The following is a 56,425-nucleotide window of genomic DNA, read 5'->3' on the forward strand; positions in this document are numbered from 1 at the left end:
GCGCGCCAGCGCTGCCGGCGGCGCCGTGGCCAGCGTGGGCACCGGCGGATCGTGGGACAGCCCACCGGAACCGACCACCAGCACGCGCTTGCCCAGCGATCCCAGGTACTCACCGATCGCAGACCCGAGAGCGCGGGTGCGCTTCAGCGGGCCCAGCGGGGTGGCCACCGAGTTGATGAACACGGGGATGACGGGAGGCGAAGCCGCGCCCAGATCGTCCGGGCCGAACAGGACTTCCAGCGGCTGCGTCGTCCCGTGATCCACATCCATGGCCGCTGACAGCGACACGTCGACACCGGCGTCCCACACCGCGGCGGCCATCTCGTTGGCCAGCTCGGCGGGTACGTCCAGCGGCCCGGCATAGGTGCCGTAATCGCCGACTCCGGTGGCGGCACTGCCGATGCAGAACGGCGGCATCAACCGGTAGAAGAATCCGTTGTAGTGATCCGGGGAGAAGATCACGACGAGCTCGGGATCGAAGTCCGCGACGAAGGCACGCGTCCGCGCGAGTTGGGTGTCGATGTCCTCAAGCAGTTCCGCCGACGGTCCCGGCAGATTCAGCAGCGGGCTGTGCGACATACAGCACAGGGCGAGATGCGACATGGGATTCACCTCCCTCGGTCAGGTGCAGGACGTCGAACAACTTGACGCTCAGCTCGTTTGACAATTGGGCGATACCTGCGGCGGCGATGCACCGGTCCGGGCGCAGGAAGAGCACCGATGCGGTGTGGGCGTCGAAGAACCTCTTCAACGCGCCCGTGCGGTCCCCGACGATGGTGATATCGGGGTCGTCGTGACCTGCCCAGTGCAGCTGGGTGCCGGGCCGGGCTTCGACGAACGTCGCGCCCAGCGCTTTCCACCGCGCGAATACCTCGTCTTCCAGCAGCTCGCGAAGATTGTTGTTCCACGCCAGAACCGCGAATCCGTTTCCCAACACGTCGTCGAGACGCAGATTCTGGGCGGTGCGGGTGTCCACGTGCGGCTGGATGAACAGTGTGCCGACCGGAGAGGTCGGCGTGGGGAGGCTGTCGTGTACCACCGCGCCCGTGTCGTACCGCGGCATCGGCTTGAATCGCATCTCCAGCACGTAACGCTTCAGCGTCGGCACCACCGATGCCGCGCGGATGAGTTTGTCCCGCAGCATCGCCACATGCCGGTTCGTCGGCGAGATCACCCTGCCGACCAGAGTGGAGAGGTCGATCATCGCGCGGGCATGCTTGCGCCGTTCGGTGTCATAGCTTTCCAGCAGTGCGTCCCCGGCGTGTCCGTTGACGACGGCGGCCAGCTTCCAGCCCAGGTTGGCCGCGTCCCGGATACCACTGTTGTACCCCTGCCCCTGCCACACCGGCATCAGGTGCGCGGCATCGCCGCCGAGCAGCATCCGGCCCTTGCGGAACGAACCCGCGATCCGGGAGTGGTGGGTGTAGACGCGGTGCCGGATGATGTCGACCCGGTCGGGGTGCGGGACGAAGGGAGCCAGCATCCGGGCGATGAACTCCGGCCGCTCCACCTGCTCGTCGGTCTCATCGGCGTGGATCATGAACTCGAAGCGCCGGATACCGTGCGCGATCGAGATGGAGGCATACGGCCGGGCCGGATCGGCACCGACCTCGCTGTTGGGATGCCCGAGCGGGTCATTGGCCAGATCGACCACCAGCCAACGGGTTTCGGAGGTGGTGCCTTCGAAGCTGACATCCATCATGCGCCGGGTGGCACTGCGTCCGCCGTCGCAGCCGACAAGATAGCGCGCCCGCACCGTTGACGGTGTGCCGTCGTGGAGCAACTCGACGCTCACCCCGTCGGCATCCTGGGCGGCGTTCGCCATGCGGGTGCTCCACGAGACCCGGACGGTCTCGAACCGGGCCAGCCCGTTGAGCAGCTCCGCGTCGACGAGCGGCTGGACGAACCCGTTGCGTTTGGGCCAGCCGAACCGGGCGTCGGGCGGCGCCATCTCGGCCAGCAGGCCACGGTTACCGTCGTAGAACCGCAGGATCTGGTTGGGCACGGTGTGCGGCAGGATCTGTTCGACCAGACCGATCGACTGGAACGTGCGCAGCGACTCGTCATCGAGTCCCACTCCGCGCGGATAGTCGATGAGGGTGTCGCGATCCTCCACCACCAGCGTTCGCACACCTTGCAGGCCAAGGATGTTCGCCAGCGTCAGGCCGACGGGGCCGGCCCCGGCGATGAGGACGTCGACCTCCGTCATGCCCGCCCCAGCAGGAAGTCCAGGTGCAGGCGGTTGAACGTCTTGGGGTCCTCGTACTGCGGCCAGTGCCCACAACCGGACATCACCTCGAAGCGCGCGCCCGGGATCATCTCCGAGATGCGTCTGCCCTCACTGACGTCGGCGGTCGGGTCATCGCTGGTCCACAACACCAAGGTGGGCGCGGTGATGGCCCCGTACTCGGCCGGGCCGAGCAGGTTGCGGGCCCGGATCTGCGGATCCTGCAGTGCCATGATGTCGCTCATCGCGGCCACGAAACCTGCTTGCTGGTAGACCTTCTGGCGGCTGGCGACGATATCGTCATAGCCCTTGGACTTGTCGGCCATCAGCCATTTGATGCGCGCCTGCACGGTTTCCCAGTCCGGGTTCTCGGCGGCGGCCATGGACAGCGTGATGATGCGCTTCATCACCTCGGGATCGGCCTGGGACCCGCCGGCGGTGTTGAGGACCAGTCGCTCGATCCGATCGGAGTGGTCGGACGCGGCGCGGGCGGCGACCCAGCCGCCGAGGGACTCACCGGACAGATACACCTTCTGTGCACCGATCGCGTCGAACACCGCGAGCAGATGATCGACATAGTGCGCGACCTCCAACGGATGCCCCGGCTTGTCGGTGTAACCGTGACCGAGCATGTCGATGGACCAGGTGGAGAAGTGCTCGGCGTGCGATTCGAGATTGCGCACATAGGCCTCGGCGTGACCGCCGGACCCGTGGAGGAAGACCAGGGTCGGCTTGGCGGCCTCCCCGGCGTGCAGGTACCGGGTGCGCACTCCGCCGGCGTCCAGATACCCCTGTGTGAAGGCCACGCCCTGTAGGTCGCTCCAGACGCTTTCGTGCACCGGAGTCACAGCCATGCCGTCCCTTCCTGCGGAAATACCGTTCTCGTTTTACGTGAATCATCTGTGCTAATATCGGACATCAATGTGCACTATGTATAGAGCATCACTCTCACGATGACGTCTGTCAAGGGACGCAACGGCGACCCCCGCGCGGACGGCAGCGCGTCGCCCGCTGCCGGATCGCAGACTCTGGCCAGGGGCCTTTCCGCCTTGCAGGCGGTGGCCAGCGCACCCTCGGGCGTCACCGCGACCGAGGTCGCCGATTTCGTCGGCGTGCACCGCACCATCGCCTACCGATTGCTCAGCACGCTCGCGCAAGCGCGCTTCATCACCAAGGGCGAAGACGGTAAGTACCGGCCGGCCGCGACACTGGCCGTGCTCGGCGCCTCCTTCGACAACAACGTGCGCCAGCTCAGCGTGCCGACCCTGCGTCTGCTGGCCGACGACCTGGGTACCACCGTCTCACTGCTGGTGGCCGAGGGCGATCAGCAGGTCGCCATCGCCGTGATCGTGCCGACACTGGTGTTCTACCAACTGTCCTTCCATGAGGGCAGCCGCTACCCACTCGACCGCGGTTCGGCCGGAATCGCCCTACTGTCGAGCATGCCGCCGCGCCCCGGTGAGCGAGATCTGGTCAGCCAGGCTCGCGAACAGGGCTTCGTCATCACCCACGGCGAGATCGAGCCCGACACCTATGGTTTGGCGGTCCCGGTCCGGCGGCGACCGCCCTCGCCCCCCACCTGCATCAACCTCATCTCCCATCGAGAGGACGTGGTGCTGCGCGGCCGCGATGCCGTGATCCGCGCCGCCAGACAACTCTCCGAAATCCTCGGCTGAAAGGACAGGCAATCGTGTCGGATTGGGATCAGGAAGTCGACGTCGTCGTCCTGGGCTCCGGTGGCGCCGGACTCTCGGCCGCACTCACCGCCGCCGTGAACGGGGCGTCGGTGGCTGTGTACGAGAAGGCGCCGACGGTCGGCGGCACCACCGCGGTATCCGGCGGCATCGTCTGGATACCCGCGCACGATCGACTGGCCGGCGCGGACCTCAACGTCGAGGATGCCCTGAAATACCTTGAGGCCCAGTCCCTGGGCCTGATGGATCGTTCGCTGGTCGAGACGTTCGTGCGCACCGGTCCGGTGATGCTCGACTTCCTTGAGGCACACAGCGAGTTGCGGTTCGAAGTCGCCGAGGGCTTCCCCGACTACAAACCCGAGTTGCCCGGCGGACGGCCCGGCGGTGGCCGGTCACTCAACGCCAAACCGTTCGACCGGTCCCGAATCGGCGACTGGGGTGACCGCATCACGGCGTTCCCGGTGGACTTCAGCAATGTCGGGATCGATGCCGAGACCCGGGCACGCATCCATGCCGCGGCCGACGACCTGGACGGTGACTACTGCGTGGCCGGCTCCGCGCTGATCGCCGGCCTGCTCAAAGGGCTGTTGGATCGCGGCGTGGCCCCGGTGACCGAGGCGCGGGCGTTGGAACTGATCGCCGACCGGGGCGACGGGGAGAAGAGCGGCCGCATCACCGGCGTGCGAATCACCTTCGATGGCACCGAGATCCGGGTCGGTGCCCGCCGCGGGGTCATCCTGGGCACCGGCGGGTTCGAATGGGACCCGCAACTGGTGGAGGCCTATCTGCGCGGGCCGATGCGCGGAGCGGTGTCCCCGCCGAACAACACCGGTGACGGGTTGCGGATGGCGATGGCCCACGGCGCCGATCTGGCGAACATGGGTGAGGCCTGGTGGGTGCCGATCGTGCAGATCCCCGGTGACACCCTCGGTGGCAGGCCACGCAGTCGCAGCGTCCGACTGGAACGCACCCGGCCGCGCAGCATCATCGTCAACCGCGCGGGCAAGCGTTTCCTGAACGAGGCGGGCGAATACAACTCCATGGCCGGGCCCTTCCACCACCTGGACCCGCGCGCCGGCTACCTCAATGACCCGGCCTGGATCGTCTTCGACGACCAGCACCTCAAGCGCTACGGCTTCCTGGGCATCGAGCCCGGCAGCGAGGCACCCGACTGGTTCAACAAATCGGCCGGCCTGGAAGAGCTCGCCGAGAAGACCGGGATCTGCGCCGACGGACTCGCCCGCACCGTTTCGGCGTGGAACGCCGGCGTCGAACACGAGCAGGATCCCGAATTCAACCGCGGTGCAAGCGCATACGACGGCTATTGGGGCGACAACTCCGCTCCGACACCGGCGCTGCAGACGCTCGGACCGCTGGACACCGCGCCGTTCTACGCGGTCCCCGTGGCCGTCGGCGCGATGGGCACCAAGGGTGGACCACGCACCGACCGGGACGGGCGGGTACTACACGTCAACGGCAAGGTGATCGAGGGCTTGTTCGCGGCGGGCAACGCGATGGCCGGGGTGACCGGTAAGGCCTACGGTGGCGCCGGTGGCACGCTGGGGCCGGCCATGGTGTTCGGCTACCGCAGCGGATACGCCGCCGCGACAGGCGAATCCGCCTCCACCTAGACGCGATTTGTGCACGTTTACCGGCGGCGACCGCCGGTAAACGTGCACAAATCACGGAAAAACTAGGGCTGGTCTTTGACGGCGGCACTCGGCGGACCGGAGGTGCGCCAGTCCTCCAGGCCGTCCTCGACCAGACCGACCGGGAACTTGTTCTCGTGCACCTGGGCCCAGTGGCTGTGGTTCAGCTCGTGCAGGGTGAAACACGCGTTGAGCGAGTTGTAGAAACCCTGGTTGTCCTGCGTCTGGTTGACCGATTCCTTGATCAGGAGAGCGGCCATGGTCGGCACTTTGGCGATCCGACGGGCGAATTCCAGTGTCTTGCCGGCCAAGTCGTCGGCCGGGAAGATCTTGGAGACCATGCCCAGCGCATGGGCCTCCTCGACCGAGAGCGTGTCGCCGGTGAGCATCAGCTCCTTGGTCTTACGGGCACCGAATTCCCATGGGTGCGCGAAGTATTCGACGCCACACATGCCCAGCCGGGTACCGACGACGTCGGTGAACCGGGTGTTGTCGGCGGCCACGATCAGATCGCAGGACCACATCAGCATCAGCGCCGCGGCGTAGACGTCACCGTGTACCGAGGCCACCGTGATCTTGCGCAGATTGCGCCAGCGCCGGGTGTTCTCGAAGTAGTGGTGCCATTCCTGCAGCATCAGACTCTCGGCGCCTTGACGGGTGCCGCCGTTCACCGTGAAGCTGGGATGCTGGTCCGGACCCGGGGTGTACTCGGCGCGCTGCACCTTCGACCCGACGTCGTGGCCGGCGGAGAACATCGACCCGTTACCGCCGAGGATCACCACGCGCACGGTGTCATCGGCCTCCGCCCGCAGGAACGCCTCGTGCAGCTCCACCAGCATGCCGCGGTTCTGCGCATTGCGCGCCTCGGGCCGGTTCAGCATGATCCGGGCGATGGTGCCCTCGTCGAGGGTTTCGTATGTCACGAAGCGATATTCGGGAGTTTCTGCGTCTTCCAAGGCCATGAATCGGACTCTATTCCTTCGAGAATGCCGTTACCACGGCGGGCACGCTAGAGCGACAGGATGGTGGCCGACGCGGTGCCGGGCGCACCGTATACCTGGGCCAGTCCGACGCGCGGGCTACCGGGAACCTGACGCTCCCCCGCCTCACCACGCAATTGGCGCACCAACTCGTGCATCTGACGCAGACCCGAAGCGCCGATGGGCTCGCCGTTGGCGATGAGACCGCCGTCGGTGTTGACCGGAATGGATCCGCTGATCTCCGTGGCCCCCTCGAGCAGCAGCTTCTCCTGCTCACCGTCGGCACACAGACCCGTCTCGGCCATGTGGATGATCTCGGCCCCGGCGTCGGTGTCCTGCAGCTGGGCGATGTCGATATCCTCGGGACCGATTCCGGCCGCCTCGTAGGCGGCCTTGGCCGCGAACACCGTCGGCGACGGATCCTGCTCCAACGGAGCCGAGGTGCCGTGCACCTCGTAGGCGCCGTAGGTGCGGGTGCGGATCTCGCTGGCCCGCACGTACACCGGCGTGTCGGTGTAGCGATGCGCGATATCGGCGCGGCACATGATGACCGCGGCGGCACCCTCATCCGGCGCGCAGAACATGTACTGGCGCAGCGGGTAGTTGAGCACCGGCGAGGCCATGATCTCTTCCACGGAGATCTCCTTGCGCCGGAACGCATTCGGATTCAGCACACCGTTTCGGAAGTTCTTGTTGGCCACCCGCGCCAGCGTCTCCTCGGAGATGCCGTGGGTGTGGATGTAGTGGTTGGCCTTGATGCCGAAGAACTTCGTGGTGACGAACTGACCGTTGTGGGCGTACCACTGCGGCAGCGCAAGCTTGGCCGGGTCGTCGGTGAAGGCGCCGCGCGGATGCTTGTCCAGCCCGACTGCGATGCCGATGTCGTACTTGCCCAGCCGGATGGTGTCGGCAGTCTGCTGGATGGCGCTGGCCGAGGTGGCGCAGGCGTTGAACACGTTGGTGAACGTGATGCCGGTGAGCCCGACAAGACGGGTGACCGCGTCCGGATTGGACACCTCGTAGCTGCCGCCGAAACCGAACTGGATGTCCTTCCATTCCAGCTTGGCGTCGGCGAGCGCGCCCTGGATGGCCTCGGCCCCCATCTCCATGGCGGTCTTGTCGAACCTGCCGAAGGGGTGGATACCGACACCGATGATGGCGACGTCATTGCTCATGCGGGGACCCCTGTCTGAACCGGCTTGAACCAGAAGGTGATGAGCTCGTCACCCTCGGCGTCGGTGGCGAACGGCTGCATGGCCAGTTCGACCTCCATGCCGAATTTCAGCTTGGCGGGGTCGTTCTCGGTCAGCCGGCCCTCGACACGGATGACATCGCCGAGTTGCACCAGACCGACCCCGAACGGGACGAAATCCTTGCCGGTCGGCCCCGCGTAGGGCGCGCCGGGCGGGAAGCCCTGGGTGGTCCAGGCGACCACTGTGCCGCGGCGCGGCAGCAGCACATCCGACATCTCGGCCTTACTGCACTTGGGGCAGCGCTGCTGGCGCGGGAAGGTCGTCGCCGCACAGGCGCCGCACCGACTGCCGATCAGTTGCGGGTTCTCCGCCGGCCAGGTGGAGATCTCGGGGGCAAGCGCCTTCGGCATCGGACTCCTCGGGACAAAAGAATACGTTAGCGATTTCGTACAGTAGCACTTCCGAAAGATGGAAACTACATTCTCATTCGGGCGTGACCTGGACCCCGTCCAGCAGCCGGGCGGTCGCGGTGTAGACATCGAGGTCGCCCGCGGCGACTGCTGCAGACAGCTCCGCCAGGCTCGGATGGGTACGCAGCGCGCTCTGCGCGAGCGAGAGAATCTGCAGCCGGGCCCGAGCCGCCCGCCGCCGCGGATCGTCGGTCCGGTGGTGGGCATCGATCGCGTCCACCAGGTCGTCGATACCGGCGTTCTCCGCGGCGATGATCTTCAATACCGGCATCCCGGTTTCGATGTGCAGATCGCGCACGGTCTGGTCGGCACCCTCGCGGTCGGCCTTGTTGACCACGATGATGTCGGCGACTTCGAGCAGGCCGGCCTTGGCGGCCTGGACCGCGTCCCCCGCACCGGGATTCAGGATGGCCACCGTGGGGTCGGCGACCGCCGCGATCTCCACCTCGGATTGCCCGACGCCGACCGTCTCCAGCACGACGATGTCGTAGGACAGTGCGGCCAGCAGCCGGATCGCCGCGGGCACCGCAGCCGACAGGCCACCGAGATGCCCCCGGGTGGCGACCGACCGGATGAGCACACCGGGGTCGTTGATATGCGCGGCCATCCTGATCCGGTCACCCAACAGCGCTCCCCCGCTGTACGGCGAGGACGGATCCACGGCCAGTACGGCCACCCGCAGGCCGCGGGCCCGGTAGGCAGCCACCAGCACCGCGACGGTGGTCGACTTACCCGCTCCGGGCGGGCCGGTGATCCCGACGGTGCGGACCGGGCGCGACTGCAGCACCGCGAGCACGTCGTCTCGGCGGTCGCTTTCCACCAGGCTCAGCAGCCGGCCGATGGCGCGCTGCGATCCGGCCCGGGCTGCGGTCAGCAGCTCGTGAATATCCATCGAGACAGAACCTTAGGGTGCCACCTCGATGGCCGGGGCTGAACCGATGCCACCCCCGGCAAGCAAAAGGCCTTTGCACACAATCACTTCGGCGATCTGCGGCGCACGGATGACAGAGGCGGTGACGGATTCAAGCATGGGAATCTCGTTTCATTCCGGTATGAGAATGCTATTCTCTCAAGTCGAGAGTGTCAGTTGCAAGAAGGGGACCACATGCAGATCGCCGGTAGCTCCGCGCTCGTCGTCGGCGGCGCGGGAGGCCTGGGCGAGGCGACCGTACGCCGCCTACACGCCGCCGGCGCCAAGGTCGTCGTCGCCGACATGGCCGATGAAAAGGGCACCGCGCTGGAGAAGGAGCTCGGTGTCCGCTACATCCGGACCGACGCCACCTCCGAGGAGTCCGTCAACGCGGCGATCGCCGAAGCCGAAGCGCTTGCCCCGCTGCGCATCTCGGTCGACACACACGGCGGGCCGGCCGCCGGTGGCCGGTTGATCGGCAAGGACGGCTCGCCGCTGAGCCTGGACGGCTTCGAGAAGACGATCAAGTTCTATCTGACCGCCGTGTTCAACGTGCTGCGCCTGACCGCCGCCGCCATCGCGCGAACCGAACCACTGGACGAGGGCGCGCGAGGTGTCATCGTCAACACCGCGTCGATCGCGGGGTACGAGGGTCAGATCGGCCAGCTGCCGTACGCGGCCGCCAAGGGCGGCGTGCTCGGCATGACGCTGGTGGCCGCCCGCGATTTGTCGCCACTGGGCATCCGCGTCGTCACCATCGCCCCCGGCACGATCAACACCCCGGCCTACGGCCAGAACGCCGATCAGCTGGAAAAGTACTGGGCCCCGCAGATTCCCTTCCCCAAACGGATGGGCCGTTCGACCGAGTACGCGCAGCTGGCGCAGAGCATCATCGAGAACGACTACCTCAACGGCGAGGTCATTCGCCTCGACGGGGCGCTGCGATTCCCGCCCAGGTGAGTCTGAGCCTGCAGGGGAAGACCGCGTTCGTCGCGGGCGCCAGTCGCGGCATCGGCGCCACCATCGCCCACGCGCTGGCGGCGGCGGGCGCGTCGGTGGCGGTGGCCGCCCGATCCGAGGAGCAGGGCAAGCTGCCCGGCACCATCGGCTCGGTGACGGCCTCGATCATCGGCTGCGGCGGCCGAGCCCTGCCGGTGCCCTGCGACGTCACCTCCGAAGAGTCGGTGAACGACGCTGTCGCGGCGACGATTTCGGAGTTCGGCGGTATCGACGTCCTGGTCGCCAACGCCGGCGTGCTGTGGCTGGGGCCCGTCGAGTCCACGCCGCTCAAGCGCTGGCAGCTGTGCCTGGACGTCAATCTGACCGGGGTGTTCCTGGTGACCAAGGCGGTGATCCCGCATATCCGCGCCCGCGGGGGTGGATCGTTGACGGCCATCACCACCACCGGGGTCGGGATGTCCGGCGCGAACGCCTACTGGGTTTCCAAAGCCGCCGCCGAACGCCTCTACCTCGGGCTGGCCGAGGACCTGAAAGCCGACAACATCGCCGTCAACTGTCTGAGCCCGTCCCGGGTGGTCCTCACCGAGGGATGGCAGGCCGGCGGCATGGGCGTCGAGATCCCTGCGGAGATGGTGGAACCACCCGAGGCGATGGGCGCGGCGGCGGTCGTGCTGGCCGGTCAGGATGCCGGCGGTATCACCGGCACCGTGCAACGCTCCGAAGAGTTGATCAGGAGCTGACCGCGCGACGCGCGTACCGATCGCGTAGCACGCGGCGCAGCACCTTTCCCGAAGGCAGCCGCGGGATCTCGTCCACGAACACCACCCGGCGCGGTTTCTTGTAGGACGCCAGCCGCGCCCCGACCCAGTCGATGAGACCGGATTCCGGCACCGCCTGCCCCGTCACCGCCGCGACGATCGCCTCGCCGTCGGCCGGATCGGGAATCCCGAACACCGCGCAGTCGGCGACCGCGGGGTGGGCGTGCAGCGCCGCCTCCACCTCCGCGGGCGCCACCTGGAACCCGCGCACCTTGATCATCTCCTTGAGCCGGTCGGTGATGTGCAGCCAGCCGTCCTCGTCGAGATGGCCGATATCGCCGGTGCGATACCAGCCGTCGGCGAACGCCGAGCCGGTCTCGGCCTCGGGCAGATAGCCGGCCATCGCCGAATCCGAGCGCACCTCGATCTCACCGGCCGCCGAGATCCGCACCGTCACCCCGGACACCGGTTTGCCGACGGTGTCCAGCCGGGCCGCACCGATCGGGCAGCAGGCGATCACCGGGAGCTCGCTGGCCCCGTAGGCCGAGACCCATTGCACACCTACCCGTTCGGTGACGGCATCGGCGACGGTCTTGGTGACCGGAGTAGCGCACCACATGATGTAGCGCAGCGAGGACAGGTCATAGGACTCCAGATCAGGGTGAGCGGCGATCGCCAGCGCGATGGGAGCGACGGCCATCTCGATGGTGATCCGGTCGGACTCGATGTGCGCAAGCATGGTGGCGATATCGAAGCGCCGGTGCAACCGCAGCCAGCCGCCGGTGTCGAGCACCGTGGCGATGTTGAGCAGACCGAGGATGTGCGATGGCGGCGTCATGATCTGCATCCGGTCGGCGGCAGTGAGCCCCAGCGCATCCCGCCAATGCCGGATCGCGGTGGCGAAACCGCGATGGGTGTGACGGACCGCCTTCGGCATACCGGTGGTCCCCGAACTGAACACGAACAACGCGTCGGACTCCGGCGCGGCCGGAGGCCATGTATCCCCCGTCGCTTCGCTCGCCCCGGGCAGCCCGGCGCTCGGATCGTCGAAGTGCACCGTCGGCAGCAATTCGGCCAGCAGGGGCTGGTCGCCCACGCCCAACACCGGCGCGGTCAGGGTCAGCGCGTGCGCGACCTCGGCGTGCTTCCAGGACGGGCTGATCAGGACGACCGCCGCGCCGATCCGCCAGATGGCCCGTAAAGCGACGACGAACTCGGGCCGGTTGGACGACATCAGGGCCACCCGGTCGCCGGTGCGTACACCCCGCCGGACGAGGGCGCCGGCCATCCCGCCGGCGAGCGCGTCCAGCTCGGCCACGGTGTACTGGCGGTCGTCGAATGCGAGCACGGCACGGTCTCTCCCCGTCGCTGCGCTCACCCCAGGAACCATCACCGGCTATCTTATCCAGAACGGAGAATGATATTCTCCGTTTGCCAGAATCAACCCCCCAGGAGAGTGTCATGACGGCAGAACCCGTGCCCGCCGACGAGGTGACGATCCTGCTGGACCGCGCCAGAACGACGGTATCGGCCGTACCCGGGGAGACGCTGCTGGACACCGCCCGCCGAGCCGGACTGACCCCGCCGTTCGCCTGCGAGGCCGGCAACTGCGGCACCTGCATCGCCAAGCTCACCGAGGGCAGCGTGGTCATGCGGGTCAACGACGCGCTCGACGACGACGAGGTGGACGAGGGTTATGTGCTGACTTGCCAGGCCGTCCCGAACCCCGGCAATATCGTCGTCGACTACGAGGGCTGAGGCTCGAAACCCGGCGCCGGCCGGTACACGGGCTGGTAACCCTCGACCTTGATCGGGCTGCCCACCAAGCGCATATCCCCCGAAGCCACCACCATCTCCGGTGTCTCGGCCAGCGCCTGCGGCAGGGTACGCACCGCGGCGGCCGGGATCCCGAGCGGCTTCAGCCGGGCCTCCCAGTTCGCGGCCGAATCGGTGACCAACGCCGCCGAGACGGCCGCCAGGACCTGATCTCGCGCCGCGGCCCGCTCGGCCATCGTGACGAAGCCGTCGATCCCGGCCTCACCGGCGAACGACTTCCAGAACCCGTCATGGGTGATGAACAGTGCCAGATATCCCTTGGCCGTCGGGAAGAGTTGGGCCGGAACGTAATACGAGTGCGCACCGAAAGGCTGGCGGCGCGGCTCGACGCCGTCGTTGAGATAGGCCGATGCGCGGTAGTTCAGCTGCGACAACATGACATCGCGCAGCGACACATCCACCTGACCACCGCGGCCCGAGACGATCTGGGCCAGCAGCCCGAGCGCCGCGGTCAGGCCGGTGGAGTTATCGGCCGCCGAATAGCCGGGCAACGTCGGTGGCGCATCCGGATCACCCGTCATCGCGGCCACCCCGGTGGCCGCTTGGATGACGTAATCGAAGGCCGGGTCGTCCCCGCCGTGCAGCCCGTAGCCGGTGAGCGCGACGCACACGATCCCCTCGTTGTGCCCGCGCAGGGAGTCGTAGGTCAGGCCCAGCTTCTTGATGGCCGACGGTTTCATGTTCACCAGTAGCGCATGCGAATCGGCCACCAGCTCAGCGAGTTTCGCCTGCCCGTCGACCGAACGCAGGTCCAGGCAGATGCTGCCCTTGTTGCGGTTCAGGCTGGCGAAGTAGCTGTCGCCGACCTGCCGGGAGATCTCCCCGCCGGGCGGCTCGACCTTGATCACCTCGGCGCCGAGATCGGCCAGCAGCATGGTCGCATAGGGGCCGGCCAGCATCACGCCGACCTCGATGATGCGGATGCCCGACAGCGGCCCTACCAAACTCACGGGAGCTGCTTGGCGAGCTCGGCGATCACCTCACGGGTCCGGTACTTCGAAGCGATCAGTTCATCGCGGTTGTCGCCGATCGGCAACAGACGCACCGACAGATCCGTCACACCCGCATCGGCGAACTGCTTGAACCGCTTCAGGATCGACGCTTCGTCCCCCGCAGCACAGAGGTCACCGACCGTGCGGGCATCGCCACGATCCAGCAGCTTCTGATAGTTCGGCGACGTCTCGGCCTCGGCAAGGATGCGGTTGGCGCGGTCCTTGGCCTCCTCGATCTCGGAGTTCGCGCACAAGGTGACCGGGATACCCGCGACGATGCGGGGCGCAGGCTTACCGGCCTCCGCGGCCGCCTTGTTGATCTTGGGGGCGATGTGCTCACCGATGGCCTTCTCGTCGGCCATCCACAGTGAGGTGCCATCGGCGTGCTCGCCGGCGATCTGCAACATCACCGGGCCCAGCGCGGCCACCAGCACCGGCATCGGGGTCGCGGCACCGAGCACCGTCGGGTTGTGCACGGTGAAGCTGTCGTTCTCGACGTCGATCATTCTGACCCCGGTCGCTTCGGTCCTGCCCGCCGGCACGGTCGAAGGCCCACCGATCGCCGCATTGAGCACCTGCAGATAGTCACGGGTGTAGGCGGCCGGTTTGTCATAGGGCAAGCCGAGCATGTCGCGGATGATCCAGTGATGCGACGGTCCCACCCCGAGCGCGAGCCGGCCGTTGGAGATGGCATGTACCGACAATGCCTGGCGGGCAAGGGCAATGGGATGCTGCGCCTGCAGCGGTACCACCGCGGTCCCGAGTTCGATCCGGGTGCTGTGCGAGGCCATCAGCGCCACCATGGTGAGCAGGTCGAAATCGTCGGGCACCTGCGGCATCCAGGCGGTGGCCAGACCCGCCGAGTCCGCCCATTCGATATCGGAGATCAGCTTGGCGACCTTGCGCGCCATGTCACCGCGCTCGGCCCCGATCATCACGCCCAGTCTCATCTCCCACCCGCCTCGGTGAGCGCGCGCACCTCGGTGACCAAGGTGTCCAGGCCGGTCCCGGTCGGGAACACCGCGGCCGCCCCGGCATCGAGCAGCTTCTGCACATCACCCTGCGGGATGGTGCCACCGACGACGACGGCGATGTCGCCGGCGTCGGCGGCGCGCAGTGCATCCACGGTCCGCGCGGTCAACGCCACGTGCGCCCCGGACAGGATCGAAAGGCCCACCAGTGCAACATCTTCCTGAAGCGCGATGGAGACGATGTCCTCGATGCGCTGCCGGATGCCGGTGTAGATGACCTCGAACCCGGCATCGCGCAGCGTACGCGCGACGATCTTGGCCCCACGGTCGTGGCCGTCCAGACCGGGCTTGGCCACCAGTACGCGGGCCGGGCGGGCTTGGGCGGGAGCGGATTCAGACATTCAGAACACCACCGGCTGGACGAACTCGCCCCACACGGCCTTGAGCGCCGACACCATCTCCCCGACGGTGCAATACGCGTTGGCACAGTCGATCAGCTTGTGCATCAGGTTGTCGTCTCCTTCCGCGGCAATGGACAGCGCAGCCAGGGCTTCCTTGACGGCGAGGTCACTGCGCTCGGCCTTCACCCGGGCCAGACGCTTGAGCTGCAGATCTCGGCCCTCGGCATCCAGTTCGTAGGTCGCCAGATCGGGTGCCGGCTCGTCGACGACGAACTTGTTGACCCCGACGACCGGCCGCTCACCCGACTCGGTCTGGTGGTGGATCTTGAACGCCTCATCGGCGATGAGACCCTGCAGGTAGCCGTCCTCGATGCAGCGCACCATGCCGCCGTGCGCGTCCAGGTCAGCCATGATCTCGATGATCTTGGCCTCGGTGGCATCGGTGAGCGCTTCGACGAAGTACGAACCCCCCAGGGGGTCAGCGACTTTGGTGACACCGGTTTCATACGCCAGGATCTGCTGGGTCCGCAGGGCCAGCGTCGCGGACTCCTCGCTGGGCAACGCGAACGGTTCGTCCCAGGCGGCGGTGAACATCGACTGCACCCCGCCGAGCACCGAGGCCAGCGCCTCATACGCCACCCGCACGAGGTTGTTCTGGGCCTGCGGGGCGTACAGCGACGCTCCGCCGGACACGCAGCCGAACCGGAACATCGCCGCCTTGTCGGTGGTGGCGCCATAGCGTTCCCGCACGATGGTGGCCCACCGGCGCCGTCCCGCACGGTATTTGGCGATCTCCTCGAAGAAGTCACCGTGGGTGTAGAAGAAGAACGAGATCTGCGGGGCGAACTTGTCGATGCTCATCCGGCCGCGTTCGATCACCGTGTCGCAGTAGGTGACGCCATCGGCGAGGGTGAACGCCATCTCCTGCACGGCGTTGGCGCCGGCGTCCCGGAAATGCGCACCGGCCACCGAGATGGCGTTGAACCGCGGGACCTCGGCGGCGCAGAACTCGATGGTGTCGGCGATGAGGCGCAGTGACGGTGTCGGTGGCCAGATCCAGGTGCCGCGCGACGCATATTCCTTGAGGATGTCGTTCTGGATGGTGCCGGTCAGCTTCTCCCGCGGCACGCCCTTCTTCTCCGCGGCCGCGACGTAGAAGGCCAGCAGGATGGCGGCGGTGCCGTTGATGGTGAAGCTGGTGCTGATCGCCTCCAGCGGGATGCCGTCGAACAGGATCTCGGCATCGGCCAGCGTGTCGACGGCAACGCCGACCCGGCCGACCTCTTCGCCGTATTCGGGATCATCGGAGTCGTAGCCGCACTGGGTGGGCAGGTCCAGGGCCACCGACAGGCCCGTCCCGCCTTGATCGAGGAGGTAGCGGTACCGCTTGTTCGACTCCTCTGCGGTCCCGAAGCCCGAATACTGGCGAAAGGTCCACGTCTTTCCGCGGTAACCGGAGGCGAAGTTGCCACGCGTGAAGGGATACACGCCTGGCGCGGGCGGCTCACTGACACGGTCGTCCGGTCCGTAGACGGGCGCCAGTGGGATGCCCGATGGGGTCTCTACCCGAGGGGTGGCTTGCTCGCTCATCAGTGGATAACGTACTTGCAAAAAATGAGAATGCCAATACCGCCCGTGGGAAACATGCACCGTGCAGCGTTATCGAGCCACGACCTCGGGTGCCGAGCATCGCCGAACCAGACCCCGATCGGCCGTCGTCCCTGTACGTGGGCGATTATGAGACTTGCTGAAAATGAGAATGCCAATACCATCTACAGGTACGAAGCCAGGGAGGCACATGTCCAGCGCGCAACGTCCACTCGCCGATCGAACACTGGTGGTATCCGGCGGTAGCCGCGGCATCGGCCTGGCCATCGCCCTGGGCGCGGCGGCGCAGGGCGCCAATATCGTCTTGCTCGCCAAGACCGCCGAGCCCCACCCCAAGCTGCCCGGCACCGTCTACACCGCGGTGGCCGACGTCGAGGCGGTCGGAGCCAAAGGTGTCGCCGTGGTCGGTGACGTGCGCAGCGAAGAAGATGTGCAGCGCGCGATCGACACCGCGGTGCAGACCTTCGGCGGCGTCGACATCGTCATCAACAACGCCAGCGCGATCGCCACCGAACCCACCGAGTCGCTGTCGGCCAAGAAGTACGACCTGATGATGGATATCAACGTCCGCGGCACCTTCCTGCTGACGAAGGCAGCGCTGCCGCATCTCAAGAAGTCCCCCAACGCGCATGTGGTCACCTTGGCGCCGCCGCTGAACCTCGACCCGTACTGGCTGGGCGCGCACCCCGTCTACACCGTGTCCAAATACGGGATGACGCTGCTGTCGCTGGGCTGGGCGCAGGAGCACAGGCATTCCGGTATCGGGTTCAGCTGCCTGTGGCCGCAGACCTACATCGCGACATCGGCGGTGACCAACCTTGCCGACGGCGACACCCTGGCGTCGTCCTCGCGCAGCCCGCAGATCATGGCCGACGCCGCCGTGCAGATCCTCACCGCACCCGCCAAGGAAGCCAACGGCCAGACCTATATCGACGCCCATCTGCTGGCGGCCGCGGGCATCACCGATCTCTCCGGCTACGGCGGTGGGGATGACCCCGTCTGGGATATCTTCGTGGACAAGCCATGAGTATTTCGCTGCTGTTGGAGATGGCCCTGGATGCGGCCCAGTCCGGTAACCCGGGTCGCACCGCTGTGGTGTCCGGCGATCTGCGCCTGACCGTGGACGAATTGAGCACGCTTGCCGACGGGGGCGCCGGCGTGATCGCCGCCTCGGGCGCCGGCCATCTCGCCTACGTCGGGACCGGCGGAGCGCTGCTACCGCTGCTGCTGTTCTCCGCCGCCCGCGCCGACGTCGCCTTCACCCCGCTCAACTACCGGCTGTCCGCCGACGGGCTGCGCGCCCTGATCGACCGGCTGCCCAATCCGCTGGTGATCGTCGACGACGAGTACCGCGCGGCGGTCGGCGACGGCTACCGGGTGCTCGGCTCCGAGGAGTTCGTCGCCCAGGCCCGCGACAAGGAGCCCGACGAGGACGGCCGCGCGTTCGCCGATCCCGATGCGGTGGCGGTGGTGCTGTTCACCTCTGGTACCACCTCGCAGCCGAAAGCCGTTGAGCTGAGCCATAACAACCTCACCAGCTATATCACCGGCACCGTCGAGTTCGACTCCGCGCAGCCGGACGACGCCGCGCTGATCTGTGTGCCGCCGTACCACATCGCCGGGGTGAGCGCGGCGCTGTCGAACCTGTACGCAGGCCGCAAGATGGTGTACCTGCCGCACTTCGACGCCCGCGAATGGGTGCGCTTGGTGCAGGCCGAAGGCGTCACCTCGGCGACCGTGGTGCCGACCATGCTGGATCGCATCGTCACGGTGCTGGAGGAGCAGAACACCGGACTTCCCACGTTGCGCACGCTGGCCTACGGCGGATCGAAGGTCGCCTTGCCGTTGGTACGCAAAGCACTTGGGCTGTTGCCTGCGGTCGGCTTCGTCAACGCCTACGGCCTGACCGAGACCAGCTCCACCATCGCGGTACTCACCCCCGACGACCACCGCATCGCACTCGGATCCGCCGATGGCGCGCTGGCCAAGCGGCTCGGCTCGGTGGGCCGGCCCGTACCCAGCATCGAGGTGCAGATCCGCGGCGAGGACGGCACCGTGCTCGCCGCAGGCCAGACGGGTGAGTTGTTCGTCCGGGGTGAGCAGGTCTCGGGCCGATACACCGGGATCGGCTCCGTGCTCGACGCCGACGGCTGGTTCCCCACCAAGGACGTGGCCACCCTCGATGAGGACGGCTACCTCTACATCGGCGGGCGCTCCGATGACACGATCATCCGCGGCGGGGAGAACATCGCCCCCGCCGAGATCGAGGATGTCCTCGTCGAACACCCACATGTGCGGGACTGTGCCGTCGTCGGCGCCGAGGACCCCGAGTGGGGGCAGATCATCGTGGCCGTCGTGGTACCGGCCGCCGATACCAGCCCCGACCCCGAGGACCTGCGATCGTTCGTCCGCGCTCAGCTGCGGGGGTCCCGGACCCCCGACCGCGTGGTCTTCCGCGACGAACTACCCACCAACGCGACCGGCAAAGTGCTGCGCCGCGAGCTCGTCAGCGAGCTGAACGCATCAAAGGAGCCCGCATGATCAAGAACGGCACCCGCCTGCAAAGCCAGGTCTGTGACACCCAGGTCATCGTGGTGCGCAGCAGCGACAGCCTCGACGACCTGCGCGCGGGCGGTGCGCTGCTGGTGCCCGTCGGCGGCGCGGTGGACGATTCGCTGACCCTGGACGCGTCGTTGTCCGACGGCAACCTGATGGGCAAACGCTATGTCGACGACACCGGCGCAGAGGTGCTGGTGACCAAGGCCGGAGCCGGCACGCTGAGCATCGGCACCACCCCGCTGAGCATCAAGGAAGCCAAACCGCTGCCCGCCAGCGACTGATCGGTCTGCCGATTGCTGTGGAACCGCACAGTTGAGCTGCGAGTGGGTGCGGTGATTTTTCCCAACGGCTAGCATCCTGGGTGCAGTAGCCACCGGACGACGGCGCGGAGTGCAAGTCAGTAACGTCCGCGACGAAAGGGCAGCAGCGTGTCAGGGCAGGCGCCCGACCCCACCGGAGCCAAGATCCTCGATGCCGCGGCGCGCGTGCTGACGGATTTCGGATTCAAACGCGCGACCGTGGAACTGGTGGCGAAATACGCGGGCGTGTCACATATGACCGTTTATCGCCGGTGGTCGAGCAAGAATGAACTGCTGCGAACCGCGGCACTCCGTGAATTGTCGAATATCTTGGACAACGCCTTTTCCGGGGCGGGCGCATCCGAGTCTTTTCGTGAGCAGGTTCTCGACGCCTTCGCCGACACTGTGTGGTCGGTGCATCACCACCCGCTGATGCGCAGGGAATTGGACACCGACCGCGACGCGCTCCTTCCGTTGATGTCGCCCGGTACCGGGGCCGTCATGGAGTCCGTCCTGCCGCAGATCTCCGAGCGCCTGCAACGGCTCGCCGCGGAGTCGGACATCGTCGTCAACGATCCGGACGCGCTCGCCGACGTCTTCGTGCGCTTGGCGCACTCGTTGCTGCTGTTGGAGCGCACCGACCGCCCACTCAGCACCAGATCCGATATCGCCGATTACGCCCAGCGCGCGCTCGGCCCACTGGCCGCCTCGGTGGCGATATCCCCCGTCACCGACCTCCACGCGGTAGCCGACGAGCCCGCGGCGGTTCCCGGTGATGCCGGTAGCAAACCGTTGCGCACCCGCCCACGGCTCCATCTGGCGGCCGCCAGCCTGCTCGTCACCGGATTGCTCGGTGGAGCGCTGCTCGCGTATCCGGTGGAGCGTGAGTTCACGCCGACGGATTCGACGTCGGTGAGTTCGTCCCCTCCCGCTCCACCGCCGTCGCCACTGCGTCCGCCGCCTGCACCCCCTGGGCCGCCGTCCACGTCCACATCGGTGAACACCCCTGTCGCCGTGCCACCCGAGCCCGTCGACATATCGATACCGTCGCGATCTGACACGGCGCCGAGTACGCCGACCGTGACGAGCCCGGCGACAAAGAACGACACGCGTACGGGTGACAACACCACCAAGCCCAGTCCGCCACGACGGCCGCCCGCTCCTCCCGCACTACCGCCGAAGCCACCGACCCAGCCGATGCGCCCGCCGCCACCCGGCCCCGGCGCACTGCCCCCGCCCCCGGCGGGCACCCCGCCACGCATCGGTCCCGGATCCGGCGGACCGGGCGGTCTCGGCCCGCACTAGCCGCCTCATACCGACGTCCGCGTGCGGATCAGTACGTTGCTGAGCGCCGGCTGTGCCGTGCGTGAGCGTCACCCTGAGCGAAGGCCCGGCCCACGTCCGGGCGGCGACCCGCCACGTACGCGAAGGCCGCGGTGTGCCACCTCCCCGACCCCCTCGGCGCACGCGTGCGGCGCCGAATCTGACGTCCCCCGGCGCTCGGTGCGTTCCCTGTGCATCTTCACAGCGGGAAATCCACAAAAGAGCTGATCAGAGAGCTATTGTTACGGTGTGTCGGGATATCTAACATGCTCTCTTCCTCCCCTGATCGGCGCGAGTCACCCTCCTGAATGGCGCCGTGCCCCCTCGGCGCCACCTCGGGGCTCCCGCGGCCGCCAGGCACGGATGGCCGGGTATCCGAGCACCGATCTGCCACCTCAACTGGATGCGGGACGGCCTCGTGACCTCGCTTGCTGAATCCCCGGACTGGCGTATCAGCGTCGCCGAGGCGAATGGGCCGGACCGGCACGACAGCAATGCACCGGTACGCGCCCTGATCGTCGACAGCGAGCCGCTCATCCGCGAGCTGATGTCCATCGCGTTGCGGCACGAAGGATGGAAGGTGGCCACCGCGGGCGACGGCGCAACGGCCCTCCGGTCCGCCCGGCAGACAACCCCGGACATCGTGGTGCTCGACGTCGAGCTGCCGGATATGGACGGGCTCGAGGTGATGCGCGCGCTGCGGGAGCAGACCCGCGGACTGCCGGTGCTGTTTCTCAGCGCCAGGGCCAGCGTCGAGGATCGGATCGCGGGACTGGAGCACGGCTGCGATGACTACGTCAGTAAGCCCTTCAGCCTGCAGGAGGTGGTGCTGCGACTCCGCGCGCTCAGCAACCGATCGGCGGCGGGTCCCGAGGTCGGGGGCCGGCTCCGGATCGGCGATCTCGTCCTGGATGAACGCTCCCTGGAGGTTGCGCGAGCCGGCCGGACGGTGGCCCTGTCATTCACCGAATTCCGTTTGTTGCGGTACCTGATGCGAAATTCTGGTCGCGTCGTCTCCAAGACCGATATTCTGCAGGAAGTCTGGGGCTCGCAATTCGCCAGAAGCACCAATCTCGTCGAATTGTTCATTTCCTATCTACGCAAGAAGGTCGACGCCGGGCACCCCCCGATGATTCACACCCTGCGTGGCGCCGGCTACATCCTCAAGCAGCCCGCTCGGGTCGACTCTCACAGCTAGCGCTCGACCACGGGTGGGGCCCCTCCCCCGGACGGTGCACCGAAAACGAAGACTGACATCACGTGATGTCATAAGTTGACGCCATCGATGGCAACGTCAAGGGGGACGTCAATGGCGCATGCTCGCCGCAACACGCGCGGATCCGGCCGATACGGCATTGCCGTCGTGGCGGTGGGGATGGCCCTGTCGGCGGGCACCGGCCACGGCGTCGCGTGGGCCGAGACCGGGCAGCAGGACTCCCCGGACACGTCATCCAGCCCCGCCACACCCGCGAAGGCCGACTCCAGCACCGAAGCACCCGAGGCAGCGCCGGACCCTGCCGCCCCGCAGAAAGCCGCGGTCTCCGACAGCACGCGCGTCAGCAAGCCGAAGTTCGGCTCCCACAGCCGCAGTTCGCGCACACATGATTCCGATACGACGGCAGACGCGAGTTCAGACGGGACGGCCAAGCGTGCCGCGTCGCACCCGGAACCGCCGGCCAGCGACAACTCCGTCACGCCACAGTCCGCCACCACCACGAGGCCGGACACCGGCGCCACCGCCGTCGTCGTGACCACGAAGACCACGAAGACCGCCAAGGCCGCCAAGGCCGCCAAGGCCGCCAAGGCCGCCAAGGACACGGTGGCCGGCCGGCCCGCCGCCGTCACCACCGCCGACAGCGTCACCACGACGACACCGAGTCCCCCTAAGCCGCTGTCCCCGATCGCGAAGATCGCCGCGCTGCCCGGCAAGATCATCAACGCGGTACTGCAGCTGCTCGACTTCACCGTCGCGGCGGGCGGTCCGCACAGTCCGTTCAACTTCAGACCGATCGATGAGGCACTGTTCGGGGTCTTCCGCAGGATCGAAGATGTCCTGGGCCTGAGCAAGGCACCTATCGTGCAGCAGTATCCGCCGGCCGAGATCTACAACGGCCCCATCTCCACGAAGACGCCGACCGTGGCGCAGTTCCTCAATGCGGCGACCGCCGAGTACGTCCTCGGCGGCACTCCGGGCGGGTTGAAGCCGTTCACGGTCAACGGCGTTCAGATGGCCTCCACCAACATCCTGTCCGGGATGCGCTCGCAGGTCTGGGTCACTCCGGACAACCAGCTCATCATCGCCTATCAGGGCACGACCGGCGGTACGAACCTGTTGGCCAATCCGCTGATGGCCGTCTCCCAACTCGTCGCCGACCTGCAGGTGATCTTCACCAACACCACGCCGCAAGCCTTTTGGGACGCACTGCATTTCCAGCGGCGCGTGCAGACCCAGGCCGCACTGCAGGGCTACAGCAGCGACGACATCTTCGTCACCGGGCACTCGCTGGGCGGCTGGGAGGCCGAGTTCGTCGCGCAGCAGGACCAGCTGGGCGGAATCGGCTTCGAGAGTCCCGGTTTGAACACCAAAAAGGCCGGCAACGGGCGTAATTCGGGGTTCGTCAACGTCGAGACCTACGGCGACCCGGCCGCGTACATGGCCACCGACCTGCCTGGGTTGCAACCCTTCATGCCGAAGTACGTGCCGGGCGGGGGCAGCAAGCCGCACTACGGTTCGATCGTGATGATCGGCGACCCCAAGGCCGACTACCCACTGATCAACTCCTCGGCCCTGTTCGGAAAGAGTCTTCTCGGCAGTCTCCTCTTCGCCGGGGATTTCCTGGTCAACTTCCTCGGACATCACCTGCCCGGACAGCAGGCCTACAACCTCGACGTCGACCCCGATCCGGGCGTGGTGCCCTGGCTGGGTTACCGTTCCGGCCCGGTCGACAAAAACTATGGGGAACTGACCATTCCGCAGCTTCAGATCACCGCGTCGGGCGCGGGGAAGCTGTTCGCGGCCTAGATGACTCCCGCCGCTAGGCTCCGACGATGACGACCGTCAGCAAGGCACGTTCGCTCGGTGTGGTCACCATCGCGTACGTCATCGCCATCGCGGTGGCGGCCGTATGGCTGGTGTGGGGTCCGCGCGCCGGACAGCTCTGGCTGGACACCCTGATCGCCGACGTGCTGGGCACCATCGTGATCTTCGTCTTCAGCCGGATCTACCGGAACTCCAGCTTCTATGACGCGTACTGGAGCGTGATTCCCCCGCTGCTGCTGTTCTACTGGTGGTTTCGCACCGCGCCGGACGTGAATGCGTTGCGGTGCTGGCTGATCGCCGTCGTCGTGGTGGTGTGGGCAATCCGGTTGACCGCCAACTGGGTGTACGCGTTCCCGGGTCTGCACCACGAAGATTGGCGCTACCCGAAATTCAAGCAGCGCGCCGGACGATGGGAGGTCGTCGCCGATCTGGTGGCCATCCATCTGATCCCGACTCTCCAGGTTTTCCTGGGCATGGTCCCGGCATATGTGGCGGTGACCCGACCCGGTCCGGGACTGGTGTGGCTGAGCTGGATCGCATTCGTGTTGGGCCTGGCCGCAGTTGCCCTGGAACTGGTCGCCGATGTGCAGATGCACCGCTTTGTGGCCACTCGGCAGGCCGGTGCGTCGATGGATCGCGGTCTGTGGAGTTGGTCGCGGCATCCGAACTACTTCGGCGAGTTCAGTTTCTGGGTGGCGTTGGCGCTGTTCGGCATTGCGGCAGCGCCGGCGGACTGGTGGTGGCTGATCCTGGGCGCGGTCGCGATCCTGGCGATGTTCCTCGGCGCCAGCATCCCGCTGATGGAGGAGCGCAGCCTGCAACGCCGCTCCTCCTATCAGGACGTCGTGGACCGGGTGTCGCGGTTCGTGCCGCGTCCCCCGCGGGGGCCAACGGCTGAAGAGGCTCAGCGGGTGGTGTAGCCGCCGTTGGCGAGGATCGTCTGACCGGTGATCCACCAGCCTTCGCCGACGAGGAAGCGCACCAGCGGCACGATGTCGACGGGGTCGGTGAGCCCGGTCTTGGTGAACGCCGACAGATCGGCGGCGTGCTGGTTGTAGTCGGCGGACTCGGCGGTCTCCTGCCCGTAGAAGAACGGAGTCTCCATCGGGCCCGGAGCGATGGCGTTGACCGAGATGCCGCGCGACCCGAATTCCTTGGCCGCCGCACGGGTGAAATGTTCCACCGGTGCCTTGGACCCGGCGTAGATGGAGTAGAGCCCGGTGTACGCCGACAGCAGGGAGGTGACGAGCGTGACGAGCTTGCCGCGTTCGGTGAGGCTCTCGCCCGCCTGCTGGATGAAGAAGAACGCCGCCTTGGCGTTGATGGCGAAGATCTTGTCGAAGTCGGCCTCGGTGATCTCCGGTATCGGCTTCTTGGTCACCATGCCGGTGGTGTTGATGGCGATATCGATCGAGCCCATGGCCTCGCCGGCACGGGCGAACAAGGTCCGCACCGCATCGGCTGTGGTCAGGTCCGCCTGAACCAGGTACCCCTCGACCCCGGCTCCGGTGATATCTGCCAGCGTCTTCTCGGCGTCGGCGCGGGTCGCGTCGCTGTTGTAGTGCACCGTGACGGCACGGGCGCCCTGCGCCGCGAGATCGCGGGCCACCAGCCCACCCAGATTCTTGGCTCCCCCGCCGATCAGGACGTTCTTACCTTGGATCGAGTTGACGGTCATGCTGTCCTTCCCCCGGGCGCGGTCCATCGGTCGGCCGCGAACGGTCGCCGACGGTAGCGTGACCAGATCGGGGGTGCATTCGAAAAGCGGGGCACTTGTCAAAAGTTCGGGGGTTGTCGATGCAGGTTTGGGACGGTCGCCGGCCTCTCACGGACCGCACCATCACCGCCGCACACCAGTTCAGCCTGCAAGGGCTGGACTACCGCTTCGTGGCCGAGACGGTCGAGGCGCCCACGGATTGGTGCTTTCGGGAACCGCACCACACCTTCGTGATCCACCGGCAGGGCACGCTCAAGACGATGGAGATCGAGTTCGAGCGCGGACCATCGGGACCGTGCCTACCGCGCATCGGTGACGTGTGGGTGATTCCTGCCGAGCACCGTTACGCCGCCCTCGCGCAGGGCGCCACGGTCGGGTTCTGCGAGATCACCGCACCCACCTCGGTGTTCGGCACGCGTGGGCTGACACCGCGGGTCGGCTACCGCGACGTCTTTCTGCACCGACTGGTCGATCGGCTGGCCGGCCAGCTGACCCAGTCGGGGCCGATAGCCGCGTTGTTCCGGCAATCGCTGGCCGACACCACCCGCCTGCACATCGCCGAGCACTACGGCGAGCGACCGGCTCGACCACAGCGTGCCGGCCGGACTCTCGATCAACGCGCCCAGACCGCCATCGTGGACTATCTGAATTCCGAGCTGGACCATCGGATCGACCTCGACGCGCTCGCCGGTATCGCCCAGATGCCCGTCAGCCGATTTCTCACCGCATTCGCCGCGGCCTTCGCGACCACGCCGCACCAACTGTTGATCGACCTGCGCATCCAGCGCGCGAAGGCGCTGCTGGCCACCACCGGTGTCACGATCACCGAGATCGGCACGCAGGTCGGTTTCTCCACCCCGAGCCATTTCGCCACGTGCTTCAAACAGCGCGTGGGCGTCAGTCCGACCGCCTACCGGGACAGCGTCTGAGCCGTGGGCCCGGGCAGATCGAGGAGCTCCTCGTGGAACCCGCCGTACCTGCGGTCGGGTTCGACGAGATGCACCTCCAGAATCCAGTGACACTGGTTGCCGGAGCGGTCTTTTCGGCGCATCGGATGGGTGGAGCCGGGCGCGACGTACGACTCGATCTTGTCGCCGGGGATGTTCTCATGCGGAAACTGCCCGACGAGGTGACCCGCGATGACACCACCGAAATGCCAGCCGGCCGCTTCACTGAGCTCCACCACGTGGTCGAACAGGTCCGCCCCGGTGATCTCCGGGTGCCGGTCGAAGAAGTCCCGTCCCGCGTTCCAGATCCGCGGGAGGTCATCGCGCAGCGCCAGCTTGCGCGGGTCGTCCCCGAGCACGAAGGTGCGGCCGAAATCGGCTTCCCATTCCTCGAAGATCGGTCCGAGGTCGACGAACACGATGTCGTCGTCGGCGATGGTGAGGTTGGGTGGATTGCCGCGCGCGGTCTCCAGCGTGTTCTCCCCCGCCCGGACGATGCGCTTGTGCCAGTGCCTGGTGACACCGAATAGATCGGCGGCCAGATCGCGGATCTCGTCGGACAGCTCTCGTTCGGTGATTCCCGCCCGTACCATCCGGCGGGCGCTGATCGCGTCGAACAGTTCGGCCGCCTTGTCCTGGGCCTCGAGCAATCGGGTCGCGCGGGTACGTTCGTCCACGGCCTCAGCGTAGTGACCCGGCGACGCGGCTATCCCCACTGATAGGGCAGGAACTTGCCGTCGAAGGTGACGACGACGCGGTCGCCGCCCGGGTCCGCCCGCCGCTCGAAGGACACCGCGAAATTGATCGCACTCATGATGCCGTCGCCGAACTCCTCATGGATCAACTCTTTGAGCGCCGCGCCGTACACATCGACGGCTTCGTGCAACCGATAGATGGTGGGATCGCTGGAGAGCCCCGGCTCGGGAATGCGGTAGGGCTGCCGCTGTAGCGCCGCCTGCACCTCGGGGCCCAAACCGAGCTTCGCGCAGATGGTCGTCGCGTCCTCGGCGGAAACCGGGTGCTTACCCAGCAGCGCGGCGACCGTCCAGACCAGCGGGCGGTTGATCGCGGCGGCCAATTCGGCCCAGGTGACACCCTGCGCTGTCCGCGCATCGTTGAGCAGGCGGCCGGATTCGGATTTGTCCAAGGACGGTGGGGGCATCAGGTACCTTCCGTTGTTCGATGTTGTTCGGGTACATCATCGATTCTGTGCCGTCGCGGTCTGCGCCGCACATGAAGTCTCAGCGGGCGGCGTCGATGACCAGTTCCGCGATCGCACGCGCGTCGCGCAGCGGCGCGGTATCGCCGAGCGAGGTGGCCAACCCGGTCGCGCCCTCCAGGAGTACCGCCAGTCGGCGCGCCACCGCGACCGGATCACGCAGACCTGCCTCGGCCGCGGCACCGGCCAGCCGGTCGATGAAATCGCGCTTGTGGTCGGCGACGATCTGCCGGACCTCCGGCATGTCATCCGCCGCTTCCACCGCCGCGTTGTGAAACGGGCATCCCCGAAACGGACCCCGTCCGGCGATGTCGAAGATCGACAGCAACCGTGCACGCGGCGCACCGTCTGCGGCGAGATTCTTCTCCGGCCGGGACCCGCCGGTGTCGATGATGTCGCGCAGATAGGCGGCGATCAACACGTCCTTGCTGGGAAAGTGCTGGTAAAGAGTGCGCTTGGACACGTGGGCGTGCTCCGCCAGCGCTTCGACGCCGGTATCACGAATACCATTGAAATAAAACAATTTTCGCGCCGAAGCCAGGATGCGGTCACGCGCGCCCCGACCCCCGCGCACGGGGTGCGGAACGGCCGTCGGCGCGGCAGACATACCCGAAGTATACCGCTCGGTTTACATCGCTGGCACGCCGCTCTATGGTGGTCTGAGTAGTGTTTTCTATACCTAGCGTGCTTGCGCAGCCGATCCCGAAAGGCGCGATATGACGACCGAGACCCGCACCGACACCCGAGCGGAACGCCTGGCCTGGTTGTACGCCACCGACAGCGACCTGCAGGCCGCCCGGCCGTCGTCTGCCGTCGTGGCGGCCGCGCGGCGTCCCGGCACCCGTCTGGCCGAGGTCCTGCGGATCTACGCCGAGAGCTATGCCGACCGGCCGGCGCTGGGCACGCGGGCCACCACCGTCGTCCGGGACCCGGCCACCGGGCGCCGCGAGCTACGGCTGTTGCCGAGCTTCGACACCATCACCTACCGCCGGCTGTGGGCCGACGTGACGGCCATCGCGGCGGCGTGGCGCACCGGCGACTCGCCCGTGCGCCCGGGTGACTTCGTGGCCACCATCGGCTTCGCCAGCGCCGACTATCTGACCATCGACCTGGTGAGCAACTACCTGGGCCTGGTAGCCGTTCCACTGCAGCACAATTCACCGTCATCGAGGCTGCTTCCGATCTTCGACGAAACCGAACCTCGAGTTCTCGCGGTCAGCGCCGGCTACCTGGATCTGGCCGTGGAGTGCGCCGAGAACAGCGCGTCGGTGCGGCGGTTGACCGTCTTCGACTACGACGGTGCTGTCGACTCGCAGCGGGAAGCCCTGCAACAGGCCAGGACTCGGCTCGCCCGGAATCAGGTCACCATCGAGGTGCTGCCCGATACCATCGCCCGCGGGCGGACGCTCCCGATTCCGCCCGCCTACGACGGCGCCGACGACCAGCGGCTGGCGATGATCCTGTACACCTCCGGAAGCACCGGCCTGCCCAAAGGGGCGATGTGGACCGAACGCATGCTGTCGATGATGTGGACCAGCGGGTTCGTCGCCGACGGCGACGTCCCGGTGCGCAACGTCAACTTCATGCCGCTCAACCACCTCGGTGGCCGGATCGCCCTGGTTGCGTCGTTTCAAGCCGGCGGCACAAGCTATTTCGTCCCGGAGAGCGACCTGTCCACCTTGTTCGAAGACTGGCAGCTGGTCCGGCCCACGCAACTCGCCGTGGTTCCCCGAGTCGTGGACATGCTGTTTCAGCGCTACCAGACCCGGGTCGACCGGTTGCGCGCCGAAGGCGAGAGCGCGACGGGCGCCGAGGCGCAGGCCAAGATCGAACTGCGCGAGCATCTGCTCGGCGGCCGCGTGCTGAACGGATTCGTGGGCACCGCGCCGCTGGCTCCGGAGATGCGGACGTTCCTCGAAACCACCGTCGAGGCACCTCTTTTCGACGTCTACGGTCTCACCGAAGTGGGTGGTGTGACCCGCGACGGTGTGGTGTCACGCCCGCCGGTGTTGGACTACAAGTTGGTCGACGTGCCCGAACTCGGCTACTTCGGCACCGACCGCCCCTACCCGCGCGGCGAGCTGCTGGTCAGGACCGCCACTGCGACACCCGGCTACTACAAGCGACCCGATGTCACCGCCGAGGTCTTCGATGCCGAGGGTTACTACCGCACCGGCGATGTGATGGCCCAGACCGCACCGGACCGGCTGGTGTACGTCGACCGCCGCAACAACGTCCTCAAACTCGCCCAGGGTGAGTTCGTCGCGGTCTCCAATCTGGAAGCTGTCTTCGCAGGCGCGCCGCTGGTACGCCAGATCTTCGTGTACGGCAACAGTGAACGCTCCTCCCTGCTGGCCGTGATCGTGCCGACCGAGGAAGCACTCGCACGCCTCACCGACCCCGAGGACCTCAAGGGCGCGCTGCACGACGCGCTACGGGCCACCGCACACGCCGCCGAATTGCAGTCCTATGAGGTGCCCGCCGACTTCCTGATCGAAACCGATCCGTTCACCGCCACCAACGGGTTGTTGTCCGGCGTCGGAAAACTACTGCGGCCCAAACTGAAAGCACACTACGGCGAGCGCCTCGAGCAGCTCTACACCGAGCTGTCGCAGGCGCGAACCGACGAATTGCGGGACCTTCGCGAGTCCGCAGGCACCCAACCGGTACTGGACACCGTCACCCGAGCCGCCCAGGTCCTGCTCGGACTTCCCGGCACCGCACCGTCAGCCGACGAGCACTTCACCGACCTGGGCGGCGACTCGCTGTCCGCGCTGACGTTCTCCAACCTGCTGGGCGAGGTGTTCGGTGTGGAGGTACCCGTCGGTGTCATCATCGGCCCGTCGGCCGACCTCGCCACCGTGGCTGCCTACGTGGAATCCGAACGCGCATCGGGCGGTACCCGCCCCACCGCCACCAGTGTGCACGGCTCCGGAGTCACGTCGATCGCGGCGGCCGACCTCACCCTGGACAAGTTCATCGACGAGGGCACTTTGGCTGCGGCACCGACAGCACAGCCGGTCACCACACGCGTGCAGACGGTGCTGCTCACCGGCGCCAACGGGTACCTCGGCCGGTTCCTGACACTGGAATGGCTACAGCGGTTGTCGGCTACCGGCGGCCGGCTGATCGCCCTGCTGCGCGGAGAGGACGCCGCGTCCGCACGGGAGCGTCTCGCGCAGGTATTCGACACCGATTCCGCCATGGCGCAGGAGTTCCGGGTGCTGGCCGCCGGCCATCTCGAGGTGATCGCCGGTGACATCGGTGAACCGAACCTCGGGCTCGACCCCGCGACCTGGACCCGGCTGACACGCGAGGTCGATCTCGTCGTACACCCCGCAGCCCTGGTCAACCATGTGCTTCCCTACGGACAACTGTTCGGGCCCAATGTCGTCGGCACGGCCGAGGTGATCCGACTGGCGATCACCGAACGGCTCAAGCCGGTGACCTACCTGTCGACTGTGGCCGTGGCGATGACGGAGCGCGATTTCATCGAGGACGGCGACATCCGGGCCGTCAGCCCGCAGCGCTCGCTGGACGACGGATATGCCAACGGTTACGCCAACAGCAAATGGGCCGGCGAGGTCCTGCTGCGCGAGGCACACGATCTGAGCGGGCTCCCGGTCAGCGTCTTCCGTTCGGATCTGATCCTGGCGCACAGCAGATTCGCCGGCCAGATCAACATTCCCGACGCCTTCACCCGCCTGGTGGTCAGCCTGGTATCCACCGGCCTGGCACCACGCACCTTCTACGCCGACGACGGCTCGGGTGAGCGCCCGCGCGCCCACTACGACGGACTGCCCGCCGATTTCGTCGCCGATGCCGTCACCACGATCGGCGGCCACAGCCTCCACGGGTTCCGGTCCTATGACGTGATGAACCCGCACGACGACGGCATCTCACTCGATGTCATCGTGGACTGGTTGATCGACGCCGGCATCCCGATCACCAGGGTCGACGATCACGCCGAGTGGGTCGCCCGGTTCGAAGGCGCACTGCGGGCCCTGCCGGAGCAGCAGCGGCAGCGCTCCGCGCTGGCTCTGCTCGACGCGTACCGGCAGCCCGAGCAGCCGCTACTCGGCGCGCTGGCGCCCACCGCCGTGTTCCGCGAGGCCGTGCGGGCCGCCAAAATCGGCCCGGCCCAGGATATCCCGCACATCACGGTCGAGTTGATCCACAAGTACCTGACGGACCTGCGGAAGCTGGGCGTGATCTAAGTGGAGCGGATTCCGAGGGTGCGCTGGATGTCCGGCTTCATCTGCTGTAGTTGTTGGCCCCAGTACTCCCAGGAATGCAAACCCTTCGGCGGCAGATTGAAGGTGGCGTTCTTCCCACCCGCGGCCAGATAGGCCTGCTGGAAGCTCTGGTTGCTCTGCAGCGTGAGGCCTTCCAAGATCCCGGCCCCGGGATTCGTCTGGGCCGCCGCGGGTGCCAGGTCACCCGGTGTGCCGTTGCCGCAGTAGATCCAGATCCGGGTGCCGTTGGCGACCAGCTCGGGGATGTGCAGCGAGGGGTCGTTGCGCGTCCAGGCCGGGTCGATCGGCGGTCCCCACATGTCGGTGACCCGAAAGCCGCCGGCATCGCTCATGGCGACCCCGACCAGGGTGGGCCACCAGCCCTGGGACAGATTCAGGAAACCGGACAGCGATCCGGCGAAGACGAACCGGTCCGGGTGGTAGATGGCGTAGGTGAGGGCGGGGGCGCCGCCCATCGAAAGCCCCACGACCGCGTTGCCGGTCGGGTCGACACCCTTGTTGGCCGACAGCCACGCGGGCAGCTCCTCGGTGAGGAACGTCTCCCATTTGTAGGTCTGGGTTCCGCCGTTTCCGACGGCCGGTTGGTACCAGTCGGTGTAGAAGCTCGATTGGCCGCCCACCGGCATCACCACCGAAAGCCCGGACTGGTAGTACCACTCGAACGCCGGGGTGTTGATATCCCACCCGTTGTAGTCGTCCTGTGCCCGCAGGCCGTCCAGGAGGTACACCGCGTGCGGACCGCCGGGCTGGAACTGGACCCGGATATCGCGGCCCATCGAGGCTGACGGTACGAGCAGGTACTCCACCGGAAGCCCCGGGCGGGAGTGTGCGACCGCGGCACCGGCGCCGGCGAATGTGGAGACCAGGCCGGGAAGAAGGGTCACGGCAAGAATGGTTGCTAACCAGCGCGTCAGTCGAGTCATGACCATCCGTACGTCGTTCGCCGATCCGTTTCAGAAAAAGCCGATACCCCTTTGTCTAGCGGAGCCAAACCGCGGAAGAACATCAGAGTGCCACATCTCACAATGCGTGCCGCATCGTGACGTAGGCGCACCGCAGCGGCGGACCCCCTGGTGGACAACGGGTTCCGATGTCCACGCGGCGCCGGCGGTGACGGCCGCGGGTATCGGTCAGGTGGTCACCTGGTCCGGCGCCCAGAACCGAATTCGCCACAACACGAACCCCATGCGATTCTGCGTCAGGTACTGGCGATACCCGACGGAACCATCCCCACGGCATCGACTACGGGTCGCCGGCCGGATCGGTACTCACCACCGAGAATCCGGGCGGCGCCGAGACGCTCAGCATCTCTCGCAACCGGGTGCCCAGCTTGTCGAGCCGGTCCGCGCCCATCCGGCTGGTCGGCCCGGTGATACTGACGGCCACCGGGCGGCCGGTGGGACGCCTCAATGCCACACCCACACAGCAGATTCCCGCTTCGTTCTCTTCACGTTCCGTGGCGTAGCCATGCACCCTCGCCTCCGCGACCGACCGGGCGAACCGGTCGGCCACCAGCGGATCGGCCTCGGCGGTGTACGCGGACAGCAGGGTGTCGGCAGCCCCTTCGGCGGCGACCATAGCCCGTCCGAGCGCCGTGGTGAGGACACTGACCTGGCGACCCACCCGCGACCACACCCGGATGGTGCGGTCCGGCTCGACCTTGTCCAGATAGAGCACGTTGTGACCGTCCAGAATGCCCAGGTGCACCAGTTCCTCGGCCTCCCGGCAGATGGCGAGCAACGCCGGCCGAAACAGCGTCGGCAGGTTCTCCTCGCGCAGGAACCGCTCGACCAACAATGCCGGCCGAGATCCCAGCCGATACCGCTGATTGGCATCCTGCTCGGCAAATCCTCGATGTTGCAGGGCCTGCAGGGTGCGGTGCGCGGACGCCTTGTTCAGGCCACTCGACTCCACGACATCCCGCAGAGCCAAACCGTCCGGACCGGCCTCGGCAAGCAGTTCGATGAGGGCGAGCGCCTTGTCGACGCTGCCCACCGGAGATGCGGCATTTCCTTCCACGATCCCCACCTCTCCCGTCGCCACCTCTCTATCCGAGAGCTTGGCACACCCGCAGCAGTGAGCCTTGACACGTCAGGGCCCAGCTGCCAGTGTAGTTCACATTACGATACGTGCGGTTCATAATACGGAACGCACAGCACACTTCGACCATCTCTGGGAGCGCAACGATGCGACGACTGTCCCGCGACACCACCCCGCCCGGCACCCTGATCGGTGCAGCGGCAGGGGATCTGACGGGCATCGTGCACCTGGGATTGGGCAACTTCCACCGGGCCCACGCCGCGGTGTACACGGCCGGCGCGCTTGCCGCCCAGCCCGGCGACTGGGGTATCTACGGCTTCGCCAATCGCTCCCCCGACGTGGTGTCGGCGATGCGCGCCCAGGACGGGCGGTACGCGATCGTGGAGTACTCCGATCACGGGCGGCGGGTCGGCGTCGTCGATGTCCATCGCAATCTGGGCGTGGTCGCCGAGCAGCGTGACGCGTTGGTGGCGGCGCTGGCCGACCCGGCGCACCGGATTCTCACCTTGACCGTCAGCGAGGTCGGCTACTGCCGGTCAGCCCGCACCGGCACGCTCGACCTCGACCTCGCCGATGTCCGCGCAGACCTCGCCGACCCCGGGCATCCCCGCAGCACGGTCGGACTCATCGCGCGCGGTCTGGCCGTCCGCGCCGCGCAGGGGGCTCCGATCACCGTTCTGTCGTGCGACAACCTGCAGGCGAACGGGCACGCCACACGGGCGGTGGTGACCGAGTTCCTCCATGCCAGTGGGGCTTCCGCGGATGTCCTGAACTTCGTCGCGGACCGGGTCAGCTTCCCGAATTCGATGGTGGACCGGATCGTGCCGGCGACCACCGGCCAGACCAGCGCCGAGGTCGCCGAGTTGATCGGTGTGGACGACCGCTGTCCCGTGCCCGCCGAGAGCTTCACCATGTGGGTGTTGGAGGACGACTTCGCCGCCGGGCGGCCGGCCTGGGAGCAGGCGGGCGCGATCATGAGCGACGAGGTGCACGCCTACGAACTGGTCAAGTTGAGGCTGCTCAACGGATCGCATTCGCTGATCGCGTATCTGGGCATCTTGGACGGGCAGGCCGGCATCGCCGACGCCTGGGCGCAGGACTTCGTCAGGGACGCGGTGCGCGCCGGCATCGCCGCGGACTATCTGCCCACCATCGCGCTGCCGAAGGGATTCGATACGGACGCCTACCTGACATCGCTCGCCCACCGGTGGGCCAACGCGGCGTTGGGCCACCGTACGTCCCAAGTGGGCACCGACGGTTCGGTGAAACTCCTGCAGCGCATCCCCGAGCCGGCCCTCATGGCGCTGCGCGCCGGCCGGGTGCCGCACCTGCTGGCCCTGACGGTAGCCGGGTGGATCTGCACGGTCGCTCCGCCCCCAGGTTTTGCTCCCGGCCCCTACGCCGCCGAGGTCCGCGAACCCGCGCGCCCCCGGCTCGCGGAGGTGACCAGAGGCGCGATCAGTCCGCGAGATCACGCAATGGCGGTGCTGAACAACGGGTTTCTCCCCGACGCCCTCACCGCGCACACCGCATTCACCGACCGGGTGGCCGACCTCGTGCTGGCGATCACGACAAGCGGGGTGCGCGCGGCCGCACGCGAAGCCACCGAGTCGGCCGACCAAGACAGGAAAGTCTCATGAAAGCACTCGCGATCCACGGCAAAGAGGACATCCGCTGGGAGGACCGCGGCGAGCCGGTCCCGGCCGACGGGGAGATCCGGCTGCGGGTCAGCTACGTGGGTATCTGTGGCTCCGACCTGCACTACTACTTCCACGGGGCCAATGGCGAGAACGTGGTGCGGGAGCCCTTCACTCCCGGGCACGAACTGTCGGGCGTCGTGGATCTCGACCCGTCCGGGCGCTACCCGGCGGGCACCGCGGTGACGGTGCATCCCGCGAGGTACGGGCAGCCGGTACCAGGTCTGACCGATCGCCCCCACCTTCGTCCCGGCGGGGACTACCTGGGTAGTGCGGCCACCTTCCCGCACCGACAGGGCGGCGCAGCCGAACTGCTGATCGTCGAGGACCGGATGGTCCGGGCACTGCCGGCCGGGTTGCCGCTACGCCGAGCGGCACTGGCCGAGCCGCTCGCGGTGGCATTGCACGCGGTCGGATTGGCCGGTGAGCTCACCGGCCGGCGTGTGCTGGTGATCGGCGCGGGTCCGATCGGTCTCCTCGTCGTCGCGGCCGCCCGGCATCGCGGCGCCACCGAGATCGGGGTGAGCGATCTGCGCCCGGAGCCGTTGGCCCGAGCGGTGGCTTTGGGAGCCACCGAGTCCGTCCTGGTGGGACACGACAGCATCGCCGACGAGTCATATGACGTCATCTTCGAATGCTCCGGCGTCGGCGTCTCGCTGACACAGGCGGCACGCGCCGCGCGTCGCGCCGGGACGGTGGTACAGGTCGGAACGCTTCCCAACAGCGAGATCTCGGTGAACCTGGCACCGATGCTGAGCAAGGAACTGCGCCTGCTGGGCGCCTTCCGGTTCGCGGGCGAGATCGACGACGCGATCAGCCTGCTTGCCACCTCCGACCACTTCGATGCCGTCATCTCCCATGTTGTCCCGGCGACCGACGCCGTCGATGCCTTCACCTTGGCGCGGGATGCCTCGGCGTCGGCCAAGGTTCTGCTTGCACTCCAATCCGACACTCACGACGAGGAACAGCGATGACCACTGCTCACGACCCGCAGGCCCCCGCCCGCGCACCGGCCACCCAGCGCAGCATGGCCGACCTGATCCGCGCCGCCGTATCCGGATGGCTCGGCACCGCACTGGAATTCATGGATTTCCAGCTGTATTCACTGGCCGCTGCGCTGGTCTTCAGCCAGCTGTTCTTCTCCGGCGAAAGCGCGGGGATGGCGGTGGTGCTGTCGATGGCCACCTATGGGGTGGGCTACATCGCCCGCCCGTTGGGTGCGGTGTTCTTCGGCAGGCTCGGCGACCGGATCGGTCGGCGAAAGGTGCTGTTCTACACCATCGCGCTGATGGGCGCGGCGACGACACTGATCGGCGTCCTGCCCACCTACCACCAGGTGGGCATGCTGGCGCCCATCCTGCTGGTGACGTTGCGACTGCTGCAGGGCTTCGGCGCCGGCGCCGAGATCAGCGGCGCCGGAGTCATGCTCGCCGAGTACGCACCCCCGCACCGGCGCGGATTCGTGGCCTCGCTGGTGGGACTGGGCACCAACTGCGGCACGCTGTTCGCATCGGCGATCTGGGCCATCCTGCTGGGTACGCTCGTCGAAAGCGATGTGATCGCCTGGGGCTGGCGCATCCCGTTCATCGCCAGCGCCGTGGTGATGGTCTTCGCGGTGTGGATTCGATTGAACCTCAAGGAAAGCCCGGTCTTCGAAGAACGCGAGGATGTCGTCGACGGGCGGGCACTGTCCCGCGAGCAGATCCTCGAGCGGGCCACCGACCGGGCCGACACCCGCATCTTGGAAGCGATGCAGCGCAAGCCGGTCAAGGCCCTTGTGGTGTCGTTCTTCCTGCGGTTCGGCCAGGCCGGCAACTCCGGCCTCATCCAGACCTACCTGATCTCGTTCATGACGCTGACCCTCACCCTGCAGAAGGGTGTCAGCGCCAATGTCGTGATCGTGTCCTCGCTCGTCGGTTTCATCACCATCCCGGCGATCGGCTGGCTCGGTGACCGACTGGGCCGGCGCCGGATGTACATCATCGTCATGTCGGCGGCACTGGTGGTCATCGTTCCGGCCATGCTGGCCATCGATTCGAGGGACCTGGTCTGGGTGTTCGTCGGCTACGTCGTGCTGCACAACGTCGCGGTACTCAGCCCGGCCTCACTGGAGAACGTCTCGATCCCGGAGATCTTCGGTGCCCGCAACCGGTACACGATGACCGCGATCATCCGTGAGATCGCCGCGGTGATCGCCACCGGTATCGGTCCGGTCGTGGCCGCCGCGTGGGTCGCCGCGGCCACCGGAAGCGCGGTGCCGATCATGGTGATGCTGGTGCTGTACTCACTGTCGGCACTGATCGTGGCCGTCTGGGCCAAGGACTGGACCGGTCGCGATCTCACCGACCCACGCCCGGCGATGTGACCGCTCCGAACATGAACCAGCGCAACGAAAGATAACAATGAGTATCGACAAGATCGACGTCAACGTCTGCAGTCCGGGGCGCAACTTCGTCACCCTCAAGATCGTCACGAGCGACGGAGTCGTCGGGTGGGGTGACGCCACCCTGAACGGACGCGAGCTGGCCGTCGCGGCTTACCTGTCCGAACACCTCGCGCCCACGCTGATCGGCCGGGACGAGGACCGCATCGAGGACACCTGGCAGTACCTCTACCGCGGTGCGTACTGGCGCCGCGGGCCGGTCACCATGGCCGCGATCGCCGCCGTCGACATGGCGCTGTGGGATATCAAGGCAAAGAAGGCCGGCGTGCCGCTGTACCAATTGCTCGGCGGCGCAAGCCGGGACAGCATCCGCGTCTACGGACACGCGTCCGGACCCGACTACCCCGCCCTCAAAGACGCCATCACCGGTTACCTCGAAGCGGGCTACACCGCCGTTCGGGTGCAGACCGGAATCCCGGGTCTGGGCCAGATCTACGGGGTGGCCACCAACAAGCCCGGCACACGCTACGACTACGAGCCCGCGCACCGCGGACCCGACGGGGGTGCGGCGACCGCCCCGATCGAAGAGACCTGGGACACCCGGGCCTACCTGACGCATATGCCGGGCGTCTTCGCGAAGATCCGCGAGGATTTCGGCAGCCAGGTGCGCATTCTCCATGACGGGCATCACCGGATGACTCCCATCGAAGCGGCCCGATTCGCCAAAGACGTTGAGCCCTATGATCTTTTTTGGCTGGAGGACTGCACACCGGGCGAGGATCAGGCCGCGCTGCGCCTGGTGCGCCAGCATTCGACCACTCCGCTGGCCATCGGCGAGGTGTTCAACTCGGTGTATGACTACCAGACCCTGATCACCGAGCGGCTCATCGACTACGTCCGCTCCGCGGTGACCCACACCGGCGGTGTCACCGCCATGAAGAAACTTCTGGACTTCGCCGCCATCTACGGGATCAGATCGGGTATGCATGGACCCACTGACATCTCCCCGGTGGGAATGGCCGCGGCCCTGCACCTCGACCTGGCGATTCACAACTTCGGCATCCAGGAATACATGCCGCACAACGACACCACGCTCGAGGTGTTCCAGACGTCGTTCACCTTCGACCGGGGCTTCCTGCATCCCGGCGACGCCCCCGGGCTCGGCGTGGAACTCGATGAGGGTGCCGCGGCCGCGTTCACCTATACCGCCGCGTACCTCCCGGTGAACCGGCTGCAGGACGGGACCGTTCATGACTGGTGACACGCTGACCCGTGTGACGATCCCGGCCCGCACGGCCACCACCAAGCTCATCGTCGTGGTACGGGCGGCCGACGCCACCGACTACGACCGCATCCTCGACGTGCTCATAGACGCCGGAATCGGCAGTGTCGAGTTGACGCTGACCACACCGGGCACCCTCGAGCGGTTGCCGCACCTCTTGGATCGCTTCGGCGATGCCGCGGACATCGGCGTGGGCACCGTGACCGACGCCGAGCAGTTGGCAGCTGCCATCGACGCCGGCGCGCACTACCTGGTCACGCCGATCACCGACACGCACCTGGTGCAGACCGCCCACCGCGCCGGCGTGCCCATGGTGCCCGGCGGCCTGACCCCCACCGAGCTGTTCGCCGCCTGGCAGGCGGGGGCGGCGGCGGTGAAGATCTTCCCGGCCAATCAGGTCGGCGCCGGCTATGTGAAGGATCTGCGCGGCCCGTTCCCCGAGATCGCCGTCGTGCCTTCGGGCGGTGTCGACCTGCGCGGCGCCGTGGCCTGGCTGGCGGCCGGCGCCGCGGCGGTCAGTGTGGGTGGTCCGCTCCTGGGCGACGCCGTCCGCGGTGGTGATCTCGGTGCGCTTCGCGAACGCGCGCAAGCGTTTGTGGCCGCGTGCGGACCGGACACCGCGTGACGCCCCGGGTCGCCACCCTCGGCGAGACGATGGCCCTCATGCGCACGCGCGATATCGGTTCGCTGCGGCACGTGTCCGAGTTGGTCCTGGGCATCGGCGGCGCCGAGAGCAATGTGGCAATCGGCCTGCAACGCTTGGGAATCGAGGCACAGTGGCTCGGTAGGGTGGGCGACGACCCACTGGGTGAGCGGGTCACCAGGGAGATCCGGGCCGAGGGGGTGCAGGTGCACGGTGTCATCGACACCGACGCCCCGACCGGCCTGATGCTCAAGGAACGACCCACGACCAGTTCCACCGCCGTGCTCTACTACCGCGGCGGCTCGGCCGGGTCGCGGCTGCGGCCCGAGGATGTGCCACCCGGCTGGGTGGAGCAGGCCTCGGTGCTGCACGTATCCGGTATCACGGCCCTGCTGTCGGACAGTGCACGCGAATGTATGCAGGCGGCCATCGACCGGGCACGTGCCGCGGGGGTACAGGTCAGCTTCGACGTGAACTACCGCGCCAGCCTCGCGCCCGCCGATCTCGCCGGGCCACTGCTGCGCAAGTTCGCCGAGCAGGCCGATATCGTCTTCGGCGGTCCCGAAGAGCTGCAGTTGCTGCACCCCGACTCCCCCGCGGAGGACGCCGCACAACGACTAGTGCACTCCGGCCGCGGCGAGGTGGTGCTGAAGCTGGGCGCCGACGGCGCCGTGGCCTACCTGCCGGGCGCGCAGTTTCCCAGTGCCGGGTTTCCCGTCGAGGTGGTCGACACCGTCGGCGCCGGTGATGCTTTCGTCGCGGGCTATCTCAGCGGATCGTTGCAGGGGCTGACCGTGCCGCAGCGGCTACGGCGGGCCAACGCCTGCGGCGCACTGCTGTGTATGACCCCCGGCGACTGGGAATCCAGCCCCACCCTCGGCGATGTCGACCGGTTCTGCGCGGGCGGGGATCCGGTCCTTCGATAGGCCGTACCCGTCTGCGCGCTTTGCGCCTCGGCAGTCGGGGCACACAATGGGTGCCACCATTTGCACCCACGAGGGAGAACCACTGTGCCGATTCCTGTTGCCCGGGCGTGGGAGATGGTCACCGCCGCCCATGACGAGGCGCGCCGCCGTGCGGTCCGCGTCTCCGTCGCGATCGTCGATGCGGGCGGCAATCTGGTGGCGTTCGGACGGATGGACGGCGCGGAGATCGCCGGCCCCACGCTGGCGGTCGACAAGGCGTATACCGCCGTGGCGAACAGCACCGCAACCAGCGAACTGGCGGTGCTGGCAGCGCCCGGCGGCGAGCTCTTCGGCTTGCAGGCCAACGGGAACGGCCGGTTCGTGATCTTCGGTGGCGGCATTCCCGTCACCGACGGTCAGACGATCCTGGGCGCGATCGGGGTGAGCGGCGCGAGCGTGGCGGACGACGTCGCGTGCGCCGAGGCCGGTGTCGCCGCGTTCTGCGGGTGAGGACGGGTAGCTGACATGCGCCCGACCAGGAAGGCGGCGAGATCTCGCTGCAGCGTGCGCGCGTCATCGAGAACCCCGTCCATCCACCAGAATCCGTGGATCATCCCCGGATAACGCTTGGCGAGGACATCCACCCCGGCATCGCCGAGCAGCCCGGCATACGTCTCGGCCTCGTCGCGCAGCACATCATGGCTGGCGGTGGCCACGAATGTCGGTGGCAGATGGGCAAAACTGTTGGCGCGCAGCGGTGACACGCGAGGGTCGGCACCTGCGCGGTCGCCGACATAGTGGTTCCAGAACCACGCCATGTCGGCGGCGTCGAGACCGAAGCCACGGGCGAAGCCGGCATAGGACGGGGCCGTCATCCGCCGATCCAGCGCCGGATAGAGCAGAGCCTGCGCAGCCACCGCGACGTCGGTGCCGGCCAACTCTGCGGTGGTGGCGGCCGCCAGGTTGCCGCCCGCACTGTCACCGACCACGGCCAGCAGGTTCGGGTCCACACCCAGCTTGTCGGCGTTGGTGTGCACCCAACGCACGGTGGCCACGCAGTCCTGCAGCGGAACCGGGAAGGGATGCTCGGGTGCCTTCTGATAGTTGACAGCGAGCACGACGTAGCCGGTGTCGCGGGCCAGAACCCGAGCGGGCTCATCCACCAGATCAAGGTTGCCGATCACCCATCCACTACCGTGCAGAACGACGATCACCGGCTGCGGTTCACGGGCCGGCGCCGGCCGGTAGATCCGGACGGGGAGATCTGCGGTCGGTCCGGGTATGAATCGGTGCTCCACCTGAGCCATCGCCGGCGCCGGTCGCTGCAAGTCCAGGTAGGCCAGGGCGGCCGAGCGCGCGTCGGTCACCGACAGCGCAGCGATACCCGGCGCCGTGGCTGCCGCAGCCAGATGGGCGCGAGCCTGAGGATGCAGAGCTGTTGCCTCATTCACTGCGGTTCCCCATGGCTGTTGGTGAACACCAGAACCGTGCCGATCAGCGCCATCGCCGCGCCCACCCACACCGGTGACCGCCAGCCCAGACCCAGCGCGATGGTCGCGGCCCCGATCGCCGAGGCGATCGCGTTTCCCAGGTTGAACGCCGCGATGTTGGCCGCCGAGGCCATCGTCGGTGCATCGTGGGCAAACCGCATGACGCGCAGCTGCAGAGCCGGCGTCGCGGCGAACCCGACAAAGCCCATGAGCACCAGCAGCAGCGCGACCGGTACCCGCCATGCCGCCAGCAGCCCATACCCGATGAGCACGATCGGCAGCACCACCGACAGGACGCGCAACGTCCAGGTGAGATTCCGGTCGGCGGCCCAGCCACCGACGAAATTGCCGACGAACAGGCCGATTCCGAAAAGGACCAGTAGCCACGGCACCGCACCGTCGGGGTAGCCGGTCACGCGGGTCACGAGAGGTTGGACATAGATGAAGGCGCCGAACACGCCGCCGAACACCATCATGGTCAGCAGCATCGAGACCACGACCTGGCGGCGGTACAGCACGGCGAATTGGTTGCCGGGTGCCGGTGGTGGCGCCGGCAGGCGGGGCACCCACGCGGCCACGCCGGCGATGGCCAGCACACCCAACGCGCTGATGATCCAGAACGCGCAGCGCCAACCGAGGTGCTGGCCGACGAACGTGCCGAACGGTACGCCGAGCACATTGGACAGCGTCAGCCCGCCGAACATGACCGCGATGGCCGACGCCCGACGTTCGGGTGAGACCAGGTCCCCGGCGACCACGGCGCCGATGCCGAAGAATCCGCCGTGGCACAGCGCGGTGATGATCCGGCCCAGCATCGCAACGCCGAAACCCGGTGCCAGCGCGGTCAATGCGTTGCCGGCCACGAACAATGTCAGCAGCACCAACAGCGCTGCCTTCGGTGGCCGGCGAGACAACACGGCGGTCACCGTGAACGCGCCCACCACCACCGCCAGGGCATAGCCCCAGATCAGCGCGCCCGCGGTGGGGACCGTGACATGAAGAGCGCCGGCCACGTCGATGAGCAGCCCGGCGATGACGAACTCGGTCAACCCGATCCCGAACCCACCGAGCGCCAGCGCCAGCAGGCCGGGATTCAGCCGTCCCGCCGGGGTACCGACGCTGGTTTTGGGCAGGGTGGAACTATCCATGACGATCTCCTCGGAATGAGTGTTTCCTGTTGCTGCGCTGCGATATTCGCTGCGCGGCGTTACTCGGTGATGGTGCTGCTGGCCAGCAGGCGCAGCGCGGCCTCGTCACTGGATCCAGGTTCGGCGTGATGCAGCAGCAGCCGGTGGCCGTCGTCTTCGGGCAGATGAAGGATCTGGAACTGCAGATCGAGCCGACCGACCACCGGATGGTGGTAAAGCTTGACTCCGTGGGTACACAGCGCCACAGGTTGGGCGGCCCACAACTGGGCGAAATCCTCGCTGGCCACGCTCAGGTTGCCGACCAGCCGCGCGAGGTCGACATCGGCTACATAGACGGCGCTGACATAGCGCAGCGACGCCACCGCCAAGGTGGCCTCGGCCTCCCACTCGCGATGCAGGCTGCGCGCGTGCGGATCGGTGAACATCATCGCGACCTTGTTGGGCGGCTCGGCGCCATACGGCGCTGAGGGTTCGAGGTGCGGCGCAAGTAGGGCGTGGCCCAAGCGATTCCAGGCGATGATGTCCTGCAAAGGCGACAACGCCACGGCCGCGATATCGGGCATCGCATCCAACAGCGTGACGAAGTCGGGGCGCAACTGCGCTCGCCCGGACCGCGCCCGGGTGTCGGCGGCCGAGGCCAGCCGTTGCAAGTGCGCGCGCTCGACCTCATCGAGCCCCAGCGCCCGGGCCAGTGCGTCCAGCACCTGGGTCGAAGGATTGGTGGCCAGGCCCTGCTCCAGGCGGGTGTAGTAAGTCACCGACACCCCGGCGGCTTCGGCCAATTCTTCGCGGCGCAGCCCGGGCACCCGTCGAGGCCCCGGCCCGGCCAGCCCGGGCAGCAGCGCCGTATCGGCCGCCGCGCGCCGACTGCGCAGAAAGGCCGCCAGCTGCCGATCATCTGAACCACGGGTACCCGTCATGTCTTCCATCGTGCGCGATGGACGTACTCCGCGCCTGTCCCTGACAGTGACAGCCAGCCGTCACGGGTGTTCGGCAACTGTACTTTCCGTCCACAGCCGCCCAGCAGATCCTGGACCGGTCTCAGGCGTGACGGCTGGTCACTCCCCCGTCCACCACCAGGTACGTGCCGGTGATGAACGACGCCTTGGGTGACATCAGGAACGCCACCGCGGCGCCGACCTCCTCGGGTTGACCCAGCCGGCCCAGCGGCGCGGCCCGCTCGAAACCGGCTCTGATCTCGTCGATATCCAGAGCGATCTGCAACATCGGCGTCCGAATGAAGCCGGGACACACCGCATTCACCCGGATCCCCAGCGGTCCGAACTGCGCCGCCATCGACCGGGTGAGCCCCAGCAGTCCGGCCTTGGATGCGCAGTAAGCCGGAATGAACGGGTTGGCACTGAGTCCTTCGATACTCGAAATACCCACCACCGCAGGCGATTCACCGGCCTGGGCCGCCGCCTCGAGTCCCGGCAGCATGGCCTGCACCAGCAGCGCCTGCGCGCGCAGATTCACATCCAGCACCGCGTCCCAGGATTGCGCGGTGTAGGCGCCGACCGGCTCGGCGAGGACCCGGCCGGCCGCATGCACCAGTCCGTTGATGTCACCGGCGTTCACCAGTGCTTCGGTGACGGCAGCCATATCGGTGACATCGACGGCCTCGCCGCGGGCACCGAGCGCGCCGGCCACCTCGACCACCTCGGGAGCCACATCCCATAACACCACTTGGCGCCCGTCGGCGATCAGCGCCTCCGCGCTGGCCCGCCCGATTCCCGACGCTGCGCCCGTCACCACCACTACACCCATGCGATCACCTCGCAAGCTCCGCTCATGCGCGCCAACGCTAAGTCAGCAGCACCGTCCCGCGTGCGACTTTGTGCCACGAACCGCGTGCACCACGTCGTCGGTGAAGCGTTCCAGTAACAGTTCCTGCGTCGCGGCGAGGTGCCGCCGCGCGATGCGCTCGGCTTCCTCGGCCCGCCCGGCCGCGATCTCATCGACAAGCCGACGGTGTGTGCGCACCGCGCTGCGGGCTTCGGCCGCCGTCGGGTACTCGCCGCGGCGCACCAGCGCATCGGCCCACTTCTCCTCCTGCGCCGACCACAGCGCCACCAGACTGCCCACCACGTGCCGGATCGTGGCATTCGGCGTGAATTCGACCATCAGGTCATGGAATTCGCGGGCGCACCGGGTGAACGCGGCCCCGTCGCCCACCACGTCCGCGCTGGCGTCGACATTGCGGGTCAGCACCGGCACCACCACCTTGAGGCGGTCGGAGCGGCGGGCCACCTCGGCGGCGCACAGCGGTTCCAGCACTTGCAGCCCCGCGGCCAAGTCCCCGATCGGCACCGATGCGCCCTGTAGCGCCAGGCCGAGGTGATATGCCGCCGAGGATTCGTCCGGCCGGTGCACCTGCGCCCCGCCGACGCTGCCGCGGCGCACCGTGACCAGGCCCTCGGTCTCCAGGATCCGCAGCGCCTCCCGCACCGAGGGATAGCTGACGCCGAACTCGGCGACCAACTGGTCCTGGGTGGGCAGCCGGTCGGCACCGGCCAGGATCCGGTTGCGCAGATCGGCGGCCACCGTCTCGGCGATACGGCGCTGCGGGGTGGGCACGAAACAAATACTAGCAATCCTTATAAGGATTGTCGTAGCATCGCCGCTGTGGACTTCGACATGGGGCCCGACGCCGCTGCCCTGCGCACCGAGCTGCGCGCGCTGGTGAAATCGCATGTGCCCGACGACTACCTGGGCGCGTTCACCGACGACCCGGCCGACCTGGAGGTCGCCCAGAACTTCTGCCGCGAGCTCGCCGACCGTGGGCTGCTGTGCATGTCCTGGCCCACCGAATTCGGGGGGCGCGCCTCGTCGCCGTGGGAGCAGACCGTGGTGCGCGAGGAGATGTGGGCGCACCACGAACCGCGCGGAGCGCAGTACATGGGCGTGAACTGGGTGGGGCCGATCATCATGCGCTTCGGCACCGAGGAGCAGCAGCGCAGCCATCTGCCGCCGATCGCGGCCGGCGAGGTGATCTGGTGCCAGGGCTTCTCCGAGCCCGAGGCCGGGTCGGATCTGGCATCACTGCGCACCACCGCGGTGCGTGACGGGGACGGCTGGCGGATCAACGGTCAGAAGATCTGGACCTCCTACGCGACCATGGCGCACTGGTGTTTCCTGCTCGCCCGAACCTCGAAGCTTGGCGAGGACGCAGTCCGGAAAAAACAGAACGGCCTGAGCATCTTTCTGGTGCCGATGTCCGCCCCCGGCATCACCGTGCGACCCATCCGGACCATGATGGGTCCGCACCATCTCAATGAGGTCTTCTTCGACGACCTTCGGGTGACCGACGCCGACATTCTCGGCACCGTGGACGACGGCTGGACCATCGTGCAGAACGTGCTGGCCTTCGAACGGGTCGGCATCGCCCGCTACGCCCGGTGTGAACGGCTGCTGCAGTTGGCACCCGGCGCGTTGGGCGATCGCTGGGCCGACCTGCCCGCCGAACTTCGCGGCCGGTGGGCGCGGATGCTCACCCACTGTCGCCGGGCCCGGCTGATGGCATATCGCATCGTCGCCTTGCAGAGCACCGGCCAGGTGCGCCCCACCGATTCCGCGGCCTATCGGATCGCGGTGACCAAACTGGACCAGGACAGTGCCGAGGTGTTGATGGAGATCACTGCGACCCTGCCCCACCACGAATCCCGACGCTTCCGGGCCGAGGTCGAGGACCACTGGCGGTACTCGCAGGCTTCCACGGTGTCCTCGGGCAGTATCGAGATGCAGCGAATCCTGTTGGCCCGCACACTGTTGGCGACCTCGTGAACATCGACCTGAGCCCCGAGGCCAACGAGTACGGCGCCGAAGCGCGCAAGGCGTTCGAAGCCGCCGGGGGCGACGAGCTGTTGCAACGCGCCGAGGCCGACCCCGGCACCCGCGACACGGTGGTGGCCCCGGTGCTCGACGGGCTGGGCGCATGGGAGCTGGAGCCCCGCACCGATCCCGACTCCGCAGAGGCCTCGGCGGCGCTGTGCCGCAGCGCCGGCTATTGGGGCCTGCCCTACCCGGTGGCCGAACGACTGGCCCGCCCCGCCGACGCCGACGGACTGCTCGTCGTCACCGAGCACGCCCCGGCAGGCACCCTCGCCGGGATCGCCGGGACGTGGGCGACCGTCACCGCTACCGGCCGGCAGGGCCGGGTGACGGGTACCTCCGAGGACCGGGCCGGCTTCGTCACCTCCCTTCAGGTCAGCGCGCTCGACGGCGACGGCACGGCCGATCTCGCGCTCGCCGTCACGCTGCCGTGCTGGACGCTGCTCGGAATGCTGGACCGGGCACTGGAACTCACCACCGCCCATGTGCAACTGAGACAGCAATTCGGCCAACCGCTGTCCGCGTTCCAGGGCGTGCAGTTCCAGCTCACCGACGCCGAGGTGGAACGCGGCGGCCTGGAGATGCTGGCCCGATACGCACTGTGGAGCGGGGAGCTCGCCGATGCGCTCGCACTGCGGCTGGCCGCGCTGGAGGCTGCCGACGTGGTGTTCCGGGTTACCCATCAACTCCACGGCGCCGTCGGTTTCTGCGACGAGACGACGCTGTCCTGGCTGTCGCGCTACAGCCAGCCGCTGCGCCGGTTGCCCTGGGGCCTGTCGGCGACGCGCGAGCTGCTCGCCGACGCGGTGGAGGCGCACGGATTGACGGGGCTCTACAGCGCATGAGCCTGCAGGACTTCCGGCGCCAGGTCCGGCAATGGTGCGAGGAACATGTGCCCACCGACTGGCGCGCCGCCCAGACCGGGGTGAGCGATGCGGAGTACGTACGTTTCCAGAAGGCGTGGTTCGCCGAATTGCACAGGGCCGGTTACGCCGTCCCGCATTGGCCGCGCGAATGGGGCGGCGGGATGTCGGTCGCCGAACAGGTGGCGCTCTACTCCGAGCTGGCCGCCCACGACGCGCCCCGACTGGTGCTGGCGTTCGTCGGCATCCATCACGCCGCCTCGACCCTGCTGGCTGCGGGCACCGACGAGCAGCGCCGCCGTCACCTGCCGGCGATCTTGGACGGTGAGATCTGGGTACAGGGCTTCTCCGAACCCGAGGCCGGGTCCGACCTGGCCGCCTTGCGGACGACGGCCCGCCGGGACGGCGACGAGTACATCGTCAACGGCCAGAAGCTCTGGGCCAGCGGCGGATTACACGCCGACTGGTGCCTGCTGTTGGCCCGCACCGATCCGGACGCACCCAAACGCCACGGCATTTCGTACTTCCTGATGGACATGACCAGCCCCGGCATCGATGTGCGGCCGATCAGGCAGGCCACCGGTGAATCCCATTTCTGCGAGATCTTTCTCAACGATGTCCACATCCCGGCCGCCAACCTGATCGGGCCGGAGAACCAGGGCTGGCAGGTGGCGCAGCAGACGCTGGGCGCCGAACGCGGGATGACCATGCTGGAATTGGCCGAGCGGCTGGGCAACGCCGGGTTCGGCTGGCTGGTGGCAGAGTGTGCCCGCGCCGACGTGCTCGATGATTCCCTGGTAGCAGACCGGTTGGCGCAGTTCGAGATCGAGATCACCGGACTGCGTGGGATCTGCCGGCAGTTCGTCGAGACACCCGACCCGGCACCGGCGGACGCCTCGATGGTGAAGCTGTTCTATAGCGAACTGCTGCAACGGATGACGGATTTCGGCGCCGAGATCGCCGGGTTGGCCGGTCATACCGTACTGGCCAAGCCGATCTCCAGCGGATGGGAGTCCGGGGCCTGGGTGCTCGACTTCATCGGCTCCTGGGAATGGACCATCCCCGGCGGGGCCAGCGAGATCCAGCGCACCATCATCGCCGAACGCGGCCTCGGACTGCCGCGCGAACCGGCGGCGTCCTGATGACCCGCGAGTACGCCGAGTTGCACGGTGAACTGCGCAGCGTGGCAAGGGAACTGCTGGCCAAGGGTGACCCCGATGCCGGTGCTGTCGCGCAGGCCGGCTGGACCGGGCTGGAGGTCCCCGACGCTCTCGGGGGCGCCGGGGTGTCCTTCGCCGAAACCGCGGTCATCGCCGAGGAACTGGGCCGGGCCGCGTCCGGCACCGGCTACCTCGGAACCACGCTGGGTATCGGGACGCTGCTGGAGCTGGCCGCGGACGAGGTCAGGGACGACTGGCTGACCGCCGCCGCGACGGGCCGGCCCTGCCCGGTGGCTGCGCTGATGGCCGGGGGCGCAGGCGGTACCGCGTTCACCCTCAAGGGTGCCCAGCTGGACGGGCACGCCGAGTTCGTCGCCGACGCCGCGTCCGCCCCACTGCTGCTGGTACTCGCGGTGGACGGCGCCGGCACACCCGTGGTGGCCGCCGTCGCCCCGGATTCCGACGGGGTGACGGTGACCGCACAACCGGTGCTCGACGAGACCCGGCGGCTGGCCGCCGTGCGCGCTGACGGCGCGCCCGTACACCACGTGTGGCAGTTCGCAGGTGATCCGGCGGCGGCCGCGCGGCGGCTGGCCGACCGCGCCGCGGTCATGATCGCCTGCGACAGCCTCGGGCTGGCCGAGGCCATGCTGGCCGCGACGGTCGGTTACGTGACCGTGCGGCATCAGTTCGGCCGACCCATCGGATCGTTTCAGGCGGTCAAGCACGCGTGCGCCGATATGGCGGTGCACATTCGGGTGACCCGCCGACTGATGGACGCCGCCGTCGACCGGCTGTGTGACGTGGACGCCGCGTCGGGGCCGGCGTCGGGGGCTGCGTCTATGGCTGCGTCTATGGCTGCGTCTATGGCTAAGGCCTACGCATGCGACACCGCTGTGCAGGTTGCCGGCAAAGCGATGCAGTTGCACGGCGGCATCGGCTACACCTGGGAAAGCGGGATCCACGTCTACCTGAAACGGGCCTCCTTGAACCGATCGCTGTTCGGTTCGCCCGCCACACACCGCAAAGCACTCGCCGTTCGCTACCGATAAGCGCCGACGTCACACCACGCAGCCTGAGATGTGCGATTGTGGTCGCGATGCATCGACGTGAAGGAGGCTCCATGAATCGGTGGTTGGCTGCCCCATTGGTGATGGCAGCTGCGGCGACACTGGCCGCGTGCTCTTTCTCGACCTCGGTCGGCAATACATCGGTGAGCAAGGACGACGTCCAGAAGCAGATCAGTGAGAAGGTCACCGAGCAGGGCGGCACCAAGCCCGATTCGGTGACCTGCCCGTCCGACCTCAAGGCCGAGGTCGGCGCCACGTTGGACTGCAAGATGTCCGACGGCAAGAAGAACTACGGTGTGAACGTCACCGTGACCAGCGTCGACGGCAAGACCGTGAACTTCGACATCGTGCAGACGGTGGACAAGGACGCCGTTGCCGAACAGATCTCCGAACAGCTCACCCAACAGGTCGGGCGTGCCCCGGAATCGGTGACCTGCCCGTCGGACCTCAAGGGCGACAAGGGTGCGACCCTGCAGTGCGAGCTCACCGATTCCGGCGAGACCTACGGCGTCACCGTCACCGTCACGAGCGTCAAGGGCGGCGACGTCAAGTTCGACTTCAAGGTCGACGACCAGCCCAAGTAGGCGGCCAGACCAGCGGCAGGATCCGCCCTGGCTGAACTGAGCCCCCGCTGCGCGGCCTGTCCGAAGTCGCTGGGAGTTGACTGTGTCCGCGAGCGCCGAGAGTGCCGGGTCGACACACTGAATGCTGCGGCGATACCGCACGGCCATCTCGCCGTCACCCGAAAAAGGAGTAGACATGCACGTCCGACCGACCCGTCTGGCCATCGGCGCAGGCACCCTCGCCGCATCCGCGTTGTTCGGATTGTTCGGTGCCATCCCCGCTGCGCTGGCCGACCAGGACCCGGCAGCGAACCCGCCGAACTGCAGCGCCGGGGATCTGGAGCAGGTCCGGGCCGGCGTGTCGGCAGCCACCTCGGTGTACCTGTTCACGCACCCGGACGTCAACGCCTTCTTCAGCAGCCTCAAAGGCCTCACCCGCGAGCAGGCCTCGCCGAAGGTGAAGGCCTACCTCGCCGCGAACCCACAAACCCACGACGAGCTGACGGCCATCCGGCAGCCCCTGACCGATCTGAAGAACCGCTGCGCCGCGGCACCCGGCGCCTGACGCCACCCTGACGGCGCCGCCGACGCGCCGCCGCCTTGTTAGCCTTTTCGTCATGCAGCGGTGGGCGCAACGCACGGTCACGGTGACCGCGGCCGCCCTGGCCGTCGCCGCACTCTGCACCACAGCCGCTCCGGCCGCCGTGGCCACCGGCGATATCGGCGGCGCCACAGTGGTCCTCGACCCCGGTCACGGGGGCTCCAACGGCGCGAACGACGCTTCGCTGACCCGCCAGGTGCCCAACGGCCGCGGCGGCACCAAGGACTGCCAGACCACCGGCACCGCAACCGACGACGGCTATCCCGAGCACAGTTTCAACTGGGACGTCGTGCAACGGGTGCGGGCCGGCCTGGAACAGGCCGGTGTACACACCGTCCTGACCCGCGGCGACGATGTGTCGGCGGGTCCGTGCGTGGACCAACGCGCGGCGGTCGCCAACGCGGTCGCACCCGCCGCGATCGTCAGCATCCACGCCGACGGCGGCCCGGTGTCCGGGAGCGGTTTCCACGTGAACTACTCCAGCCCGGCCCTCAACGATGCCCAGTCCGGTCCCGCACTCCGACTGGCCACGACGATGCGGGACGCGCTCATCGCGTCGGGCCTGACACCGGCGGGCTACATCGGCTCCGACGGGCTGTACGGCCGAGCCGACCTGGCCGGGCTGAACCTGGCCCGATATCCCGCCGTCCTGGTCGAACTCGGCAACATGCGCAACAGCGGCGAGGCCACCCGGATGGAAAGCGACAGCGGCCGAGCCGAATACGCGGCCGCCATCGTGTCCGGGGTGGCCGACTACCTCCGATCGACGTCCGCCACGGGCTGATCGATGACCATCCCTCTTCGTCCGTTGGTCGGCTGCGTGGTGGCCGCAATGATGCTTCTGACCGGTTGCAGCACAACGGTGCTCCACGGGCACGCGGTGTCCATGCTGTACGACCCCAGCCGCGCCGGCGGCCTGCCGGCCAAGGACGGCTACAGCGGGCAGCGGGCCGGGGCCCCCGATCCCACACACACCGCCGCCAACAGCGACGGCGGTCCCGCCGACCGCCTTGCCCTGCTCGCGGTCGACGACCTGGAGGACTTCTGGTCGCACAACTGGAACGGAGCGCTCACCGGTACCTTCTCGCCGATCTCCGGTCTGGTGTCCTACGACTCCAACAGCACCACCAACCCGGATGTGTGCGGCGGCGGCCTGACCGATATGGCCAACGCCTTCTACTGCTTCAGCAACGACACGATGGCTTGGGACCGGGGCAGTTTCATCCCGGGCGCGGCGAAGTACTTCGGCAACATGGGTGTCGTCGGGATCATGGCGCACGAGTTCGGCCACGCCGTCCAGGCCAAGGCCCATCTGGTGGAGAAGGGCACACCGGTCCTGGTCAAGGAGCAGCAGGCCGACTGCTTCGCGGGCGTGTATCTGCACTGGGTGGCCGCCGACAAATCGCCGCGTTTCTCGTTGTCCACCGGCGACGGCCTCAATCATGTTCTGGCCGGCGCCATCTACATCCGCGACCCGCTGATGACCCAGGAAGAGGCACTGGCCGCCGGTGACGCCCACGGTTCCGCCCTGGACCGGATCAGCGCCTTCCAGATCGGGTTCAGCGGCAACGCCGACCAGTGTGCGGCGATCAACATGGACGAGATCAAGAAGCGCCAGGGCGACCTTCCGCAGTTCCTGTCCTACGACGCCTACGGCGCTCCGGCCAACGGCGACAGCCCCATCGATGAGAATCTGCTCACCAAGTTGATGGCCTCGCTGAACCAGATCTTCACCCCCGCCAACCCGCCGCAGCTGAGCCTGGAACCGGGAACCTGCCCCGACGCCAAGGCGACCTCGCCCGCGTCGTACTGCCCGGCCACCAACACCATCGGCATCGACATGCCCGCCCTCGAGGACGTCGGCACCCCGCGCAGCGAGAGCCAGGGAGTGCTGCTTCAGGGCGACAACACCGCACTGTCGATGGTCACCTCCCGCTATATGCTTGCGCTGCAACACGAACGCGGCACGCCGCTGCAGTCGACCACCACCGCGTTGCGGACCGCGTGCCTGACCGGCGTCGCGCAGAGCAAGATGAGCGAACCCGGCAGCCCGTTGATGCTCTCTGCCGGCGATACCGATGAGGCGATCTCCGGTCTGCTCACCAGCGGACTGGTTGCCAGCGATGTCGATGGCGTGACCGCGCTGGCCGGCTTCACTCGCATCCTGGCCTACCGTGCGGGCCTGCAGGGCGATGCCGACCAGTGCTACCAGAGGTTCTCCTGATGGCGATTCGGGTCGGTGAGAAGTTCGGGCCCTATGAACTGCGCGCGCTACTGGGCGTCGGTGGTATGGGTGAGGTGTACCAGGCCTTCGATACGGTCAAGGGACGCATGGTCGCACTCAAGCTGCTGCGACCGGAGCTGGCCGCCGATCCGTCGTTCCAGGAACGGTTCCGGCGCGAATCCCGGATCGCGGCGCAGCTGCACGAGCCGCACGTCATACCCGTCCATGACTTCGGCGAGATCGACGGCGTGCTCTATATCGACATGCGTCTGGTCTCCGGGCACAACCTGAAATCCGTACTGGCCCAGCAAGGCCCACTGCACCCGCTCCGCGCTGTGGCCGTGATCGCCCAGATCGCGGCCGCGCTGGACGCCGCCCACGCCGGCGGCCTGACGCACCGCGACGTCAAACCCGAGAACGTCCTGCTTACCCCCGAGGATTTCGCCTATCTGGTGGACTTCGGCATTGCCCGCTCCGGCACCGACAGCGGGCTGACCACCGCCGGCTCCGCCATCGGGTCCTGCGCGTATATGGCGCCCGAACGGTTCACCGACGGTGCGGTGGGCCCGCCGGCCGACGTCTATTCGCTGGCCTGCCTGCTCTACGAATTACTCACAGGTGCACCGCCGTTCCCCGCCGGCGATGTCGCCATGCTGATGAATGCACACCTCTCGTCCCCGCCGCCGCGACCCAGTGTGGCGCGTCCGGGGATCAGCCGGGCGTTCGACGACGTCGTCACCTGGGGGATGGCCAAGGACCCGGCGCAGCGCTGCCCGACAGCGGGCACGCTGGCACGGGCGGCCACGGCGGCGGCGACCGCGATATCCACCACACCTTCGACACCCACGGTCCTCAACCAGTCGGGAGCCGAAAAGCTCTCTGCTCCACAGCGTTCCACCCGTCCAGCACTGTTCGCCGTGATCGGTGTGGGCACACTGATCGCGGTGGCCGGTATCGGGGCATGGCTCATGTTCGGCCGGCACACCACCGCACAGCCCCCGGAGGCGGTCCAGGCGACGGTGACACGCACCCCGACGGCGGCCCCCACCAGCTCGACATCCGCGACGAGCTCTACCCCCACGACGTCCACCTCGACCATCGCCGCCCGGGCCTCCCTGCCCGGCACCGATGCTCTGGGCTTCCTCGCCTACCCCGGCGCCCGGTGTGATCCGGGTCAGGTGCCGGTGACGCTGGGGCTGACCGCGCTGTCGGCAGTGGTCATCTGCGAAACACCTTCGGGGGCTTTCGTCTATCGCGGAGTCCGGCTCAGCGATGACGCCGGTATCGAACTCGGCGGCGCCGTGCACGTACCGGGCGGTGGTTTCGACATCACGAACCGCACCGATGGCACCCGCTATCAGATCCGCAATACCGCGCTGATCATCACCGGTCCCGACGGCAGTGAGCACACCGAGTCGATGGAGCAGTATGCATCCACGTTCTGAGGCCCGATGACGACTCCGCCCACCGACCCGATCCAGCCGTGGTGGACCAAACCGGGTGGTGCTCCCCCGCCGGGCGCGCCTGCCCCGCGCGCGCCGTATCCGCCTCCCCCGCAGCGCCCACCACCACCACCGCAGCCAGATCCCCATCACTACCGGCTGCCGCCGCAACCGCCCGCCTCGCACCGGGTGCCGAACCAGGCGTCGGGCCCGAACATGGTGCTACTCGGCGGAATCGCCGGCGCGGTGGTACTGCTCATCGTCGCGGGCGTGAGCATCTGGGCGTGGAAGTTCCGCGACAGCACCGTGATCGATGTCGCACAAGCCGAAGCCGGTGTGCGGGAGATCCTGTCCGATCCGATCAACGGCTACGGGTCCAACACCATCAGCGCAATGCGGTGCAACGGGGGCAAGAATCCGGCTGCCGCCAAAGGCGACAGTTTCACCTGTGAGGTGGAGATCGACGGCGCCGTGCGCCATGTCACCGTGGTGTTCCAGGATGACAAGGGCACCTTCGCCGTGGACGGGCCGCGCTGACCGACTACTGCACGCCCGGCCGCTTGTGCTGATGCCCGTGCACACCCTCGGCGTACGCCGTCTCGGCGTGCTGGGTGAAGTCGATGCCTGCCAGCTCGTCTTCGCGGGTGACCCGGAAACCGAACGTCACGGTGATGAGCTTGCCGATCCCGTATGTCACCGCGAAGGCGAACAATGCGACCGCGACGATGGCCAGTGACTGCTTGCCCAGCTGGGTCAGTCCGCCCCCGTAGAACAGGCCCGCGGGCCCGCCGGAAACCATCTCGGCGGCCAGCAGGCCGATCAGGAAGGTGCCCACGACGCCACCGACGAAGTGCACACCGACCACGTCGAGCGAATCGTCGTAGCCGGCCCGGAACTTCCATCCGATGGCGAACGAGCAGACCACGCCGGCCGCGGTCCCGACGAGGGCCGCACCGATCGGCGTCACGAACCCGCATGAGGGCGTGATGGCGACCAGGCCGGCGACCACACCGGAGGCCGCGCCGAAGGTGGTCGGACGACCGTCGCGCACCCGCTCGACGGCGAGCCAACCCA

The 56,425-nt window shown here is 67.6% G+C and carries 56 protein-coding genes (2 of these 56 only partly in view); 31 read left to right on the forward strand and 25 right to left on the reverse strand.

Annotated elements, in window-relative coordinates; translation table 11 throughout:
• The 3 genes in view from H7J86_RS23630 to H7J86_RS23640 are tightly spaced (each overlapping or abutting the next) and all read right to left on the reverse strand, a layout consistent with a single transcriptional unit that may run on beyond the window.
• On the reverse strand, positions 1-603 hold the 5' portion of the coding sequence (locus tag H7J86_RS23630) for a 3-carboxyethylcatechol 2,3-dioxygenase (RefSeq protein WP_267293778.1). 354 nt of this gene lie to the left of the window's left edge; only the first 603 of its 957 coding nucleotides appear in the window; the start codon lies at positions 601-603; its stop codon lies off the left edge, out of view.
• Positions 527-2,209: a bifunctional 3-(3-hydroxy-phenyl)propionate/3-hydroxycinnamic acid hydroxylase gene (locus H7J86_RS23635; RefSeq protein ID WP_267293780.1), complete on the reverse strand. Its 1,683-nt coding sequence runs from the start codon at positions 2,207-2,209 to the stop codon at positions 527-529. Before H7J86_RS23635 ends, H7J86_RS23630 begins: the two co-directional genes overlap by 77 nt.
• The gene (locus tag H7J86_RS23640; RefSeq protein ID WP_267293782.1) at positions 2,206-3,081 is read right to left on the reverse strand and encodes an alpha/beta fold hydrolase; all 876 of its coding nucleotides are present in this window, start codon (positions 3,079-3,081) and stop codon (positions 2,206-2,208) included. The genes H7J86_RS23635 and H7J86_RS23640 overlap by 4 nt, the downstream gene beginning before the upstream one ends.
• Positions 3,082-3,180: 99 nt before the next feature.
• Here H7J86_RS23640 and H7J86_RS23645 point away from each other — a divergent pair, with 99 nt between their 5' ends.
• Both H7J86_RS23645 and H7J86_RS23650 read left to right on the forward strand, forming a co-directional pair.
• The gene (locus tag H7J86_RS23645; protein WP_090352983.1) at positions 3,181-3,903 is read left to right on the forward strand and encodes an IclR family transcriptional regulator; all 723 of its coding nucleotides are present in this window, start codon (positions 3,181-3,183) and stop codon (positions 3,901-3,903) included.
• A 14-nt stretch (positions 3,904-3,917) separates the two neighbouring features.
• The gene (locus tag H7J86_RS23650) at positions 3,918-5,552 is read left to right on the forward strand and encodes an FAD-dependent oxidoreductase (protein WP_267293784.1); all 1,635 of its coding nucleotides are present in this window, start codon (positions 3,918-3,920) and stop codon (positions 5,550-5,552) included.
• Between the two features lie 62 nt (positions 5,553-5,614).
• On the opposite strand, the gene H7J86_RS23655 is transcribed toward H7J86_RS23650, so the two are convergent.
• From H7J86_RS23655 to H7J86_RS23675, 5 genes are all read right to left on the reverse strand, one after another.
• Positions 5,615-6,532: an enoyl-CoA hydratase gene (locus tag H7J86_RS23655; protein WP_267293786.1), complete on the reverse strand. Its 918-nt coding sequence runs from the start codon at positions 6,530-6,532 to the stop codon at positions 5,615-5,617.
• A 47-nt stretch (positions 6,533-6,579) separates the two neighbouring features.
• Entirely contained in the window at positions 6,580-7,725 is a 1,146-nt protein-coding gene (locus H7J86_RS23660) for a thiolase family protein (RefSeq protein ID WP_267293788.1), read from the reverse strand.
• Positions 7,722-8,153 (reverse strand): Zn-ribbon domain-containing OB-fold protein, encoded by a 432-nt coding sequence (locus tag H7J86_RS23665; RefSeq protein WP_090352977.1) that lies wholly within the window; start codon positions 8,151-8,153, stop codon positions 7,722-7,724. The genes H7J86_RS23660 and H7J86_RS23665 overlap by 4 nt, the downstream gene beginning before the upstream one ends.
• A gap of 73 nt (positions 8,154-8,226) precedes the next feature.
• Positions 8,227-9,105, reverse strand: coding sequence for a methylmalonyl Co-A mutase-associated GTPase MeaB (gene meaB, locus H7J86_RS23670; RefSeq protein WP_187096450.1), 879 nt, complete (start codon positions 9,103-9,105; stop codon positions 8,227-8,229).
• Between the two features lie 12 nt (positions 9,106-9,117).
• Positions 9,118-9,243, reverse strand: coding sequence for a hypothetical protein (locus H7J86_RS23675; RefSeq protein ID WP_267293791.1), 126 nt, complete (start codon positions 9,241-9,243; stop codon positions 9,118-9,120).
• A 75-nt stretch (positions 9,244-9,318) separates the two neighbouring features.
• Between H7J86_RS23675 and H7J86_RS23680 the strand changes: the two genes are divergently transcribed.
• Entirely contained in the window at positions 9,319-10,083 is a 765-nt protein-coding gene (locus H7J86_RS23680; protein ID WP_267293793.1) for an SDR family NAD(P)-dependent oxidoreductase, read from the forward strand.
• A gap of 2 nt (positions 10,084-10,085) precedes the next feature.
• On the forward strand, positions 10,086-10,823 hold the full coding sequence (locus H7J86_RS23685) for an SDR family NAD(P)-dependent oxidoreductase (RefSeq protein ID WP_267293930.1): 738 nt from the start codon (positions 10,086-10,088) through the stop codon (positions 10,821-10,823).
• Here the strand turns inward: H7J86_RS23685 and H7J86_RS23690 are convergent.
• Positions 10,813-12,231 carry a class I adenylate-forming enzyme family protein gene (locus H7J86_RS23690; RefSeq protein WP_372517320.1) on the reverse strand — a complete coding sequence of 473 codons (1,419 nt, stop codon included), beginning with the start codon at positions 12,229-12,231 and terminating at the stop codon, positions 10,813-10,815. The genes H7J86_RS23685 and H7J86_RS23690 overlap by 11 nt on opposite strands.
• 71 nt (positions 12,232-12,302) lie before the next feature.
• Between H7J86_RS23690 and H7J86_RS23695 the strand changes: the two genes are divergently transcribed.
• Positions 12,303-12,599: a 2Fe-2S iron-sulfur cluster-binding protein gene (locus tag H7J86_RS23695; RefSeq protein ID WP_167161335.1), complete on the forward strand. Its 297-nt coding sequence runs from the start codon at positions 12,303-12,305 to the stop codon at positions 12,597-12,599.
• Here H7J86_RS23695 and H7J86_RS23700 read toward each other — a convergent pair.
• Genes H7J86_RS23700 through H7J86_RS23715 form a run of 4 tightly spaced genes read right to left on the reverse strand, consistent with a single transcriptional unit; the run spans position 12,587 to position 16,631 of the window.
• Positions 12,587-13,621 carry a CaiB/BaiF CoA transferase family protein gene (locus H7J86_RS23700; RefSeq protein ID WP_267293932.1) on the reverse strand — a complete coding sequence of 345 codons (1,035 nt, stop codon included), beginning with the start codon at positions 13,619-13,621 and terminating at the stop codon, positions 12,587-12,589. The genes H7J86_RS23695 and H7J86_RS23700 overlap by 13 nt on opposite strands.
• A gap of 2 nt (positions 13,622-13,623) precedes the next feature.
• On the reverse strand, positions 13,624-14,619 hold the full coding sequence (locus tag H7J86_RS23705; RefSeq protein WP_187096453.1) for an LLM class F420-dependent oxidoreductase: 996 nt from the start codon (positions 14,617-14,619) through the stop codon (positions 13,624-13,626).
• A complete protein-coding gene (locus H7J86_RS23710; RefSeq protein ID WP_090352968.1) occupies positions 14,616-15,041 on the reverse strand; it encodes a cobalamin B12-binding domain-containing protein in 426 nt (141 codons plus the stop codon). The genes H7J86_RS23705 and H7J86_RS23710 overlap by 4 nt, the downstream gene beginning before the upstream one ends.
• Positions 15,042-16,631 (reverse strand): methylmalonyl-CoA mutase family protein, encoded by a 1,590-nt coding sequence (locus tag H7J86_RS23715; RefSeq protein ID WP_090352967.1) that lies wholly within the window; start codon positions 16,629-16,631, stop codon positions 15,042-15,044.
• Positions 16,632-16,839: 208 nt separating this feature from the next.
• Here H7J86_RS23715 and H7J86_RS23720 point away from each other — a divergent pair, with 208 nt between their 5' ends.
• The 7 genes from H7J86_RS23720 to H7J86_RS23750 all read left to right on the forward strand — a co-directional run bounded on the left by H7J86_RS23720 (position 16,840) and on the right by H7J86_RS23750 (position 24,790).
• On the forward strand, positions 16,840-17,676 hold the full coding sequence (locus tag H7J86_RS23720) for an SDR family oxidoreductase (RefSeq protein WP_090352966.1): 837 nt from the start codon (positions 16,840-16,842) through the stop codon (positions 17,674-17,676).
• Positions 17,673-19,190: a class I adenylate-forming enzyme family protein gene (locus H7J86_RS23725; protein ID WP_267293797.1), complete on the forward strand. Its 1,518-nt coding sequence runs from the start codon at positions 17,673-17,675 to the stop codon at positions 19,188-19,190. The genes H7J86_RS23720 and H7J86_RS23725 overlap by 4 nt, the downstream gene beginning before the upstream one ends.
• On the forward strand, positions 19,187-19,489 hold the full coding sequence (locus H7J86_RS23730; protein ID WP_167161324.1) for a hypothetical protein: 303 nt from the start codon (positions 19,187-19,189) through the stop codon (positions 19,487-19,489). The genes H7J86_RS23725 and H7J86_RS23730 overlap by 4 nt, the downstream gene beginning before the upstream one ends.
• Positions 19,490-19,636: 147 nt before the next feature.
• A complete protein-coding gene (locus H7J86_RS23735; protein ID WP_267293799.1) occupies positions 19,637-20,812 on the forward strand; it encodes a TetR/AcrR family transcriptional regulator in 1,176 nt (391 codons plus the stop codon).
• Between the two features lie 469 nt (positions 20,813-21,281).
• Entirely contained in the window at positions 21,282-22,028 is a 747-nt protein-coding gene (locus tag H7J86_RS23740) for a response regulator transcription factor (protein ID WP_267293934.1), read from the forward strand.
• A 111-nt stretch (positions 22,029-22,139) separates the two neighbouring features.
• Entirely contained in the window at positions 22,140-23,852 is a 1,713-nt protein-coding gene (locus tag H7J86_RS23745) for an alpha/beta hydrolase family protein (RefSeq protein WP_267293801.1), read from the forward strand.
• Positions 23,853-23,878: 26 nt separating this feature from the next.
• On the forward strand, positions 23,879-24,790 hold the full coding sequence (locus H7J86_RS23750) for a DUF1295 domain-containing protein (protein ID WP_267293803.1): 912 nt from the start codon (positions 23,879-23,881) through the stop codon (positions 24,788-24,790).
• On the opposite strand, the gene H7J86_RS23755 is transcribed toward H7J86_RS23750, so the two are convergent.
• Positions 24,775-25,548 (reverse strand): SDR family oxidoreductase, encoded by a 774-nt coding sequence (locus tag H7J86_RS23755; RefSeq protein WP_267293805.1) that lies wholly within the window; start codon positions 25,546-25,548, stop codon positions 24,775-24,777. The genes H7J86_RS23750 and H7J86_RS23755 overlap by 16 nt on opposite strands.
• A gap of 119 nt (positions 25,549-25,667) precedes the next feature.
• On the opposite strand from H7J86_RS23755, the gene H7J86_RS23760 reads away from it, so the two are divergent.
• The gene (locus tag H7J86_RS23760) at positions 25,668-26,516 is read left to right on the forward strand and encodes a helix-turn-helix transcriptional regulator (protein WP_090352955.1); all 849 of its coding nucleotides are present in this window, start codon (positions 25,668-25,670) and stop codon (positions 26,514-26,516) included.
• On the opposite strand, the gene H7J86_RS23765 is transcribed toward H7J86_RS23760, so the two are convergent.
• From H7J86_RS23765 to H7J86_RS23775, 3 genes are all read right to left on the reverse strand, one after another.
• Complete coding sequence (locus tag H7J86_RS23765; protein ID WP_170847042.1) at positions 26,498-27,211, reverse strand: M24 family metallopeptidase; 714 nt, start codon at positions 27,209-27,211, stop codon at positions 26,498-26,500. The two genes, H7J86_RS23760 and H7J86_RS23765, sit on opposite strands and share 19 nt — an antisense overlap.
• A gap of 29 nt (positions 27,212-27,240) precedes the next feature.
• Positions 27,241-27,696 carry a cyanase gene (gene cynS / locus H7J86_RS23770; RefSeq protein WP_090352953.1) on the reverse strand — a complete coding sequence of 152 codons (456 nt, stop codon included), beginning with the start codon at positions 27,694-27,696 and terminating at the stop codon, positions 27,241-27,243.
• 79 nt (positions 27,697-27,775) lie between these two features.
• Positions 27,776-28,360, reverse strand: a complete 585-nt coding sequence (locus H7J86_RS23775) for a TetR/AcrR family transcriptional regulator (protein ID WP_090352951.1) — start codon at positions 28,358-28,360, stop codon at positions 27,776-27,778.
• Positions 28,361-28,469: 109 nt separating this feature from the next.
• On the opposite strand from H7J86_RS23775, the gene car reads away from it, so the two are divergent.
• The gene (car, locus tag H7J86_RS23780; protein ID WP_267293807.1) at positions 28,470-31,970 is read left to right on the forward strand and encodes a carboxylic acid reductase; all 3,501 of its coding nucleotides are present in this window, start codon (positions 28,470-28,472) and stop codon (positions 31,968-31,970) included.
• On the opposite strand, the gene H7J86_RS23785 is transcribed toward car, so the two are convergent.
• Both H7J86_RS23785 and H7J86_RS33430 read right to left on the reverse strand, forming a co-directional pair.
• Complete coding sequence (locus H7J86_RS23785) at positions 31,967-32,938, reverse strand: esterase family protein (protein WP_187096462.1); 972 nt, start codon at positions 32,936-32,938, stop codon at positions 31,967-31,969. The two genes, car and H7J86_RS23785, sit on opposite strands and share 4 nt — an antisense overlap.
• A 313-nt stretch (positions 32,939-33,251) precedes the next feature.
• Positions 33,252-34,028 (reverse strand): IclR family transcriptional regulator, encoded by a 777-nt coding sequence (locus H7J86_RS33430; RefSeq protein ID WP_220388594.1) that lies wholly within the window; start codon positions 34,026-34,028, stop codon positions 33,252-33,254.
• A gap of 167 nt (positions 34,029-34,195) precedes the next feature.
• On the opposite strand from H7J86_RS33430, the gene H7J86_RS23795 reads away from it, so the two are divergent.
• From H7J86_RS23795 to H7J86_RS23825, 7 genes are all read left to right on the forward strand, one after another.
• Positions 34,196-35,689, forward strand: coding sequence for a mannitol dehydrogenase family protein (locus tag H7J86_RS23795; protein WP_090352945.1), 1,494 nt, complete (start codon positions 34,196-34,198; stop codon positions 35,687-35,689).
• The gene (locus tag H7J86_RS23800; RefSeq protein ID WP_187096464.1) at positions 35,686-36,720 is read left to right on the forward strand and encodes an L-idonate 5-dehydrogenase; all 1,035 of its coding nucleotides are present in this window, start codon (positions 35,686-35,688) and stop codon (positions 36,718-36,720) included. The genes H7J86_RS23795 and H7J86_RS23800 overlap by 4 nt, the downstream gene beginning before the upstream one ends.
• Entirely contained in the window at positions 36,717-38,111 is a 1,395-nt protein-coding gene (locus tag H7J86_RS23805) for an MFS transporter (protein WP_267293809.1), read from the forward strand. The genes H7J86_RS23800 and H7J86_RS23805 overlap by 4 nt, the downstream gene beginning before the upstream one ends.
• Positions 38,112-38,148: 37 nt before the next feature.
• On the forward strand, positions 38,149-39,390 hold the full coding sequence (gene manD, locus H7J86_RS23810) for a D-mannonate dehydratase ManD (protein WP_090352938.1): 1,242 nt from the start codon (positions 38,149-38,151) through the stop codon (positions 39,388-39,390).
• The gene (locus tag H7J86_RS23815; protein WP_090352936.1) at positions 39,380-40,036 is read left to right on the forward strand and encodes a bifunctional 4-hydroxy-2-oxoglutarate aldolase/2-dehydro-3-deoxy-phosphogluconate aldolase; all 657 of its coding nucleotides are present in this window, start codon (positions 39,380-39,382) and stop codon (positions 40,034-40,036) included. The genes manD and H7J86_RS23815 overlap by 11 nt, the downstream gene beginning before the upstream one ends.
• The gene (locus H7J86_RS23820) at positions 40,033-40,980 is read left to right on the forward strand and encodes a sugar kinase (protein WP_220388593.1); all 948 of its coding nucleotides are present in this window, start codon (positions 40,033-40,035) and stop codon (positions 40,978-40,980) included. Before H7J86_RS23815 ends, H7J86_RS23820 begins: the two co-directional genes overlap by 4 nt.
• Positions 40,981-41,064: 84 nt before the next feature.
• Positions 41,065-41,469: a GlcG/HbpS family heme-binding protein gene (locus H7J86_RS23825; protein WP_267293811.1), complete on the forward strand. Its 405-nt coding sequence runs from the start codon at positions 41,065-41,067 to the stop codon at positions 41,467-41,469.
• Here the strand turns inward: H7J86_RS23825 and H7J86_RS23830 are convergent.
• The 5 genes from H7J86_RS23830 to H7J86_RS23850 form a co-directional block, all read right to left on the reverse strand.
• Positions 41,376-42,410, reverse strand: a complete 1,035-nt coding sequence (locus tag H7J86_RS23830; protein WP_267293813.1) for an alpha/beta hydrolase — start codon at positions 42,408-42,410, stop codon at positions 41,376-41,378. The genes H7J86_RS23825 and H7J86_RS23830 overlap by 94 nt on opposite strands.
• Entirely contained in the window at positions 42,407-43,597 is a 1,191-nt protein-coding gene (locus H7J86_RS23835) for an MFS transporter (RefSeq protein WP_267293815.1), read from the reverse strand. The genes H7J86_RS23830 and H7J86_RS23835 overlap by 4 nt, the downstream gene beginning before the upstream one ends.
• A gap of 59 nt (positions 43,598-43,656) precedes the next feature.
• Entirely contained in the window at positions 43,657-44,517 is an 861-nt protein-coding gene (locus H7J86_RS23840; protein WP_267293818.1) for a helix-turn-helix transcriptional regulator, read from the reverse strand.
• A gap of 121 nt (positions 44,518-44,638) precedes the next feature.
• Entirely contained in the window at positions 44,639-45,364 is a 726-nt protein-coding gene (locus tag H7J86_RS23845; RefSeq protein WP_267293820.1) for an SDR family NAD(P)-dependent oxidoreductase, read from the reverse strand.
• A 42-nt stretch (positions 45,365-45,406) separates the two neighbouring features.
• Positions 45,407-46,174, reverse strand: coding sequence for a FadR/GntR family transcriptional regulator (locus H7J86_RS23850; RefSeq protein WP_267293822.1), 768 nt, complete (start codon positions 46,172-46,174; stop codon positions 45,407-45,409).
• Between the two features lie 48 nt (positions 46,175-46,222).
• Between H7J86_RS23850 and H7J86_RS23855 the strand changes: the two genes are divergently transcribed.
• The 10 genes from H7J86_RS23855 to H7J86_RS23900 all read left to right on the forward strand — a co-directional run bounded on the left by H7J86_RS23855 (position 46,223) and on the right by H7J86_RS23900 (position 55,888).
• Positions 46,223-47,380 carry an acyl-CoA dehydrogenase family protein gene (locus tag H7J86_RS23855; protein WP_267293824.1) on the forward strand — a complete coding sequence of 386 codons (1,158 nt, stop codon included), beginning with the start codon at positions 46,223-46,225 and terminating at the stop codon, positions 47,378-47,380.
• Positions 47,377-48,273, forward strand: coding sequence for an acyl-CoA dehydrogenase family protein (locus H7J86_RS23860; protein WP_267293826.1), 897 nt, complete (start codon positions 47,377-47,379; stop codon positions 48,271-48,273). The genes H7J86_RS23855 and H7J86_RS23860 overlap by 4 nt, the downstream gene beginning before the upstream one ends.
• Positions 48,270-49,433 carry an acyl-CoA dehydrogenase family protein gene (locus tag H7J86_RS23865; RefSeq protein ID WP_267293828.1) on the forward strand — a complete coding sequence of 388 codons (1,164 nt, stop codon included), beginning with the start codon at positions 48,270-48,272 and terminating at the stop codon, positions 49,431-49,433. Before H7J86_RS23860 ends, H7J86_RS23865 begins: the two co-directional genes overlap by 4 nt.
• Positions 49,433-50,503: an acyl-CoA dehydrogenase family protein gene (locus H7J86_RS23870; RefSeq protein WP_267293830.1), complete on the forward strand. Its 1,071-nt coding sequence runs from the start codon at positions 49,433-49,435 to the stop codon at positions 50,501-50,503. The genes H7J86_RS23865 and H7J86_RS23870 overlap by 1 nt, the downstream gene beginning before the upstream one ends.
• A gap of 71 nt (positions 50,504-50,574) precedes the next feature.
• Positions 50,575-51,105, forward strand: a complete 531-nt coding sequence (locus H7J86_RS23875; RefSeq protein WP_187096475.1) for an anti-apoptotic protein — start codon at positions 50,575-50,577, stop codon at positions 51,103-51,105.
• A gap of 175 nt (positions 51,106-51,280) precedes the next feature.
• Positions 51,281-51,649, forward strand: coding sequence for a heme-binding protein (locus H7J86_RS23880; RefSeq protein ID WP_090352907.1), 369 nt, complete (start codon positions 51,281-51,283; stop codon positions 51,647-51,649).
• 52 nt (positions 51,650-51,701) lie between these two features.
• Entirely contained in the window at positions 51,702-52,469 is a 768-nt protein-coding gene (locus H7J86_RS23885) for an Rv3717 family N-acetylmuramoyl-L-alanine amidase (RefSeq protein WP_267293832.1), read from the forward strand.
• Between the two features lie 3 nt (positions 52,470-52,472).
• The gene (locus H7J86_RS23890) at positions 52,473-53,909 is read left to right on the forward strand and encodes a neutral zinc metallopeptidase (RefSeq protein WP_267293834.1); all 1,437 of its coding nucleotides are present in this window, start codon (positions 52,473-52,475) and stop codon (positions 53,907-53,909) included.
• A complete protein-coding gene (locus H7J86_RS23895) occupies positions 53,909-55,354 on the forward strand; it encodes a serine/threonine-protein kinase (protein ID WP_267293836.1) in 1,446 nt (481 codons plus the stop codon). Before H7J86_RS23890 ends, H7J86_RS23895 begins: the two co-directional genes overlap by 1 nt.
• A gap of 6 nt (positions 55,355-55,360) precedes the next feature.
• Positions 55,361-55,888 carry a DUF4333 domain-containing protein gene (locus H7J86_RS23900; protein ID WP_267293838.1) on the forward strand — a complete coding sequence of 176 codons (528 nt, stop codon included), beginning with the start codon at positions 55,361-55,363 and terminating at the stop codon, positions 55,886-55,888.
• Between the two features lie 4 nt (positions 55,889-55,892).
• Here H7J86_RS23900 and H7J86_RS23905 read toward each other — a convergent pair whose 3' ends face one another.
• Positions 55,893-56,425: the end of an ammonium transporter gene (locus H7J86_RS23905; RefSeq protein ID WP_267293841.1), read on the reverse strand. The gene runs 727 nt beyond the window's last position; the window shows 533 of its 1,260 coding nt (coding positions 728-1,260); its start codon lies off the right edge, out of view — the gene reads right to left on this strand; it ends in the stop codon at positions 55,893-55,895.

It is taken from the genome of Mycobacterium hackensackense (assembly GCF_025822555.1).
Classification (GTDB): Bacteria; Actinomycetota; Actinomycetes; order Mycobacteriales; family Mycobacteriaceae; genus Mycobacterium; species Mycobacterium fluoranthenivorans.

Bases quoted from the DNA above. Each gene is read 5' to 3' on its own strand.
- H7J86_RS23635 (WP_267293780.1), bottom strand. From the start codon at position 2,209: ATGACGGAGGTCGACGTCCTCATCGCCGGGGCCGGCCCCGTCGGCCTG.
- H7J86_RS23640 (WP_267293782.1), bottom strand. From the start codon at position 3,081: ATGGCTGTGACTCCGGTGCACGAAAGCGTCTGGAGCGACCTACAGGGC.
- H7J86_RS23645 (WP_090352983.1), top strand. From the start codon at position 3,181: ATGACGTCTGTCAAGGGACGCAACGGCGACCCCCGCGCGGACGGCAGC.
- H7J86_RS23655 (WP_267293786.1), bottom strand. From the start codon at position 6,532: ATGGCCTTGGAAGACGCAGAAACTCCCGAATATCGCTTCGTGACATAC.
- H7J86_RS23660 (WP_267293788.1), bottom strand. From the start codon at position 7,725: ATGAGCAATGACGTCGCCATCATCGGTGTCGGTATCCACCCCTTCGGC.
- H7J86_RS23665 (WP_090352977.1), bottom strand. From the start codon at position 8,153: ATGCCGAAGGCGCTTGCCCCCGAGATCTCCACCTGGCCGGCGGAGAAC.
- meaB (WP_187096450.1), bottom strand. From the start codon at position 9,105: ATGGATATTCACGAGCTGCTGACCGCAGCCCGGGCCGGATCGCAGCGC.
- H7J86_RS23675 (WP_267293791.1), bottom strand. From the start codon at position 9,243: ATGCTTGAATCCGTCACCGCCTCTGTCATCCGTGCGCCGCAGATCGCC.
- H7J86_RS23680 (WP_267293793.1), top strand. From the start codon at position 9,319: ATGCAGATCGCCGGTAGCTCCGCGCTCGTCGTCGGCGGCGCGGGAGGC.
- H7J86_RS23690 (WP_372517320.1), bottom strand. From the start codon at position 12,231: ATGGTTCCTGGGGTGAGCGCAGCGACGGGGAGAGACCGTGCCGTGCTC.
- H7J86_RS23695 (WP_167161335.1), top strand. From the start codon at position 12,303: ATGACGGCAGAACCCGTGCCCGCCGACGAGGTGACGATCCTGCTGGAC.
- H7J86_RS23705 (WP_187096453.1), bottom strand. From the start codon at position 14,619: ATGAGACTGGGCGTGATGATCGGGGCCGAGCGCGGTGACATGGCGCGC.
- H7J86_RS23710 (WP_090352968.1), bottom strand. From the start codon at position 15,041: ATGTCTGAATCCGCTCCCGCCCAAGCCCGCCCGGCCCGCGTACTGGTG.
- H7J86_RS23715 (WP_090352967.1), bottom strand. From the start codon at position 16,631: ATGAGCGAGCAAGCCACCCCTCGGGTAGAGACCCCATCGGGCATCCCA.
- H7J86_RS23720 (WP_090352966.1), top strand. From the start codon at position 16,840: ATGTCCAGCGCGCAACGTCCACTCGCCGATCGAACACTGGTGGTATCC.
- H7J86_RS23725 (WP_267293797.1), top strand. From the start codon at position 17,673: ATGAGTATTTCGCTGCTGTTGGAGATGGCCCTGGATGCGGCCCAGTCC.
- H7J86_RS23730 (WP_167161324.1), top strand. From the start codon at position 19,187: ATGATCAAGAACGGCACCCGCCTGCAAAGCCAGGTCTGTGACACCCAG.
- H7J86_RS23745 (WP_267293801.1), top strand. From the start codon at position 22,140: ATGGCGCATGCTCGCCGCAACACGCGCGGATCCGGCCGATACGGCATT.
- H7J86_RS23750 (WP_267293803.1), top strand. From the start codon at position 23,879: ATGACGACCGTCAGCAAGGCACGTTCGCTCGGTGTGGTCACCATCGCG.
- H7J86_RS23755 (WP_267293805.1), bottom strand. From the start codon at position 25,548: ATGACCGTCAACTCGATCCAAGGTAAGAACGTCCTGATCGGCGGGGGA.
- H7J86_RS23760 (WP_090352955.1), top strand. From the start codon at position 25,668: ATGCAGGTTTGGGACGGTCGCCGGCCTCTCACGGACCGCACCATCACC.
- cynS (WP_090352953.1), bottom strand. From the start codon at position 27,696: ATGCCCCCACCGTCCTTGGACAAATCCGAATCCGGCCGCCTGCTCAAC.
- H7J86_RS23775 (WP_090352951.1), bottom strand. From the start codon at position 28,360: ATGTCTGCCGCGCCGACGGCCGTTCCGCACCCCGTGCGCGGGGGTCGG.
- car (WP_267293807.1), top strand. From the start codon at position 28,470: ATGACGACCGAGACCCGCACCGACACCCGAGCGGAACGCCTGGCCTGG.
- H7J86_RS23785 (WP_187096462.1), bottom strand. From the start codon at position 32,938: ATGGTCATGACTCGACTGACGCGCTGGTTAGCAACCATTCTTGCCGTG.
- H7J86_RS23795 (WP_090352945.1), top strand. From the start codon at position 34,196: ATGCGACGACTGTCCCGCGACACCACCCCGCCCGGCACCCTGATCGGT.
- H7J86_RS23800 (WP_187096464.1), top strand. From the start codon at position 35,686: ATGAAAGCACTCGCGATCCACGGCAAAGAGGACATCCGCTGGGAGGAC.
- H7J86_RS23805 (WP_267293809.1), top strand. From the start codon at position 36,717: ATGACCACTGCTCACGACCCGCAGGCCCCCGCCCGCGCACCGGCCACC.
- manD (WP_090352938.1), top strand. From the start codon at position 38,149: ATGAGTATCGACAAGATCGACGTCAACGTCTGCAGTCCGGGGCGCAAC.
- H7J86_RS23815 (WP_090352936.1), top strand. From the start codon at position 39,380: ATGACTGGTGACACGCTGACCCGTGTGACGATCCCGGCCCGCACGGCC.
- H7J86_RS23835 (WP_267293815.1), bottom strand. From the start codon at position 43,597: ATGGATAGTTCCACCCTGCCCAAAACCAGCGTCGGTACCCCGGCGGGA.
- H7J86_RS23840 (WP_267293818.1), bottom strand. From the start codon at position 44,517: ATGACGGGTACCCGTGGTTCAGATGATCGGCAGCTGGCGGCCTTTCTG.
- H7J86_RS23845 (WP_267293820.1), bottom strand. From the start codon at position 45,364: ATGGGTGTAGTGGTGGTGACGGGCGCAGCGTCGGGAATCGGGCGGGCC.
- H7J86_RS23865 (WP_267293828.1), top strand. From the start codon at position 48,270: ATGAGCCTGCAGGACTTCCGGCGCCAGGTCCGGCAATGGTGCGAGGAA.
- H7J86_RS23870 (WP_267293830.1), top strand. From the start codon at position 49,433: ATGACCCGCGAGTACGCCGAGTTGCACGGTGAACTGCGCAGCGTGGCA.
- H7J86_RS23875 (WP_187096475.1), top strand. From the start codon at position 50,575: ATGAATCGGTGGTTGGCTGCCCCATTGGTGATGGCAGCTGCGGCGACA.
- H7J86_RS23880 (WP_090352907.1), top strand. From the start codon at position 51,281: ATGCACGTCCGACCGACCCGTCTGGCCATCGGCGCAGGCACCCTCGCC.
- H7J86_RS23885 (WP_267293832.1), top strand. From the start codon at position 51,702: ATGCAGCGGTGGGCGCAACGCACGGTCACGGTGACCGCGGCCGCCCTG.
- H7J86_RS23890 (WP_267293834.1), top strand. From the start codon at position 52,473: ATGACCATCCCTCTTCGTCCGTTGGTCGGCTGCGTGGTGGCCGCAATG.
- H7J86_RS23895 (WP_267293836.1), top strand. From the start codon at position 53,909: ATGGCGATTCGGGTCGGTGAGAAGTTCGGGCCCTATGAACTGCGCGCG.
- H7J86_RS23900 (WP_267293838.1), top strand. From the start codon at position 55,361: ATGACGACTCCGCCCACCGACCCGATCCAGCCGTGGTGGACCAAACCG.